Raw genomic sequence first — 55,841 nt, 5'->3', positions numbered from 1 at the left:
GATGGTCGTGAAACCACGCAGGCCCTCGAAGGCCTTCTCGCGGCCATAGCCCGAATGTTTCATGCCACCAAAGGGCAGCTCAATGCCGCCACCGGCGCCGTAGTTGTTGATGAAGACCTGGCCGGCCTCGATGCGGTGCGCGACGCGCAGCTGACGCGCGCCGTCACGCGTCCACACCGCAGCCGTCAGGCCAAAGGGCGTGCCATTGGCGATGTCGACGGCTTCGTCCTCGCCGTCAAACGTCATGGCCGCCAGCACCGGGCCGAAGACCTCCGACTGCGCAATCGTGTGCGCGGCCGGAACGTCATCGAGCAGCATGGGCGGAAAGAAGAAGCCGCCTGAAGGCGCACCAGGCGCCAGGCGGGCGCGCGCCGCCACCCGCACCCCGTCGCCACGCGCCGCCTCAACCATGGTGTGCACGCGCTCCAGCTGCTTGCGGTTGATCAGCGGGCCGCAGTCCAGGCCCTGCTGGCCGGGGCCGGTGGACAGCGCCTCGAAACGCTCCTTGAGCAGCGCCATGACCTGCGCATGAATGGCGCGGTCTATCAGCACCCGGCTGCCGGCGGCGCAGGTCTGGCCGGCATTCTGCACGATGGCATTCACCACCACGGGCAGCGCCTGCTCCAGGTCGGCGTCGGCGAACAGGATCTGCGGCGACTTGCCGCCCAGCTCCAGCGTCACCGGCACATGGTTGACGGCGGCCGCCTGCGCAACGGCAGTGCCGGTCTGCGGCGAGCCGGTGAAGGAAATATGGTTGATGCCGGTGTGGCAGGCGAGCGCCGCGCCGGCTTCGATGCCCAGGCCGCAGACGATGTTCAGCGCGCCGGCGGGCAGGCCGGCCTCCAGGGCCAGCGCGGCGATGCGCAGCGGTGTCAGGCAGGCATCTTCGGCCGGTTTCACGACGCAGGCATTGCCCGCGGCCAGCGCGCCGCCGACCGAGCGGCCGAAAATTTGCGCCGGGTAGTTCCACGGAATGATGTGGCCGGTGACGCCATGCGGCACGCGCACGGCCATCACCGTCGTGCCTTGCGCATAGGGAATCATTTCGCCGTGCAGCTTGTCGGCCGCGCCGCCGTAATACTCGAAGTAGCGCGCACAGGCCGTGATGTCGGCCTGTGCCTGCTGGATCGGCTTGCCGGTGTCGCGGCACTCCAGCGCCGACAGCGCGGCGTGGTGCTGCAAAATCAGCGCCGACAGCCGCAGCATGATGCGGCCGCGTTCGGTGGCCGTGGTGCGGCCCCAGGCGCCGTGGAAGGCGGCCCGTGCGGCCGCCACGGCGGCGTCGATGTCGCGCGCGTCGCTGCGCGGCAAGCTGGTGAAGACCTCGCCGTCGGACGGGTCGAGCACATCGATGGTTCGCCCCGATGCGGCGGCGCAGCGCTCGCCGTTGATCAGGTTGTGCTGGGGTTCAATCGGGTTCATTTCTTTCCTTGGAGGTCAGGTGGATTTGAAGAAGGCGGTTTACTTGAAGCCCAGCGCATGCGGCAGCCAGGTGCTCAGTGCCGGGATGAAAGTGATGACGACCAGGATGGCGGCGTGAGCGACGAGAAAGGGTTTGAGCTCGCGCACCAGCGCAGCCAGCGGCACCCGCGAGACGTTGGAGGTCACGAACAGCAGTCCGCCCACCGGCGGCGTGATCATGCCCAGCGTCAGGTTGTAGATCACGATCATGGCGAAGTGCACCGGGTCCACGCCCAGCTTGAGCGCCACCGGCGCGAGGATGGGCACCAGCACCATGACGCCGGGCAGCGGCTCGATGAAGATGCCAAACAGCAGCAGGAAAACGTTGACCACGATCAGGAAAACGGTGGGCGTGAAGTGCTGCGCGATCATCCACTCGGCCAGCGTCTGCGGCAGCCCTTCGATCGTCAGCACCCAGGCGAAGGCCGCCGACAGGCCGATGATGATCAGCACCGAGGCCGTCAACAACGCCGAGCGCTCCAGGATATTGGGCAGCGCCTTCCACTCCAGCGTGCGGTACACCCACTTGCCGCAGACCAGCGCATAAAACACCGCGACGACAGACGCCTCGGTCGGCGTGAACCAGCCGGCACGCATGCCGCCCAGGATCAACACCGGCAGCAGCAGCGCCGGCAGCGCCTTCACGCTGGTGCCGACGATTTCGCGCCAGCCCGGATGCTCGCCGTCGCCGCGGTAGTTGCGCTTGGTTGACACGCGCCAGTTGACGACGCACATGCCCACCGCGATCAGCAGGCCCGGCAGCAGCCCGGCCGCAAACAGCGCGCCCACCGACACACTTTCGTCCTGCAGCGCGTAGATGATCATGATGATGGACGGCGGGATGATGGGGCCGACGATGGCGGTGGCCGCCGTCAGCGCCGCGGCATAGGCGCGGTCGTAGCCGGCCTTGTCCATCATCTTGATCATCATCGAGCCGGGGCCGGCGGCATCCGCCAGCGCCGAGCCGGAGATGCCGGAAAAGAATGTCAGCCCGACCACGTTGGTGTAGCCGAGGCCACCGCGCTTGTGGCCGACGAACTGGCTGGCAAAGCGCAGCAGCACTTCGGTGAGCGAGCCGCCGCTCATGAGTTCGGCCGCGAGAATAAAAAACGGCACCGCCATCAGCGGGAAGCTGTCGATGCCGGTGAATGTTTCCTTGAGCAGCACAAACAGCGGGTAGTCGCCGCCCAGCAGCAGCGCGGTCAGGGTCGACAAGCCCAGCGCGAAGGCCACCGGCACCCCGACCGCCAGGTAGGCGCAGGCACTGAGCAGCAGGATGAGACTTGGGTTCATAGGGCCCCCACGCTTTTCACTTCGTGTAATGCGCTGCCCCCCGAGGGGGCGCTGCGCCTGCGGCCCGGCAAAGCCGGTTCCCCGGCCCCTGCTGGAATGGTCCTGGCTCTCACGCTCGTTACCTCGTGCGTTGGGGTGCCCCCCGTGGGGATGCACGCTTGCTCGAAGCGGTTCTGCGCGGCGCTCATAGCGAGGCACTCGCGTTGGCGTCGAAATGCGCGTCGGAGGCAAAGACACGCTCGCGCATATAGCCGCGCACGACCAGCAGCCAGTGCGCGATCAGCAGCACCCCGCCAATCGGCATGGCCGCGTATACCCAGGCAAAGGAAATCTGGGTGGCCGCCGTGGTCTGGAACTGGGCGCGCTGCAGGTAGAGCCAGCCGTACCAGACCATGAAGGCAAAGAAGCCGAGCAACAGCAGTGCGATCAGGCAGCGCAGCGCCACGGCCAGGCCGCGCGGCAGGCTGTCCTGCAGGTTGTCTACCGCGATGTGGCCGCCATAACGCAGCACCGGCCCGGCGCCCAGAAAGGTCAACCAGATCATCAGGTGGCGCGCGACCTCTTCGGCCCACTCGATGGATTCGTTGGTGAGGTAGCGCAGCCCCACGTTGGCGAAGATGATCAGCGCCATCACCGCCAGCAGCACAATCAGCACCCAGCGGTTGCCCGCCAGCAGCCAGCGTTCAAAGGTGTCCATGCCCTGCTCCTGGCGGATGCGCACTTACTTGACGGCCTGGATTGCGGCGATCTTGTCGGCGCCGAATTCCTTCGCGAACTGCGGATAGGCCGTGGCGACCGCCTTGCGGAAGCTTTCGCCGTCGACCTTCTCGATCACCTGCATGCCGTCCTTGCGCAGCTGCGCAATGCCCATGTGCTCGTCGTCATTGACCTTCTTGCGCTGGGTGCTGGCCGCCTTTTGCGCGGCCTCGACGAAGAGCTTCTTGTCGGCGTCCGACAGCTTGGCCCAGACCTTGGTCGAGAGGAGCAACACCGCCGGCGAGTAGACATGGGACGTCAGCGACAGGTGCTTCTGCACCTGGGAAAACTTCGACGACAGAATCACCGGAATCGGATTCTCCTGGCCGTCGACCGTGCCCTGCTGCAGGGCGCCGAAGAGTTCAGGAAAGGCCATCGGTGTCGGCAAGAGGCCAAAGGTCTTGTAGCCCTCCATGTGCACCTTGTTCTCCATGGTGCGCACCTTGAGGCCGCGGGCGTCGTCGGCGGTGTTGATGGCCCGCTTGTTGTTGGTCATGTGGCGAAAGCCGTTTTCCGTCCAGGCCAGGCCGATCAGTCCCTTGTCCGGCATCTTCTTCAGCAGGTCCTGGCCGATCGCGCCGTCCATGACCTTGCGCGCATGGTCGTAGTCGCGGAACAGGAAGGGGATGTCGACGACCTTGACCTCGGGCACGAAATTGCCGAGCGGACCGGTGGAAGTGTTGACCATATCCTGGGTGCCGAGCTGCACCGATTCGATCATCTCGCGCTCGCCGCCGAGTGCCGAGGATGGGAAGTGCTGGCACTTGTAGCGGCCTTGCGTGCCCTTCTCCACCTCGTCGCAGAACGTTGTCGCGCCCACGCCGTAATGCGAGTCCTTGGGCGGCGTGTAGCCTATCTTCAGAATGGTCTGGGCGCCGGCCGTGCCGGCGAGGGCCATCAGGAGGGCGGAGGCGGCGAGTACCGCGCGGGGAAGGAGGGAAGAGCGGGAACGTGAGGTCATGTTTGTCTCCATGAGAGGTTTGCAATGGGAAACCGAAGGGGTGCAGCCGCGCCGCTTCTGCGGCGGCGTCGGCCGGGCGGGGAACGCAAGAACTCAGGTGATACGGCGGATGCTGTCCGCGATCTCGTCGTGGTCGAAGACTTTTTTCCAGTCGTCGCGCATCAGGCGCGGCTTGCCGAAGGCAATCGCCTTGTTGCAGGCATCGGAAAACTGGCCCGGTATCTCCTTGAAGATCACCGCGCCCAGAATGGTCATGTGGCCGAGCAGGAAGTCGCGGGCAGCGTCCTTGGGCACGCCACGCGCCACCACCTCGTCCATCGCTTCGCGCATGACGTCGAGCAGCGTGGCGCAGACGGTTTCAGACAGGCCGGGCTCCAGCAAAGCCATCTGCTCGACCGTGAGGCGGTAGGAGCGCAGGATGGGCTGGTAGATCACCTTGGCCACCGCCTCGCCGAGCGCGAAGTCCGCGTCCGTGCCCTGCATCAGCGCGCTGACGATGGACTGCTTGGCATGCGCGCCGCCGAAAAAGTCGCGCCGCGCTTCGCTCGTGCTTTCGTCGTTGAAGATGGGCGGGTGGCAGGGATGGGCGACGAAATAAACCAGGTCCGGCCGGTCCGGCAGGTGGCCGGCAAAGGGCGCGGCGGCGTCCAGCGTGATCACCATGGTGCCGGGCTGCAGTTTGGGCGAGATCTCGGCGGCGACCTTGCCGATCAGGGTATCGGGGACGGCCAGGATCACCACCTGGGCGCCATCCAGTGCCGCATCGACCGACACACACTCAAGACCCAGCTCGTCCTTCAGGCGCTGCCGGCCAACGGTGCCAACCTCGACATGACGCACCCGGTAGTCCGAGCCCTGCAGGTTCCTGGCCAGCCGAACCCCCATTTTCCCGCCCGCGCCGAACAGCGCGATTGTTGTCTTCATTACCAAGCTCCAGTCTGTTAGTGAGTGGGAGCACCCCTTCCCACCCCCTTTCGGGTGGAGAGCGCCAAGGAGGTGTGATGGTATGATGAGTACATCAGCACATCAACATGGGACTAACCCTAGGTCGTTAGAAAAAGGGTCTGGACAGGGTTGCACGCTGCATTGCGCAGGAAGGGCGAGCGCAGGCACGCCGCGCCGGTGTGGCGCGGCCGTTGGATTGGCCATGCAATTGATTAATAGCTGCTCATGCCCGTCGTTTACGGGCCAGAGGCATTTTTGGCTTGCAAAAATCCCCTGCAGGAGTCAGCTTCAGGCGCTGTTATGCGTGATCCACTGAGAACCCGAAAATTGGAGCCAGGACAGGACTGAAGTCAGCGCCCACACACAGCCCGCATGAATATGGCTCTGGCATGTGCGCGAACCCATGAGTGCTACGGTGCCGGGCGGCGGTGAGCCGCGCCGCCCCACAGACGTCAGTGTGTGGGGCGCGGTGGAGCTCAAACGTTCATGATCGACACGGCCCGCGTGTTCAGGTAGGCCTCCAGAGCTTCCGGCCCGCCTTCGGAGCCGTAGCCGGAATCCTTGACGCCGCCAAAGGGCATCTCGGGCCAGGGCGCGGCAGGCTGGTTGATCCACAGCATGCCGACCTCCACGTGCTGCGACAGCGCGTGTGCATTCTTCAGCGAGCGCGTGAACGCGTAGCCCGCCAGACCAAAGGGCAGCCGGTTGGCTTCGGCGATGGCTTCGTCCAGCGTGTTGAAGCTGCGGATGGCCGCCATGGGGCCGAAGGGCTCGTCGTTGAACACCTTGGCGTCCAACGGCACGTCGGTCAGTACCGTGGGCGCCCAGAAATTGCCCAGGTCACCGATGCGCTCGCCACCCGCGGCCACCGTGGCGCCGCGCTGTACCGCATCCTGCGTGAACTCGGCCATGGCCGTCAGCCGGCGCGGGTTGGCCAGCGGCCCCATCTGGATGCCTTCGTCCAGGCCGTCGCCGACCTTGAGGCCTTGCGCATGCTTGACCAGTGCCGCCGCAAAGTCGTTGCGTATGCTTTCATGCACCAGAAAGCGCGTGGGCGAAATGCACACCTGCCCGGCGTTGCGGAACTTGGCGCCGCCGGCGGCCTTGACCGCCAGCTCGACATCGGCGTCTTCGGCCACGATCACCGGCGCGTGGCCGCCCAGCTCCATCGTCACGCGTTTCATGTGCTGGCCCGCCAGGGCCGCGAGCTGCTTGCCTACCGGGGTGGAACCGGTGAAGGTGATTTTGCGGATCACCGGGTGCGGGATCAGGTAACCCGAGATTTCGGCCGGGTTGCCGTACACCAGGCCGATCACGCCGGCCGGAATGCCCGCGTCGGCAAAGGCCTGGATCAGCGCGGCCGGTCCGGCCGGCGTTTCCTCCGGCGCCTTGACGATGATGGAGCAACCCGTGGCCAATGCGGCCGACAGCTTGCGCACGGCCTGGTTGATCGGGAAGTTCCAGGGGGTGAAGGCGGCCACCGGCCCGACGGGGTCCTTCAGCACCAGCTGGCGCGTGGCCAGGTTGCGCGACGGCACGACGCGGCCATAGACGCGAAAGCCTTCCTCGGCAAACCACTCGATGATGTCGGCTGCGGCCATGGCCTCGACCTTGGCCTCGGCCAGGGGCTTGCCCTGCTCCTGCGTCAAAACCGCCGCGATCTCGCCGGCGCGCTCGCGCATCAGGCCCGCCGCCCGGCGCATGATCTTGCTGCGCTCGAACGCCGGGACCTTGCGCCAGGTTTCAAACCCCTGCTGCGCGGCCGCCAGGGCACGGTCCAGGTCGACTTTGGCCGCATGGGCCACGCGGCCGATTTCCTTTCCGGTGGCCGGGTTGAAGACGGCCAGACTGCGGCCGTCGGCGGCATCCAGCCACTGGCCGGCGATGAACAATTGGGTATTGGGGTAGGTCATGTGATTCGGGTCCTGAGCAAGGTATCTGGGGACAGTCATTGTCTGGCAATTCGATGCAGCGTGCTTGGCGTGCTCAGCGCGCCCCGCGCAGCACGGGCCACAGCAGAGCCCACTCCAGATGCCAGATATACGACTGCAGGCGCTTCCCCAACAGCCAAAATATCGATCAGTTTCTTGAACTTGTGGGGGTGTCCATATAGGACCTGTTAGCCCGTGTAGCACGCATAGTTGATCGCCGCGACCTTCCCATCTTTCACCTCCAAGAATAGCTCTGTTGGCCCTAGTTGGCTGATATTCCATACGCCATCGGCAACGCGTGTCTTTCCAACGCGTGCGAAGAAATTTGAGGCCGGGTCACCAACTCGTAATGGTCCAGTCACTTGCCACTGTGGCGCATCAACTCGAACACTACTCAATAGGAAAGGTCGCCCGTCCGTAAACGTGATGACTGTGACGACCAAGCCATTGAAATTCAGTTGCCGTCCAATCGCCTTGTACCCTTCCCATTCTTCTGTTCCGAGTACTTTCTCTGACAAGAGCGGGGCGAACTTTCGCAACTTTGAATATTCCCTGGGAATCGCGGCAGCATACGGCCCCTTGTTGCAGTCAAATTCCTCCACAAAGATCTTCTGCCCCGGGCGTTCCGCGGGCGCGCATGCGCCGATCAGCCACAACGGCAACAGCAATGCAACGCAAGATCGCATCGGGCTAACGCCGAAGCCAAGAGGCGCCGAAGGCGTCCGACTTGGGCGACCAGTTATCTTTCATGCGACCTTTTTTGCTTACGCGCTTCGACCGAACGATTGTGTTTCTGTATTGCATTCATATGACTCCAGTCGACAACTCGAACTACCAAAAGGCCTAGCAGCCTTACCGCAAATAGGTAGCCCACGACCACGAGCAGCGACTGCCAGCCGCCCAATGCGGCCCGCACCGAGTCCTGCCAAACCACCAAGGGGATCATCCCGGCGATGTAGATCACACCCTCAAGATATCTCTTCATCTGCATGCGCGCACAACTGAAAGATAACGTTGGAGCTGCCGGGCACGCAACACGAGCGCCGTAGGCGCAGCCCTGCGTTGCGTGTCCCTGCCGAGCGACCAGTTATGCATCATCGGCATTCGCAGGCAAGACATGCTGGCAATACTTCCACTCGTTCACAGGTTGGTCGTCGAGATAGGCGTCCGGCTTAGGCAAGAACCCCGCGAAGCATTCATGCAGCCCTAGCTCCTTCGCGCTAGCTTCAGCATACTCACCGCCGCCAGAGCTCCACAAATACAGCACGGTACCGGCTGCATGCATTGCCTTGACGCGCGCTACGACTCCGGGCATTGGGATTCGCTTCGCCCCAACAGAGCGAACCAACGTGTCATCGACATCTACAAATACGACGCGCTTTTTCATGAGGCATAACGCAATGTATACCGCAAGGTGCTGCGGTATAACGTGGCAACTTGAACTAAAAAAACTGGTATCTACGCGTGTCTCACTTGAATAGTTTGCTCCATTAAAAATAGCGACAAACCCGGCAACTTTTAAGAAATCGCTCGATCTACATTTGCAGCGATTCTCGACCAAACTTTGTGGTTGGAACAGCCTCCATTTGACGGAGGGTGCCGAAAATGCGCGGTCGCTGCCTTGCGATGGTTCGCTGGTGCAAGTTGGCGGTCCACGTTGGGCCCACCGTGAACATTCACCACGGCGGCCAGGTGTGGCTCCACCGCCCGGCGCGGTTTATTTATCGCCGCGCAGCCGCTCGATCAGTCCATTGAGCTCGTCCATCGAGGCAAACTGGATCGCCACCTCGCCCATCTCCTCGTGCCGGCCGTTGCGCTTGACCTGCTTTTTGACGCGGACTTCGACCTCGGCCATCAGCAGGTCGGCCAGTTCTTCTTCGACGCGGCGGGTGTCGCGGGATTTTTCCTTGGCGGCCTTTTGCGGCCTCAGGGAGAACTCGGCGCTGAGTTTCTTGACCAGGTTTTCCGTCTCGCGCACCGACATTTTTTTGGCGGAGATCTGGTTGGCCGCCGTGATCTGCGTGGCGCGGTCCAGGGCCAACAGGGCCCGGGCGTGGCCCATGTCCAGGTCGCCGGCCATCAGCATGGTCTGCACCGGGTCGGCCAGGTTCAGCAGGCGCAGCAGGTTGGAGGCGGCGCTGCGCGAGCGACCCACGGCCTGCGCCGCCAGCTCGTGAGTGAGCCCAAACTCCTTCACCAGGCGTTGCAGGCCTTGGGCCTCTTCGAGCGGATTGAGGTCTTCACGCTGGATGTTTTCAATCAAGGCCATGGCCGCGGCGGACTCGTCGGGCACGTCGCGCACCAGCACCGGCACGCTGTCGAGTCCGGCGATTTTGGCGGCACGGAAGCGCCGCTCGCCGGCAATGATTTCGTACTTGCCGTCGTGCGCACCGCTGTTCAGACGCCGCACCAGGATGGGCTGCATGATGCCCTGCGCCTTGATGGACTCGGCCAGCTCGTACAGCGCGCCCTCGTCCATGCGGGTGCGCGGCTGGTACTGGCCGGGCACCATGTCGGCCAGGCGCAGCGTTGCCGGCAGGCCGGGACTGGTGGCGCTGCTGTTGGCGTTGTCCACGTCCCGTGATTCGCTGACCTTGGGGCCCAACAGGGCTTCCAGTCCGCGGCCCAGGCCTTTTGGTTTTTTGGTGACCATGTCTGTCATTTCTTTCTTGAATACAAATCGAAGGGAGTCGCTTGCCGTGACGTCGTGAAGCACTCGGGCATCACAAGCGCATCAGGCGCTGCAACTCGGTATAGGCTTGCGGCCAGTCGCCCAGGCCGCTCTCGGCATTGAGGTGGCCACGCGCGCCGGCATCCATCAGCTCGGCACCCCACGCAGCCGCAAACCGGCGGGCACGCTCCGGGGCGCAGAACGGGTCGTCGCTGCTGGTGAACAGCACGGTTTTAAAGGGCAGCGTCTGCAGCGGAATCGGCGACCAGCTCGGCAGCATCTCGCGCACACCGTCCTGCTCGACATCGGGCGGCGCCACCAGCAGCGCCGCTTTCACGCGGTGCGTGTTGCGCGAGTGCGCGGCCCATGCCGCCACATGGATACAGCCCAGGCTGTGCGCCACCAGCACGGCAGCTTCGTCACACGACAGCAGCACGTCCTCCAGCCGCGCGATCCAGTCGCCCCGCAGCGGACGCTCCCAGTCGTGCTGCTCCACGCGCGTGAAGCCGTGCGCCCGCTCCCAGCGGCTCTGCCAATGTTCGGGGCCACTGTTCTGCCAGCCGGGAAGGATCAGGACATTACGGGAGTTCATGCGCTCAACGACTCAGTTTGACTCAATGTGACTCAATGTGACTCGGTTTGCTATGTTTTTGATAGCTACAGGTGAAGTACGCAGGATGGACACGGATGCTTTTATCAAGAGGCCGCCTCACATGCCCTTGATGCGCAGCACCATTTCCTCGGCAAACGTGACGAAGGCCTGCGCGCCTCGGGAGGATGGGTCGAACACCACACCGGGCAGGCCGTAGCTGGGCGCTTCGGCCAGGCGCACGTTGCGCGGGATCACGGTGTTGAACACCTTCTCGGCAAAGTGTTCCTTGAGCTGCTCGCTGACCTGCTGCTGCAGCGTGATGCGCGGGTCGAACATCACGCGCAGCAGGCCAATGATCTGCAGGTCCTTGTTGAGGTTGGCATGCACCTGCTTGATGGTGTTGACCAGGTCGGTCAGGCCTTCGAGCGCAAAGTACTCGCACTGCATCGGCACGATCACGCCATGCGCGCAGCACAGGCCGTTGAGGGTCAGCATGCTCAGCGACGGCGGGCAGTCGATCAGCACGAAATCGTAGTCTTTGTCCACGGCGTTCAGGGCCAGCTTGAGGCGCCGTTCGCGGCGCTCCACCTCCACCAGCTCGACCTCGGCACCGGCCAGCTCGCGGTTGGCGCCCAGCACGTCGTAGCCGCATTTCTCGCTGTGCACGCGTGCCTCCATCACGGAAGCCGACTCCAGCAGCACATCGTAGACGGTGAGTTCGAGCTTGCGCTTGTCCACCCCCGAACCCATGGTGGCATTGCCCTGCGGATCCAGGTCAACCATCAGCACACGCTGGCCAACCTTGGCCAAGCCCGCCGCCAGATTCACCGTGGTGGTGGTCTTGCCCACCCCACCCTTTTGGTTGGCAACGCAGAATATTTTGGCCATCAGTAAGCCCCCACGCTTTTCACTGCGTGTAAGGCGCTGCCCCCCGAGGGGGCTAATTTTTCTAGGGGCGGCCCGTCGAAAAATTGTGCTGTGTGATCTTTTTTGGTTTTATGGTTCATTTGGACACCGCGAGCTTGAGCCCAAAGCCGATCAGGAAAACACCTGCCAGCTTGTTCAGGATGGCGGTGATTTTCGGGTTGGCGCGAATGCGTTCCGCAAGGTGATAGGTCAACATGACCGAGGTCAGGCCATACAGAAAAGTCAGGACGGCAATCGTCGCCGCCATCACGCCAAAGGTTTTCAGCCCCTGGTGCTGCGCCGGATCGACAAACAACGGGAAAAAAGCCATGTAAAAAACAATGGCCTTGGGGTTGAGCAAGGTGATCAGCAAGGCCTGGCGAAAATAATGACGCGGCTTGATTTGCAGGAGGGGTGCGTCGCCGGGCTTGGCGATCAGCATCTTGATGCCCAGCCAGGTCAGGTAAATGGCGCCCATCCACTGCACGGCATGAAAAGCCGTCGGGTAGGCGGCCATCACGGCGGCCACCCCAGCCACGGCCGCCCAGAGCAAGACCTGGTCGCCGGCAATCACGCCCAAGGTGGCGCCCAGTCCACCCCGAATGCCGCCCTTGCCGGTCGAGGTGATCAGCGCCAGGTTGCCGGGTCCGGGAATCAGCAGAAACACAATGATCGCGACAACAAATGCGCCGTAATCGGCAACGCCGACGAATGAGCCCAGCATGGAATTTCTCCGGAAGTAGAGGGCTTGAGTTTACGACAGGGGGTCACGGCGCAAACGCGAATGAACCTGTCTTTCGTGCCGCGCACAACGGCACGACGAAGAAAATCCCGCTCTTCAACCCTGCTGGGCCGACCCTGCCGCAGCTTCCCGGCACCGCATCCAGACGATGCAGCGCTCGGCCTCCAGTCCCGGCACCTGCAACTGTTCCACGTGAAACACTTCAACGGTCGGCGGCAAGGCGGCCAATTCTTCCGCCGGCTGCTTCCCCTTCATGGCCATCCACACGCCATGGGGCGCCAGTGCACCGCCAGACCATTGGGTGAAATCAGCCAGTGAGGCAAAGGCGCGGGAACAGATCAGGTCAAACGGCTGGGTCAGCGTTTCAACCCGCGCATGCAAGCCCTGAAGATTCGGCAGCTTGAGCGCGAGCGCCGCCTGCTTGATGAAGGCGGCTTTTTTGGCCACGGTGTCTACGCAGGTCACGGCAAGCGTGGGGCAGCAGATGGCCATCACCACACCCGGCAAGCCGGCGCCGGAGCCCACATCCAGCACACGGGCGCCCTGCCCCAACCCGGCATTTTGCAGATAGCGCCGCAAAGGCGCGATGGCCGCCAGGCTGTCGAGCAGATGGTGCGTCATCATTTCGGCCGGGTCACGCACCGCCGTGAGGTTGTAAACCTGGGTCCATTTAGCAATCAGCGCCTGATACTCCAGCAGTTGAGCCACCTGAGCGTCCGACAGATGAAGGCCTAAATCCAGCAAGCCCGAGGTGAGTGTTTGAGATAACTTTTGTGTCATTCCAAATCCCAGCAGTTGGCTTTTTCTGATTTATTTGCGACCCAGTGACGCCCATGGGGAGAATTCATCCTTGCAGTCCCTTTTAATCCGAGCAAGCCGATACGGGATGGATCGCTGTTAGGCGCGTCGTGAATCTCAGCCATTCGCCACCCTTCCCCCAATTCCTTGGCACACAGCGCGGACGCATGTTCATACGATTGCAGCACAAACCCGGCGACCGCCTGGGTCATGGCAAGACGTCCACTAACCCAATCTGACGACCCACCGTCGGTAGAAGCCTCAACCACTGCCGTCTTTTCTACGCAGAGGACAGAGAGCGCCGTACGGCAAGATGTATCTCCCTGGATCGGATTGCATTGCCCGTTCCTGGCATTCTGCATGTCCCTCACGCCGCCGGCGCACGTGCTGTAGATCAAGTTGTTCGGGTCATCTTGGACTTCGGCGCGCCCAAAGGTCAGGCCGAACCGGTCAGGGCTCGGTAACGTAGCCGCCACAACAACGGTTGGCGGTGGCACGGGCAACGGCGCGTCGACGACGGTCTGAGCCGACTCAATGGCCGCTTTGCGAGTGCAGCCAGAAACTGCAACCACCAGAAAAACCGCCAACCCACCAATTACAACCGAGAGAGTGCGCGCCACGCGGGTATCAGAAATGTTGCGGCTCATGCATGGTGTTTTGTACGCCAAGATCCGATCCATCAGCCCTGCCATGCCGGCTCTTTTTCAGATAAACCAGCAGCAGCGAGATAGTCGCCGGTGTGATGCCGGAAATCCGCGAGGCCATGCCCAGCGTTTCGGGCCGGTGCCTGGCCAGGGTTTGGCGCGCTTCAAAACTCAGGGCCGACACCTGCAGGTAATCAAGATCCGCGGGCAGCTTGAGGTTTTCATAGTGCGCAGCGCGTTCGACCTCGGTTTTCTGCAGGTCGATGTACCCCGCATACTTGGCCGTGATCTCGATCTGCTCGATCACGCTTTTGGCCAGATCGTCGCTCGCGGCCGCTTCAGCCGCGAGTTCGGGGTTGGCATATTTGCCCTCCTCCAGCGACATCAGGCCAGCGTAGTTCACATCGGGGCGGCGCAGCAAGTCGAGCAGGTTGTATTCGCGCTCAATGGATTTGCCCAGGACCCGCTCGGCTTCGGCCAGCGGGAGATTGTGCGGGTTGACCCAGAGGGAGCGAAGCCGCTCTGTTTCACGTGAAACAGCATCGCGCTTGCGGTTGAAAGCATCCCAGCGGGCGTCGTCCACCAGGCCCAGTTCGCGGGCTTTTTCGGTCAGGCGCATGTCGGCGTTGTCCTCGCGCAGCATCAGGCGGTACTCGGCCCGGCTGGTAAACATGCGGTAGGGCTCGGTCACGCCCTTGGTGATCAGGTCGTCGACCAGCACGCCGAGGTAGGCTTCGTCGCGCCGGGGCAGCCACGCCTCCTTGCCCTGGCACTGCAGCGCGGCGTTGATGCCGGCAAACATGCCTTGGGCCGCCGCCTCTTCGTAGCCGGTGGTGCCGTTGATCTGGCCGGCAAAGAACAGCCCGCCAATTGCGCGGGTTTCAAAGGTTGTCTTCAGTGCCCGCGGATCAAAGTAGTCGTATTCGATCGCATAGCCCGGCCGCAGGATGTGGGCGTTCTCCATACCCGCCATCGAGCGCACCAGCTCATACTGGATGTCAAACGGCAGGCTGGTCGAAATGCCGTTAGGGTAGATCTCGTGCGTGGTCAGGCCTTCCGGTTCCAGGAAAATCTGGTGGCTTTCCTTGTCGGCAAAGCGGTTGATCTTGTCTTCCACGCTGGGGCAATAACGCGGCCCCACGCCGTCGATCTTGCCGGTGAACATCGGACTGCGGTCAAAACCGGAGCGGATGATCTCGTGGGTACGCTCATTGGTATGGGTGATCCAGCAAGGCATTTGCCGGGGATGGGCGATCTTGCCGCCCATGAAGCTGAACACCGGAACCGGCCCGGCGGTTCCGCCCGGCATGCCATCGCCCGGCTGCTCGGTGCATTTGCTGAAGTCAATCGTCCGGCCGTCGATGCGCGGCGGCGTGCCGGTTTTCAGGCGGCCCTGCGGCAGCTTGAGTTCTTTCAGCCTGCTGGAGAGCGACACGGCCGGCGGATCGCCCGCCCGGCCCGCCGCGTAATTGTTGAGCCCGACATGGATCTTGCCATCCAGAAAAGTCCCGGCCGTCAGCACCACGGTGCGCGAACGAAACCGGATGCCGACCTGCGTGACGGCGCCCACCACGCGGTCGCCCTCCACCATCAGGTCATCGACCGCCTGCTGGAACAGCCAGAGGTTGGGCTGGTTTTCGAGTTTGTGGCGAATGGCCGCCTTGTACAGAATCCGGTCGGCCTGCGCCCGGGTGGCGCGTACGGCGGGCCCCTTGGAGCTGTTGAGAATGCGGAACTGGATGCCGCCTTCGTCGGTGGCCAGCGCCATCGCGCCGCCCATGGCGTCGACTTCCTTGACGAGGTGGCCCTTGCCGATGCCTCCGATCGAGGGGTTGCAGCTCATCTGGCCGAGTGTCTCGATGTTGTGCGAGAGCAGCAGGGTCTTGCAGCCCATGCGGGCGGAAGCCAGCGCGGCTTCCGTGCCGGCGTGGCCGCCACCGACCACGATCACATCAAATTCTTGCGGATAGATATAAGGCGATTGCATCACGCCTCCTTCAATAAAGCGGCCTTCAGGCCAGATGCCTGTACGCCATGGAGCTGCCCCGAAGTTGACGATGACCAGAGGGCCACGCCGGCCGCGGCTGGCACAGCCAGCGGCACATCAAGCCGCACGCTGCTTGCGCCCAGACTTGTTCCCGCCCCACCGGGCGAATGGTGAATTTTATCAGGCAGGCCCTTGTTCTGCGCTGCGTAATGGCATTTGAACCATTCCTGCCGGCGCGCTGCAGCAGTGGCATTTGCTATGAATTCAATAGCAAATAACCCCCTATCTGTGCGTGTCTGCCCATGTTCTTTGGCACAAGCGCCACAAAGGCCTCGCAGGCAAGGGACTGGCCGGCACGAAAATCGCCCCACCGCAACGCCAGGAGGCCACAAGCAGCCACAATAGCGGGCATGAAACTCCTCATCTTTGCCGGCAGCACCCGCCAAAACTCCTTCAACCGCAAACTGGCCCACGTCACCGCCGACATGGCGCGGGCCAGCGGCGCCGAAGTCACCCACATCGAACTGGCCGACTTTGACATTCCGATGTACAACGCCGACCTCGAAGCCAAAGGCACGCCGCCCGACGTGATGAAGCTCAAGCAACTCATGTATGAGCATCCGGCCTGGATCATCTGCTCGCCCGAATACAACGCGAGCTATTCCGCCCTGCTCAAGAACACCATCGACTGGGCCTCCAGCCCGGTCAAGTCCGACCCGGCCTGGACCGACGAATTCAAGTTTTCACGCGGCAAGGTCGTCGGCATTCTGAGTGCCTCGCCCGGCGCGCTGGGCGGCCTGCGCTCGCAAAGCCACCTCGCCCCGCTGCTGCTCAATGTGCAGTGCTGGGTTGCCCCGTTCAATTTCGCGCTGGGCCGCGCGGGCGACGCCTTCGACGCACAAGGCAAGCTGGTCAATGACGCGCACCGCCAGAAGGTGCAGGCGGTGATTGACCAGGTGCTGTTTGCCAGCAGCCGCCTGGCAGGATAAGGCGCAGGCATGGCCCCGCCAGGTAATTCCGGCCCATAGCCCCTCCATGATGAATTGCCGACCCGGCTGCGGTGCCTGCTGCATTGCCCCATCCATCAGCTCGCCCATTCCCGGCATGCCCGAAGGCAAGCCGGCCGGCGTGCGTTGCGTGCAGCTTGACGACGCCAATGCCTGCCGCATCTTCGACCAACCCGGTCGGCCGGCAGTCTGCGGGCAGCTGGCCCCCTCGGCAGAGATGTGCGGCACCGGGCGCACGCAGGCCCTGCTGTACCTTGCGCGACTGGAAACCCTGACCACTCCACAGTAAGCTTGCACCTCCCCTCCCCTCATCTTCTCAGCCGTCCCCGCAGTCCGGCCCCCGGCTCAGCAGCAGATACGGTATCTCCCCCCGCCCTATCCCCAAATCATTGAGCTCCCGCGCGCTCATGCCCTGCAGCTCGGCCGCCTGCCTGCGGTCATCGCGCTGACGCCAGAAGCGCGCGTGAAGGCGCAGGCGGGTCAGCGCCTGATTCAACAAAACAAAACCCGGCTTTAACAACATGGTGGCAACTCCTGTGATCGGGAAGTGCCCAATGGTGCGGCTTGTCGTGCTATTGTGGAAGTTGAATTTTCTGATGCAACCTATCAGGATTAATGATGCGTGAACTCAATCTGGACCAGCTGCGCACCCTCGTTTCCATCGCCGACCTGGGCACCTTCTCCGCCGCGGCACGGGCGCTGCATCTGGCGCAGCCCACGGTCAGCCTGCACATCAGCGAGCTGGAGGCCCGGCTGGGCACGCAGCTGGTGGTGCGCGGGGGCCGCAGCGTGGTGCCCACGGCGGCCGGTGCCGTGCTGGTCGAGCGGGCGCGGCGCCTGCTGCGTGACGCCGATGACGCTACCGATGCCGTCAAGCGCCATGTCGAGGGGCGGGTTGGCCGCGTACGGCTGGGCACCTCCACCGGCATCCTGGTGCATTTGCTGCCGCGGGTGCTGGAGCTCATGGCGCGCGCGCATCCCGAGATCGACGTTGAGGTCAGCATCCTCGGCTCCAGTGAAGCCATGGAGCGCCTGGGCCAGGGCACGCTGGATGTCGGGCTGGTGGCCACGCCCCAGCCGGCGCGGCGCGAACTGCTGATGAGCCACTGGCGCAGCGACCCGATGATGGCCTTCCTCCCCGCGGGCTGGAAGGCGCCCAAGCGCATCACGCCGCCCTGGCTGATGGAAAAACCGCTGATCTTCAACGACTCGACCACGCACATGTACCGCCTGACCATGGAATGGTTTGCCGCGGCCGGCCACACGCCCCGGGCGCGCATAGAGCTCAATTACAACGAAGCCATGAAAAGCCTAGTGGCAGCCGGTTATGGCGCGGCCCTGCTGCCACTGGAGCAGGCGGGCGCTGCCGCCATTCCCAACGGCGTGCAGGTGCTGCCGCTCAAGCCCGCATTGACCCGCCACACCGCCGTGGTGCACAGGCCGCTGGCAGCCCTTGACGGGGCCACGCGCAACCTGCTGCAGACGCTGGCGCAGTTCCGGCAAACGTGAGGCGCGACCCGAGCGGCAGCACGCCAAACCACGGCGTGGCCGACACGCGGGAAGCAGGCATGCTGATGAAAGTTCAATTTCTGACAGTTGCGCGTGCCGCACAGGCGTATCGTACAAAGCCAGGCTTTTTTAAAAACAATCCGCCAGGAGACAAACCCGTGAACATCCCATCCCTGAAAAAAGTCGTCAGCGCCGAGGAATGGCAATTGCGCTGCGACCTCGCGGCCTGCTACCGGCTGGTGGCGCTCTATGGCTGGAGCGACCTGGTGTTCACCCACATCAGCGCCAAGCTGCCGGAGGAGGTAGCAGGCCCCGGCGCGCACCACTTCCTGATCAACCCCTACGGCCTGATGTTCGACGAGATCACTGCCTCCAGCCTGGTCAAGGTCGACGGGCAGTGCAACAAAGTCATTGACTCGCCCTTCCCGGTCAATCCCGCCGGTTTTGTGATTCACAGCGCGGTACACGACGCCCGGCCCAACGCCGGCTGCGTGCTGCATACCCACACACGCGCCGGCGTCGCCGTCAGCGCGCAAAAGTGCGGCGTGCTGCCCATCAGCCAGCAATCGACCTTTGTGCTGGCCTCGCTGGCGTACCACGACTACGAGGGCGTGGCCTTTCGCGACGAGGAAAAACCTCGCCTGCAGGCCGACCTCGGGTCCGCCAATTTCCTGATGCTGCGCAACCATGGCCTGCTGGTGGTGGGCACGACCATTGCCGATGCGTTTTTGAGCATGTACATCTTTGAAAACACCTGCCGCATCCAGCTCGATGCCCAGGCCGGCGGCGAACTCATCGCCGTCCATCCGCAAATCATCCAGGGCGTATCGGAAGCGTTGCGCGTGCAGACGGAAGGCATGGGCGGCGCTTTTGCCTGGCCCTCGCTGATCCGCAAGCTGGAGCGGCTCGACAGCAGCTACCGCACCTGACACCTCAGAACCTGTTTACGATCTAAACGAGGCCGCGTTTAGATCGTAAACAGGTTCTCAGCAGCGCCCGCCCGGCCTGAGCGAGGCAACACGAGGCAACACAAGGCAACCGCTGGTGCGGTGTAGCACTAGGTGCTGACCAAAGAGAGCAAGGGCGGATGCGATCCCGGCGGACTGCCTGGTTCCGGCGGTACTTCGCCCTCGTCCACGATCAGCTCCTTGCGCAGCATTTGCACATTGCCAAAAATGGTGGCAAAGGCCACGTCCTTCGCGTCGCGCCCCGTTCCTACACGCACCAGCCGGTCAATGGGCGCCATATGGCTGGGATCAAACAGCACCCAGCGCCCCTCCAGCCAGGCTTCGAACACGGCGTGAAAATCCTGCGGTGGCTCGTCAAAATGGACATAGCCCACCACCAGCCGCGCGGGAATATTGAGCGCCCGGCACAAGGTAATGCCCAGGTGCGCAAAGTCCCGGCACACACCGGCGCGCTGCACAAACACATCCCGCGCCGTGGTCGTCGACGAGGTGCAACCCGGCAGGTAGGCGATCGAGTCGTGAATCCAGTTCTCGACCGCGCGCACGCGGCCGATACCGGAAGGCAGGTGAGCAAACAGCTGCTGCGCCGCGCGGCTCATGGAGTCCGACTCGCAGTAGCGGCTGGGCATCAGGTAACGCAAGACATCATCGGGCACGCTGGTCACCGGCGTTTCTTCAAGATACAGGGGCACGGGCGCGGCGACCAGCCGCACCTGGGCGTGGTAGTTGACGGACAGCCTCCCCTTGGGCGCGTCCAGGCGTATAAAACGGTTGCCGCTGCGCTCGTCGCAGTAATTGTGGACCTTCATGCTCGGCGTGATCGTCAGCCGCTCCTCCATCACCTGGTGGCCCTCGTGAAACGCGGCCTCGATGTTGAAAACAAAATGGGTAGGACTGCCGACTTCGTACTCGAGCAATAAATCGATCAGGGTGGTGTGCATGGAATGGGCGCCGGTTGAGAATAAAAAAAAACCGTCGGAAGGACATTGGGATATTGCAGCCCGGTTGGCACGGGAAGGGCTGGGTCAGATCCGCGTGCGGTGATGACCAGCGCCGTGGCCATGATCATGACCACTGTCCGCGGTGGCAAACCAGTTTTTGCACGTCACGAACACAATGCGCGCAGCGCGCTCCAGCACATCGGCAGAGGGCGCGGCGCGGCGCCGCGCACGCAAACGGCTGACCAGCAGGAACTCGGCAATGCCCGCCTGAAAACCGGCCCGCAGCGACACCGGCGCGGGCGGAGTGGCAGCCCGGTGCGCGATGTCCAGACGCGGCGCCGCGCTGCTGTCCACCGAGCGCGGCGGAAACAGCCGCTGCCGGACCCTGGACATCAACGTACTTGCGGGCGCAGAGGGCGCAGCTGTCGACGAAGACAACGAAGTCGATGAAGACGAAGAAGTCGAAGGTGTGATGGGAGGGAGTGACGCCATTTACTTCATGCCCTTCTTGACCGCACCCACGCCCAGCGCGGCGAGCACCACAAAAATGACCGCCAGAATCAGGAACAGGCCAAACAAGATTTTGGCAATGCCGGCGGCGCCTGCCGCCACCCCGCCAAAACCCAGGGCGCCGGCTATCAGTGAAATGACCGCAAAAATAATCGCGTACTTGAGCATCGGTTCTCCTTTGTCATGCCTCATCCCCGCAAGCCGCGAGCGGATAAGGCCTCAACAAACATCAGCACCAATATCAAAAATCAAAAGCCATCAAAAAGCAGGAGGCGAACACGCGCGAGGCTTACCCGGAAGCAATACTTACATGGTAGAAAAGCAAGCGGCGGTGGCGCATCAGCAACGCCCGCGTGGCACTGTAGGACAAGGCCTCAGTGCATCCGGAGGTTGCTATGATTTTTCTAGCGTTGCGGGCTTGCCAACAGCGGCCCTCGAGGAGCCGTCAGGCTCTTATTTGCCGAACAGGCCGCGCAAGCCCTCACCCACGCGATCGCCCAGATTGGCGCCGGCGCCGGTACCCACACCCGGCAGCAGCGCCGTGCCAATGGCCGCGCCCAGCAGGGCCGAGCGCGACAGCGTCACCTCGGGCTTGTCCAGCGTGCCCCCCACCGTCAGGGGAACGCCCACGGCGCCGCCGATGGCCTGACCCAGCTTGCTGTCGCCCGCCACATTCACGATGACCCGCCCGCTCAGCGCCTTGGCCGGCGATATCGCCACATTGCCGGTGGCGCTCAGCACGCCCGAGCTCGCGATCAGGTTGGTCAGCTGCGCCGCTCGCCCCTGCGTGTTGACCTGCCCGGCCAGCGTGTCCAGACGCGTCTGCCCGCCGCGGCTCAAGCCCACGGTTTGCACGGCCTTGGCCAGGTCCAGACCATTGATCACCGCGTTGCGCACGGTAAACGTGGTGTGGCTTTGCAGCGCATCCACCAGTCCGCTGGTGGTGGCCGCACGGGCATTGAGGCTGGTCGTCGCCTCCAGCTGACCCGACAGCGCGCCGGCCGGAGCGGTCAGCGCAGAGACCTCGACCCCGCGGGTTTGCAGCTGGCCCTGGAGCGCCAGCGCTTCACCGGGCCGCGCCGAGGAGCCCGCAGGCGAGCGACGCAGGCCGAGCCGGCCCTCTATCCTGCCGCCGCCCACCTCGACACGCAAGGCCCAGTGATCCTCGCCGGCAACGGTAGCGCCGCCCTTGTCCGCCTTGTCAGCGGGTTTGGGCTCTTCGCGCTGCAGCGTGGACTGCAGCCCCTGCAGGTTGCCCTTGAGCAGTTTGAACGACACGCTGTCGGGCAGGCCGTCATCGGCCAGCGCCGCCTCGGCCGCCACCGTGGTGCGCGCGCCCGCGGCGCTGACCCAGGTCACCTCATCCAGCACCGTGCGGCGCGGCAAACCCTCCAGGGCGTCGTGTTCCGGCGTTTTCGGCCCGGGCCCCTGCTTGACGGGCTCCGGCTGCTTTTTTTTCTGCAGCGCCAGCAGCACCGCGTCTATACCCTGCTGCGGCAAGACAGCCCGCCGCACCAGCAGCGTGGAAACCGCCAGCCGCCCCTGCAGCAGCGGTTGCCACTGGGGCCGCACTTCCACGCGCTCCAGCGTGAGGGGCGGTTTGCTCTGCACCGCGATGCCGCTCAGCGCCACAGCGGGCAAGGGCCACACATCCACCGCCACCCGGCCCAGCGTCACCGGCACCCCCAGCGCCGCCGAGGCTTCACGCTCGACGCGCAACCGGAAATCGTCCGTGCTCACCCAGCGGTGCAGCGTGAAGGCCACCGCCGCCAGCAAGGCCACCAGCCCCAGCGCCAGATACACCGCCCATTTAAAAACTTTTGCCATCCTGCTATTGTGGCGGTTTCAGGCCGCACGCCGCAGAAAACACGCGTCCCGATTAGAGCCTGCTCACCCTAAAACGGGAGATGCGTTTTAGGGTGAACAGGCCCTGACATCGGGGAGCCATTTCCAACCACCCTTCCAGGATCAACAAGAACACCCGGAAACATTACTGCGCCCCGGCGCCTGCCTCCTGTCGCCGCATATCGCGCTGCATGCGCCTGCCTGAAAGCCCGGCCAACGGCACCGTCGTGCGCGCCCAATTGCAGTCGTGGCGCAGAGTACAAAACCATCGCCACCGACAAGCTGCTATCGCGTCTGAAGCGGGTGGACGAGCGGCTGACCAGCAAGCAGTACCTGATGGGTGAAACTTTTAGCGTGACCGCCCCTTACCTGTCTACCGTCATCAACTGGGCTCCGCGTGTCGGCGTTGACATTGCGCGCCTGGTCAATCTCGCCGCTTTTCGCCAGCGCATGGCGGCCTGGCCACGACGGGGTTGGCTCAATACTTCAACTGGATCTTGTCAAGTTGCTCTTTGCTGACCATAGGCACATCTCCCCGCTTGTTCCAGCGATTGAGATTCCATGCGCCGTCGCCAACCCACGTCTTGAGCAGTTTGAGATTCGCGGCCCGCTCTTCATCCGTCGATCCGAGATACAGATACATGTTGCCGGGTTTGCCTCCGGCATACTGGCTGCTTCCATCGTCCAGCCGGCGCATGAATGCCCCCGTGTCGGGCCAGGCGATAAACGCAATCAAACGCTCGTATGAATCCATGCGCGGCCCTTGTGACTTCTCCGCGTACCCCTTCTCGTCCAGCAGAAAATCAGCCCGCTCAGGCGATTGCGCTCCGTGGCAGGCAACACATTTGGATTTCCAGAGTGGGGCGATGTGTGTGCGGTAGGTGACTTCCTGTGCCGCGACAGCACCAGTGCCCAAAATAAAGATCAGGATCATCGCCAGTTTCTTCAACATAAAGACCTCCTGGTTGGAGTTTGTCGACATTGCCGTCCAGTTGGCCGGTCTCCGCAATATGGACCTGTCAATCACGTATCGGGTTGATTTAAACCAACCCATCACCAATTGCAGCCCCTGCGAACACTGTCGGCCCGATTTTGTTGGGTTGGCCGCCCGGCCAGACCCGGAAACGGCCGTTGGACGCACGCATGCCGGAACGATCTAGCACGAATCCAGCAGCCCGTGTTGCACAGGCAAATTCAGATCGGCACACACTGAAGCCTGTTTTTTTCATTTCCACCTGGACACTTTCGGACACCTTTGGACACCTTCATGCCCTCTTCTCTCATGCCCTCTTTATTCGATCCCACCCAGGCCGGCGACCTTGAACTGGCCAACCGCATCGTGCTCGCCCCCCTCACCCGCAACCGCGCCCCCGACGCCATTCCCACGGCGCTGATGGCCGAGTACTACGCCCAGCGCGCCAGCGGCGGCCTGCTCGTCACCGAGGCCACCGCCATCAGCCACCAGGGCCAGGGCTATGCGGATGTACCCGGCCTCTACGGCAGCGAGCAGCTCGACGGCTGGAAGCAGGTGACCCGCGCCGTGCACGAGGCCGGCGGCAAGATCGTGGTGCAGCTCTGGCATGTGGGCCGCGTCTCGCACACCGAATTGCAGCCGGACGGCGGCCAGCCGGTCGCCCCCTCTGCCATCACCGCCAAGACCAAGACGGTGCTGCTCAAGGACGGCGCGCCCACCTTTGTCGCCACCTCCGAGCCGCGCGCGCTCAAGGCTGAAGAGCTGCCCGGCATCGTGCAGACCTATCAGCTCGCGGCGCGCAACGCGGTCGAAACCGCGGGCTTTGACGGCGTGGAAGTCCATGGCGCCAACGGCTACCTGCTCGACCAATTCCTCAAAAGCGGCTCCAACCAGCGCACCGACGACTACGGCGGCAGCATCGAAAACCGTGCGCGCCTGCTGCTCGAGGTCTCGCGCGCCGTCACCGGCGCCATCGGTGGCGGACGCACCGGCATTCGCCTGTCGCCCGTGACGCCGGCCAACGATGTGCACGACGCCGATCCGCAGCCGCTGTTCGACTACGTGGTGCGCCAGCTCGCCACGATGAACCTGGCCTATATCCACATCATTGAAGGCGCCACCGGCGGGCCGCGCGAAATCGCCGACCGGCCATTCGACTACGCCGCGCTCAAGACCGCCTACCGCGAAGCCGGCGGCCAGGGCGCCTGGATGGTCAACAACGGCTACGACCAGGCACTGGCCAGGCAGGCCGTGGCAAACGGCGCCGACCTGGTCGCCTTTGGCAAGCCCTACATCGCCAACCCCGACCTGGTGGAGCGCCTGCGCCGCAATGCGCCGCTCAACCTGCCCGACCAGGCCACCTTTTATGGCGGCGGCGCCAAGGGTTATACGGACTACCCAACGCTATAAAACCAGACCGCATGCCAGTCATGCATGACTGGCAAGGGTTTCAGGGCTTTTTACTTAAACAAGGCCCTGGTACAGGTATTTGGTGTGCATATAGTCTTCGAGTCCGTAACGTGAACCTTCACGGCCATAACCGGACTCCTTGACACCGCCGAAGGGTGCAACTTCGGCGGCCAGTGCGCCTTCGTTGATACCAACGATGCCGCTCTCCAGCGCATCGGCCATGCGCCAGACGCGCACGATGCTTCAGGTACTCAGTCCAGGTTCGGTCCAAGGGCCGGTCCATTGCCGTGATTTCGGCTGCGCATAGCGCTGCACGGAAAGGTCGTCGGCACGAATCTCGGGCGCGCGGCCGCTCATGACGTCGGCCAGCACGCGCGCGGAGCCGCAGGCCATGGTCCAGCCCAGCGTGCCGTGGCCGGTGTTCAGGTACAGATTGGGCAGCGGCGTGCGGCCCACCAGCGGCGTGCCGTCCGGGGTCATGGGCCGCAGGCCGGTCCAGAAGCTGCCGGTCCCGGCGTAGCCGGCGCCGGGGAACAGATCATTCAGGCACAGTTCCAGCGTTTCGCGGCGGCGCGGGTTCAGGCGCAGGTCAAAGCCGCGCAGCTCCGCCATGCCGCCCACGCGGATGCGGCGGTCAAAGCGCGTGATGGCGGTCTTGTAGCTCTCGTCCAGCACGGTCGAAACCGGCGCGCGGCCCGCGTCGGCGACGGGCACGGTGATGGAATAGCCTTTGACGGGATATACAGGTATTTCCAGCAAACCCGACAGCGCGGAAGTCGAGTACGCACCCAGCGCCATCACGTAAGCGTCGGCCTTGAGCAGGCGGCGGCCCTGCAGCACGCCGGCCACACGGCCGGCACAGACCTCCACGCTGTCGATGGCCTCGCCGAAGGAAAAGCGCACGCCCATGGACTGGGCCAGATGGCCGATACCGGTGGTAAACAGGTGGCAGTCACCCGTCTCGTCGCCGGGCAGGCGCAGGCCGCCGACCAGCGGCCCTGTGGCGATGGCCGGTTCCGCGCGAACCAGCTCCTCAGGCCCCAGCAGTTCGTAGGGCACGCCCGCGGCGCGCAACACGGCCACGTCTTTGCCGACGGCGTCGAGCTGCGCCGAGGTGCGGAACACCTGCAGCGTGCCGCCCTCACGGCCTTCGTAGCGCAAGCCGGTGTCTTCGCGTAGCTGCGCCAGGCAGTCGCGGCTGTATTCGGCCAGCCGCAGCATGCGCTCCTTGTTCACCGCATAACGCCGCGGGCTGCAGTTGCGCAGCATCTGCCACATCCAGCGCAGCTGGTCCATGCTGCCATCCAGGCCGATGGCCAGCGGCGCATGCTTCTGGAACATCCAGCGCAACGCCTTCAGCGGCACGCCGGGCGCGGCCCACGGCGCCGCGTAGCCCGGCGACACCTGGCCGGCATTGGCGAAACTCGTCTCCCGCGCGGGGCCGGGCTGGCGGTCGACCACCGTCACCTCGTGGCCCGCCCGGGCCAGATAGTAGGCCGTCGTGGTGCCGATAACGCCGGCACCCAGAACCAGCACCTTCATGCCAAATTCCCTTGGCACAGGTACTTGGTGTGCAGGTATTCGTCCAGGCCCCAGTGCGAGCCTTCGCGGCCGTAGCCCGATTCCTTGACGCCGCCGAAGGGCGCGGCCTGCGCCGCGATGGCGCCTTCGTTGATGCCAACCATTCCGGTCTCCAGCGCCGAGGCCACGCGCCAGACGCGCTTGATGTCGTTGGAGAAGAAGTAGCCGGCCAGGCCGAAAGGGGTGTCGTTCGCCTGCGCGATCACCTCGTCTTCGCTGGTAAACCGGAATACGGGCACCACCGGGCCGAAGGTCTCTTCGCACGACAACTCCATGTCGGGAGTCGCACCGGTCAGCACTGTGGGCGCGTAGTAGTTCGGACCATTGGCGACTTCTGTACACACGCGGCTTCCGCCCACGACCGCCTTCGCACCTTTGGCCACGGCGTCGTTCACGTGACGCTCGATCTTGTCCACCGCTCGTGCGTTGATCATCGGGCCGATCTCGGCTTCAATCCAACTGGCCGGGCCGACCCGCAATGCGCCCACGCGGGCCGCCAGCTTGTCGACGAAGCGATCATGCACGGCCTCGTGCACGAACACACGGTTGGGGCTCACGCAGGTCTGGCCGCCGTTGCGGAACTTGGCGGCCATCAAGCCCTCGACGGCGGCGTCCAGGTCCGCATCCTCGAACACGATGAAGGGTGCGTTGCCGCCGAGTTCTAGCGACAGCTTCTTGAGCGTGCCGGCCGACTCGCGCGCCAACAGCTTGCCCACCGCCGTGCTGCCTGTGAAGCTGATCTTGCGCACGCGGCCATCGCGCAGCCACTCACCCACCACCTCCGGCGTGCGCTCGCGCGAGGCGGGCACGATGTTCAACACGCCAGGGGGCACGCCCGCTTCCTCGGCCAGCTTCACGAGAGCCAACGAAGTGAGGGGCGTGTCCTCGGCTGGCTTGGCGACCACGGTGCAGCCGGCCGCCAGCGCGGGCGCGATCTTGCGCGCGATCATCGCCGCGGGAAAATTCCAGGGCGTGACCACGGCGACGACGCCAACGGCCTCCCTCAGCACCAGGTAGCGCTTGCTCGCCACCGGCGCGGCGATGATCTCGCCGTGGGCGCGCACACCCTCTTCGGCGAACCACTCCACATAGCCCGCGCTGTAGGCGATTTCGCCGCGCGACTCCGCGAGCGGCTTGCCCTGCTCGCGCGAAATCAGTTTGGCCAGCGGCTCCACGTCGCGCTCGATCAGCGCCTGCCACTTCTTGAGGATCAGGCAGCGCTCGCGCGGCGAGCGTGCCTTCCAGGCGGGCAGCGCCTGTGCCGCGGCGTCGGCGGCCAGCCGCGCGTCCGCCCCGCCGCCGTCGGCCGCCAGGGTGATCAGGCTGTCGTCGGCGGGATTGCGCACCTCGAATTGGCGGCCGTCCTGGGATGCTTGCCAGCGGCCCGCGATGTAGTTCAGTGTTTGCATGTCATCAATAAGTTCAGTGAAAAAATTCCCGACGGCGCCCAAGCCGTCGATCTCTATGCGCACGCGGCGCTCCCGGCAAGCCCGCGCGCCCGGCGCGTCACGGCCTGCAACACGGCGCCCGCCACGCCCCGGATCGCGTCAAAACCTTCGTTCTTCTTGAACGAGGCGACATCCATGAAGCGCTTCTTGTTGATCTCCACCATCACGCTTTCCTGCGTGCCGTCGGGCTTGCCGTAGCGGCGGTTCAGCTCGCCGCCGGTGTAGGGTGTATTGACCGAGCAGGTGAAGCCCTGGGCGCGGATGACCTCGGCGACGAACTCGATGAATTCTGCCGTGCTGGAGGTGCCGCGCAGGTTCCCCAGGCAGAAGTCCATGCGTTCCTTTCCGGCGTCGGCGTGCGTCGGCGCGCCCACCGCGGACATGCAATGGCAGCTGAGCTGGTAGTAAAAGCCGTGCGCCGCCAGCATGCGGTCCATCACCGAAGCGAGCTCTCGGTGGTAGGGCCGGTAATAACGGTCAAGCCTGGCCTCGACCTCCGCGACGGTGAGCTTGCGCTCCTGCAGCGGCTCGCCGTAGCGCGACACCGTCTTGAGCAGCCCGAGCCCGCTCCTGGAGACAAACTGCACCGGCACGGGCCATTCGCCTTCGATCAGGTCGGGGTCGATGTCGAGCTCATGCCGGTTGGCGTCGATGTAGGTGTTGGGAAACAGCGCCTGCAGCATCGTGGCGCCGTATTTGGGCGCATCCTTCCATATCTCCTCCACATACATCGACACGTTGTCGTGCAGGGCCGAGAACGGGACGGGCGAGCGGAAATCGATGGGATAGAGGCGCCCGCTGCGCGAGACATCCACGATCACCGGGACTGGAGGCGCCGTGGGATCAAAACGGTAGAAGACGTCGGGTTCGAGATACATGGATCGGGTCTTCTGGATCAGGCCGTGCATTCGCGCGGCTGCGCCTTGGTCTTTTGCAGCTGCAGCAATTCATCGGCGCTGCGGTGGCAGAAGACCTCCACGCCGCCTTCGAGTTCATGCCGCGGCGGCGTCTTGCTGTCGCACACGCCGGCCACGCGCAAGGGGCACCGGTCCAGGAAGCTGCAAATGCCCGCGCGGTCGGTGGGCGCCTGCACCAGCGGCAGGGCCGCGCGCTGCGCCGCTCCGACTTCTTCCAGCCATCCCGGGCGCAGCTCCGGAACGGAATTGGCCAGCAGGTGGAAATACGGATGGCGCGGCGCATGCGCGAAAGCCGACCGGGTCAGCGACTCCACCTTCTGGCCGGCGTACAGCACCACGATCTCGTCACACACCGCGCGCACGGTGTTCATGTCGTGGCTGATGAACATGTACGACACCCCGAGTTCCTTGCGCAGCTGCGCCAGCAGGTCCAGGATGGCGGCGCCCACGACCGTGTCCAGCGCGGAGGTGACTTCGTCGCACAGGATCAGGTCGGGGTCGGCGGCCAGCGCGCGCGCCAGGTTGACGCGCTGCTTCTGCCCGCCGGAGAGCCCGGCAGGCAGGCGCCGGGCGCAGGCCTGCGGCAGTTGCACGAGGTCGAGCAGCTGCGCGATGCGCTTGTCCAGCGCCTCGCCCTTCAAGCCGCGGTACAGCTGCAGCGGCCGCGCGATGATCTCGGCGATGGTGTGCGAAGGATTGAGCGCCGTGTCCGCCATCTGGAACACGATCTGGATGCGGCGCAGTTCCTCGGGCGAACGCTGCGATACCAGGCGCGGCAGCGGTTTGCCGTCGAACATGATCTGGCCGCCGGCGGGCCCGATCAGGCCGGCGACGGCGCGAGCCAGCGTGGTCTTGCCGGAGCCGGACTCTCCGATGACGCCGATCGCCTGGCCGCGGTACAGGGTCAGGCTCACGTCGTCGAGCACCGGTGCGGCGGGCCGGCCGTGCTTGTCCAGGGGCCCATAGCCGGCGACCAGGTTGCGCACCTGAAGCAGCGGCGTGGCGCCCTCGGCCACCGTCTCGCCGCTGCGCGCCTTGGGATTGGCCGCGGCGATCAGGCTGCGCGTGTAGTCGTCCTTCGGCGTGTTGATGATCTGCGCCGTGGTGCCGATCTCGCGCTCGGCGCCGTCGCGCAGCACCAGGATGCGGCCGGCCATCTGGGCCACCACCGCCAGGTCGTGCGTGACGTAGACCGCCGTGGTCCGGCGCTCGCGCACCACGCGGCGGAAGGCGTGCAGCACCTCGATCTGGGTGGTGACGTCCAGCGCCGTGGTGGGTTCGTCGAAGATCACCAGGTCCGGGTCGCTCATCAGCGCCATCGCGGCCATCAGGCGCTGCAGCTGCCCGCCCGAAACCTGGTGCGGGTAACGCTGGCCGATGCTGTCGGGGTGCGGCAGCGCCAGCTCGCGGAACAGCGTCACGGCTTTTTTCTCGGCCTCCGCACGCGACATCAGCGAGTGGATGTGCGCGGTTTCAACCACCTGGTCCATGATGGTGCGCGACGGGTTGAACGAGGCGGCGGCACTCTGCGCGATGTAGGAGATACGGCGGCCGCGCAAGCGGCGCCGTTCCGATTCGGACAGGCCCAGCACATCGGTGTCTCCGATGCGCACGCTGCCTCCGGCGATGCGGCAGCCGTGACGCGCGTAGCCCATGAGCGCCAGGCCTATGGTGGTCTTGCCGGAGCCGGATTCGCCGATCAGCGCCAGCACCTCGCCGGGTTCGATGCGGAAAGAAACGCCTTTGACGATCTCTGTTTCGCCGCCGCCGGCGGTCTGCGCCACGATGCGCAGTTCGTTCACGAGGACAGTGGCACCCATTAATGTTTCTCCCGGTCTGCGTCGGTATGACCCGGCAGGTTGTCGATAACGAGGTTGACCGCGATGGTCAGCGCGGCGATCGCGAACGCCGGGGCGAGCACCGCGACGCCGCCTATCGGCAATACGCCGAGGTTCTCACGCACCAGGGAGCCCCAGTCGGCCATCGGCGGCTGCACGCCCAGGCCCAGGAAGCTCAGGCTCGCCAGAAGGCGCAGGGCGTAGACGAAGCGCAGGCCCATGTCGGCCAGCAGCGGGCCGGTGATGTTGGGCAGGATCTCGCGGCGCATGATGTAGGCCCGGCGTTCGCCGCGGGCGCGCGCCACCAGCACGTAGTCCATGGCGTTGATGTTCACCGCGAGCGAGCGGATGATGCGGTAGCAGCCCGGCGTGTAGACGATGGCGGCCACGACGACCAGCAGCGTGACGGAGGAGCCGAAGCCAGCGATGATCACCAGCGCGAACATCTTGCTCGGGATCGAGACCAGGGTGTCGAGCAACCGGCTCAGTGTCGAATCTACCCAGCCGCCGGTGACCGCGGCCAGCAGGCCCAGCACCGCGCCCAGGCCGCAGGCGAGCAGCGTGGCCACCAGCGCGACGCCTATGGTGTAGGGCGTGCCCGCGACGATTCGCGTCAGCATGTCCCGGCCCAGGTAGTCGGTGCCCAGCCAGTGCTGCGCGCTCATGGCCTGGAACACCCCCGCGTCGGACATCTCACCCAGCGATTGGTCGGACAGGAAGGGCGCGAACAGGGCCACGGCGACCCAGAAAGCCAGTACGGCCAGGCCCAGTTTTCCGGCGCGCGACCAGCCGGCCAGCAGCCCGCGCTTGCGGGTGGAAACGGCGGAAGGAAGAAGTGTGGCAATAGTCATATAAAAACCTCCGCGCTGCGCACTGCGGTGCGAGCGCCTTCGGGCGGCCGGGCGGCGCTCATTGGTGCCTCAGCCTGGGGTTGGAGACGATGCTGCACACGTCGGCCAGCATCACCAGGATCAGATAAGCCGCGCAAAAAATCATGGCGCAGGCCTGTACCAGCGGCATGTCGCGCTGGACCACGCCGTCGACCATGAGCTTGGCAATGCCCGGATAGTTGAAGATCACCTCAATGATGATCACGCCGCCCAGCAGGTAGGACAGGCTCAGCGCCACCGCGTTGGCGATGGGGCCGATGGCGTTGGGCAGCGCATGGAACAGCACGGCGCGGGCGGCGGACGCACCCTTCAGGCGCACCATCTCGATGTAGGGCGCGGCCAGCTGGTCGATCACGGCGGCGCGCGTCATGCGCATCATCTGCGCCATGATCACGCTGCCCAGGCTGAGCACGGGCAGCGCGAACGAATGCAGCATCTGGCCGGGCGACGACAGGTTCACCTCGTACGAGAGCGCCGGCAACCATTTCAGCTGGACGGCGAACACCAGAACGGCCAGTGTGGCAACCAGGAACTCCGGCACCGAGACCACAGCCACCGCAGACATGCTGGCGAAGCGGTCGAAAGCCGAGCCGCGCCACAAGGCGCACAGGATGCCCAGGCCCAAGGCCAGCGGCACCGCAAAGGCGGCCGTGACAGCGGCCAGCAGCAGCGAGTTGGGCAGGCGGCTGGCAACCGCCTCGCGCACCGGCATGCCCGTGACCACGGACTTGCCCGGGTCACCGGTGGCCACGCCGCCCAGCCAGTCGAAGTAGCGCAGCACCGCGCTGCGGTCCAGGCCCATCTCCTTGCGCAGGGCCTTCACGGCCTCGGGCGTGGCGTCCTGGCCCAGCCTCTCTTCCGCCGCGTCGCCGGGCAGCACGGCGGTGATGGCGAACACCACCGCCGACACCGCCAGCAGCGAGCCCAGACCCGTCAGGATGCGGCCCGCCACCATTTTCACGATGGTCAGGTTCATGATCGGCCTCCGCAGAGCCTCAAGGCGGCCGAAGCCCCCTCCGGGGGCAGCGCGGTACACGAAGTGACAAGCGTGGGGGTCATGCTCGGCCTCCGCAGAGCCGCCTCAAGGCGGCCGAAGCCCCCCTGGGGGGGCAGCGCAGTACACGAAGTGACAAGCGTGGGGGTCATGCTTCTAACCAGACGTGTTCGGCGAAGCTGGAGCCCATCATCCCGCCCAGGGGGACGGGGCTGAGGCCCTTGAGCTTCTTGTTGTGGCCGTCCAGGCTGGAGAGGAACATCGGAATCCCGATGCCGCCGTCGCTATGGATCATGGTCTGCATGTCGGCGTACATCTGGGCCCGCTTGGCCGCGTCGGTTTCGCCGCGCGCGGCCACCAGCAACTGGTCGAACTGCTCGTTCTTCCAGCCCGCTTCGTTCCAGGGCGCATCCGACTTGAAGAACAGCGTCAACGCCAGGTCAGCGCTGGGGCGTGTGTTGACATTGCCGAAGCCGATCGGGTGCTTCATCCAGTGCTGCGACCAATAGCCGTCGGCCGGCATGTTGCGCACCTCCAGGTTCAGTCCGGCCTGCCGGGCAGCGTGCTGCAGCACCAGTGCCATCTCCACCGAGTTTGTCGCGGCGGACGAGGCCACCATCGGGATGGCGGCGCTGCCCAGCTTGGCCTTTTGCAAGTGCCACTTGGCCTTGTCTGCATCGTAGGGGCGCTGCTTCAGGCCCTTGAAGTAGAAGCGGTTGCCCGGGGCGATGGGCTGGTCGTTGGCCACGATGCCACGACCAATCTGGATGGACTTGAGCATCTGCTCGCGATTGAACAGGAGCTTCATGGCCATCACGAAATCCGGGTTGCTGCCGGGGCCGCTGTCGCGCCGCATGATCAGGTCCGTGTACGACACGCCCTTGGTCTCGAAGATGGCGTGCTTGCCGCTGCCATTCACGCGGTCGATGGAGCGCGGGTTGACCTGGCCGACCATATCCAGTTCGCCAGCCAGCAGCGCGTTGATGCGCGCCGACTCGTCGCTGATGCCCACGTACTCGATCTCGTCCAGGTACGGACGGTTGGGCTTCCAGTAGTTGTCGTTGCGCACGGCGATGGAGCGCACCCCGGGCTTGAACTCCTTGACCTTGTACGGGCCCGTGCCGATGCCGGCGTTGAAGTCGGTCGTGCCGTCCTTGACGATGTGGAAGTGGTAGGTGCCCAGGATCACTGGCAGGTCGGCATTGGGCGAGGTCAGCCGGAACGTCACCTCATTGGGGCCCGTGGCGGTCACTTCCTCGATCTGGTCGGCCAGCACCTTGGCCTTGGAACCGGTGGCCGGGTTCTTGTGGCGCATCATGGAGAAGACCACGTCGGCCGGCGTCAGCGGCTTGCCGTCATGGAAAGTGACGCCCTTGCGCAGCTTGAACACCCAGGTCTTGGCGTCCTTGGTGGTGAACTCCTCGGCCAGTGAGGGCTGGGGCGTCAGGCTGCCGTCCAGGTAGGTCAGCCCGTTGTAGAACATGAAGCCGCGGATGTAGTCGGTGCCGTTAGCCTGCTTGGCCGGATCCAATGTATCGCTCACCCCGGAAGCCGCTCCAGCGACCTTGATGCGCCCGCCCTTGCGCGGCGTTTCTGCATGGGCGGCGCCGGCAAGGCCCGCGATGCTGCCGGCCAGGGCCGCCTGCATGCCGCCGGCCGCCAACATGGCCAATACATCGCGCCGGCTCGCGCCGCGCTGCAACGCACCCAGGATGCGTGTGCTCTCTTCAGGGCCGATCAGGCCGTCCAGCTGCTTGTTATCTGCCATGGTTTTCTCCTAGTGGGGTAAAGGCATTGGAGCACCTGGCGACCGGGTATATGCCTCGATCACACGGGGGTGCTTGGTTAAAACTGCGGTTTTGCGGATGGCCGGCGGCATGGTGTGCGGCGCGCCCCCGACAACTTGCCGCCCGACCAGGGCCGCCCGCCGTTGCGAGGCCGCGGCGCTTGCAGGCGCGCCGCCACGCCGGCTTCAGGATCTGGCCGTACGGCTTGCAGCCGCCCATCACCACGCCGAAGCGAGGGTCATCGAGGTCCTTGACGAACAGGTGCATGCGTTCGGGCGGCAGCCGGCCCTCGCAGAGGTCGCAGGCCATCCGGTGCATGGGGAAACAGGTCAGTGCGCCGCTGCAGTCAAAGCCGATGGACTTGGGACGAAGGGTCATGAAAGCATCCTCCTGGAAGGGTGGTGCAAAGCCTGGACCGGTTCGCCGGCGCCATGCTTGAATGCTATTGAACCGCCGCCGCAGATGCTGCGGTTGTGCGCCGCTCGCGCACCGTTCATGCCGAATGCCCACTCTTAAACGGCAGATCAATTCCAGGCAAGGGCGTACCATGAGCCGGCCGTCTGGATCGCCTTTTCATAGACGGTGAGTGGGTCCTGCCCTCAGGGCAATCCCGAGCCAGCGTCATCGACCCGTCGACCGAGGAGCCCGTCGCGCAGATCGCGTTGGGAACCGCGGAGGACGTCGCAACAGCTGTGGCTGCGGCCCGCTCCGCCTTCGCGAGCTGGTCCACCAGTTCCGCCGAAAGCCGGGCCTCGCTGCTCGGCCGCATCCATGCCTTGATCCTCGAACGGGCCGAACTGTTCGCCCAGGCGATCTCACTGGAGATGGGCGCTGCCATCGGGTTCGCGCGCAGCACACAGGTGCCAGTCGCGGCCGAGCACATCCGCGTGGCCAGTGCCAATCTGGCCGGCTATCCCTTCCTCACCCATCGCGGGGACGTGGCCATCCTGCGCGAGGCCATTGGTGTGTGCGGCCTGATCACTCCCTGGAACTGGCCGCTCTACCAAATCACCGCCAAGGTCGGCCCCGCCCTGGCGGCCGGATGCACCGTCGTCCTCAAGCCCAGCGAACTGTCGCCCCTGAGCGCCTTGTTGTTTGCCGAGGTGGTGCACGACGCCGGCATCCCGCCGGGCGTGTTCAACCTGGTGAGCGGCAACGGGCCCGAGGTCGGCGCCGCGCTGTCGGCGCATCCGGACGTGGACATGATCTCGATCACCGGTTCAACCAGAGCCGGCGTGCTGGTGGCCCAGGCGGCGGCCCCGACGGTCAAGCGCGTGGCCCAGGAACTCGGCGGCAAATCGCCCAACGTGATCCTGCCGGACGCGGACCTGGCGCGCGCCGTGCCGGCGGGCGTGGCGGCAGCCTTTCGCAATGTCGGCCAGTCCTGCAGCGCGCCGACCCGCATGATCGTGCCGCGAGAGCGCCTGCAGGAGGTTGAACGGATCGCGCTCGAAGCGGCATCGAGTTTCGTCGTGGGCGATCCACGCTCGCCGCAGACCACGCACGGCCCGGTGGCCAACCGCGCCCAGTTCAACCGGGTGCAGGAAATGATAGCCATCGGGATCGCCGAGGGCGCGCGCCTGGTGTGTGGCGGCCCCGGTCGGCCGGAGGGCTTGAGTCGCGGCTTCTACTGCCGCCCGACCATCTTTTCCGGCGTGAACTCCCAAATGCAGATCGCGCAGGAAGAAATTTTCGGGCCGGTGCTTGCCATCATCACTTATGACAGCGTGGACGAGGCTGTGGAGATCGCCAACGACACGGTCTACGGCCTGGGCGCCCACGTCCAAGGTCGCGACCTCGGCGCGGCGCGCGCGGTCGCGGCGCGCATCCGGTCCGGGCAGGTGCACATCAACTACCCGGCCTGGAGCCCCCATGCCCCCTTCGGCGGCTACAAGCGCTCGGGCAACGGCCGCGAATACGGCATCGAAGGCCTTGAGGAGTACCTGGAGACCAAGGCGATCCTTGGTTTTCAGAACGCCTCGATGCCCAGTACGACAGTGAAACCATCGCGCAATGCGCAGGAGCAATCATGACAGTGGCCTTAATGCTGCACCGTGCCAACGGCGCGCCTGTTTCAACCTCTTTCCGCCGGGCGGCGTTCGGCAAGGACGACCCCTTTGCGCGAAATCGGGAAATCGCCTGGGAAGGGCCCGACGCGATGGCCGTGGGCCGAACCAGCTTCATTGGTGAGCTCGAAGTCGCAAGTTATCCCCACATCGAAACCATCGTCGTGGCGGAAGGCGAGCTGACGCTGACGGCGGCCGGAGCGGCCCCGCTGGTGCTCGGTCCCCAAGCGGGTGCCGTCATCGGATGCGGCACCGCGCTTCGCATCCACGCCGGATCGCGTGTGCGGTTTTCGTTTTGCGCGGCCGCTTGCGACAAGCCGACGAAGCACAGCCTTGTCCCCTTGCGCGCCGACGCCGACTTCAAGCCGTCCGCAACGCTACCGCCAGAGGCGCTGCTGGGCCCGGCCCCGGAATGCCGCAGCGACAACGTCTTTACCGAGGAAAGCGTGGAGTACCGCGCGGGTACCTGGGATTCAACCCCCTACCACCGCATCGTCCGCCCGCATCGCCAGAACGAGTTCATGCACCTCGTGGCCGGCAGCGTGCGATTCGCGGCCCCTGATGGCAGCGTGCTGTCGGCGGGCACCGGCGATGCGCTGTTCGTGCCCAAGGGCGCGCCGGTTGGATGGGAAAGCAGCGAACGCGTCGCGAAGTTCTATGTGTCTCAAAGCGTCCAAGCTTGAATCGACTAGCGAGATTCATTGTGTCCCCTCCGCTGCTCCACATTCAAACTTCACCCACGCCGCCGGCCTCGGCTGACGTCGTCGTGATCGGCGGCGGCATCGTCGGTGTCTTTGCCGCCTACTATCTGGCCCAGCGCGGCGTTTCGGTCGCCCTGGTTGAAAAGGGTCGGATAGGCGCCGAGCAGTCCAGCCGCAACTGGGGCTGGTGCCGCCAGCAGAACCGCGATGCGCGCGAACTGCCCATGGCCACCAAGAGCCTCGAACTCTGGGACCAGTTTGCCATCGACAGCGGCGAAGACACGGGTTTTCGTCGCTGCGGGCTGCTGTTTCTCAGTAACGACGAGGCTGAATTGTCGGGCTGGGCCAACTGGCGTGATTTTGCCAAGACCTCCGGCGTCACGAGCCACATGCTCAGCAGCCGCGAGGCTGCCGAGCGGGGGAATGTCACCGGCCGCGCCTGGAAGGGCGGCGTCTTCTCGCCCAACGATGGCACCGCCGATCCCGGCAAGGCCGCGCCGGCCGTGGCGGCCGCGCTCGTGAAGCTAGGCGGCAGCGTCCACCAGAATTGTGCCGCCCGCGGCATCGAGACGGAAGGCGGGCGCGTCAGCGGCGTCGTGACGGAAGCCGGGGTCATCAAGACCAGGACGGCCGTGCTCGCTGGCGGCGCCTGGGCTTCCGCGTTCTGCCGACAGCTGGGCATCCGTTTCCCGCAAGCGTCTATCCGCCAATCCATCCTCAGCGTGTCCCCTGTGGAGCATCACTTGCCCGATGCCCTGGTGATGCAGGGAGTGTCGGCCACGCGCCGCAGCGACGGGCGCTACGCACTGGCCATCAGCGGCCGCGCGCGCGTGGACGTCACGCCGCAGTTCATGCGGTTCGCTCCGCAATTCGTGCCGATGTTCGCCAAGCGCTGGCGCAGCCTTCTTCCGGGAGGCCTGCAAGGCATTCGGGGTGGCCACGAAACGCTGAAGCGGTGGCGGCTCGATGCGCCGACGCCCATGGAGCGGATGCGCATCCTCGATCCGAAGCCATGCCTGAGCACGATCAAAGAGACCCACCGCCGCGCCGTCGAACTGCTGCCCCAACTTCAGGGCGCAAAGATCACGCACGCGTGGGCCGGCTTCGTCGACAGCACGCCGGACGGTGTTCCCGGCATTGGCGAAGTGCCGGGCATGCCGGGATTCATTCTGGCCGCCGGCTTTTCAGGACACGGCTTTGGCATCGGCCCCGGCGCAGGTCATTTGATTGCGGACCTCGCCACCGGCGCCGAACCGATCGTGGATCCCACACCATTTCGGCCCGGCCGATTCAGCAGCTCCGCGTGGGGGAAGGTCGCTGAATTCTAGGCAGCGCCCGCCCCAATCCATCCAGCCAGCCCCGCAACCCCTAACCAGGAGACAACCATGAATGATTCCAACAGCGAACTGAAAGGTACCCACATGAAACGGACCCACAACACTGGCGATGCCCTCATGGGCAAACTGACACGGCGCGACGCCGTATTTGCCGGGGCGGCAAGCTTTGCCCTGGCTTCCCTGGCGTCCTTGGGTGTGGCGGAGAGTGCCCACGCCGCCGGGCCAGCCGCGAAGCCGACGGGCCAGGCCATCCTCGGCTTCTCGCAGGAGGTGACCGTCCTGCATCCGCTGATGACCGCCAACGAGGTGGACCAGGGCGTCTGGTGGAATCTTTTCAGTCCGTTGTGGATGTTGGACGCGGAAGGGAAGTTCGTGCCGGTGCTGGCGAAGGCAGTTCCCACCGTCGAGAACGGCGGCATTTCGGCCGACGGACTGACCTGGCGTGTCGAGTTGCGGCGCGACGTGAAGTGGCATGACGGCAAGCCGATGACGGCGGAAGACGTCAGGTATTCGATCAACCTGATGAAGAACCCAGGTTTCCGCGCCCGCAACCGTACCGCCTTCGAGCTCATCACGTCCGTGGCGGTCGAAGGCGACAACATGATCACGTGGAAACTCAGGGAGCCGTACGCGCCGCTGACGTCCGTGCTGAGCTGGACTTTTATTGTTCCCGCGCACGTTCTTTCGCAATACCCGGATCCGAACTCGCCGCAGTTCGCCGCTGCACCCGTCGGCACGGGGCCGTTCCGCTTCGTCAGCCGCAAGACCGGCGACCACGTGATCCTCGAAGCCAATCCGAGCTACTTCGGCAAGGCTCCGTCCCTGAACCGGCTCATCTTCAAGTACGTACCGGACCTGAACGCGATGTACACGCAGTTCAAGACCGGGGAGCTTGACTTCATCGGCCTGCAGGGAATTCCCGCCAACTTCTACAAGGAGGCGACTGCATTGCGGGGCCGCCAGGTCCACGCTGCGAACCGTGGCGCAGTGGAGAACCTGACGCTCAACCTCGCGCACCCGGCGCTCGGGGACAAGGCGGTGCGCAAGGCACTGAACATCGCGATCGATCGGCAGTCGATCTGCGACCTCGTCTATTACGGCGTACCAAAGCCTGCGAACAACTACCTCGTCCCGACGCACTGGGCCTACAACCCCAACCTGCCGAAACCGGCATATGACCCGAAAAAGGCCGCCACGATGCTGGACCAGGCCGGCTGGGTGCGCGGCGCGGATGGCATTCGCGTCAAGAACGGTGTGCGGCTGTCCTTCACGAATTCGACGGTCACGGGCAACCAGTTGCGCGCGCAGACGCAACAGCTCATCGCCGATGACTTCAAGAAGATCGGCGTCGAGATGCTGATCAAGAACCTGGTGGCGGCGGTGCTGTGGGCCGAGTTCTGGAGGAATTCCGAGTTCGACAGTCTGATGACCGCACCGACCTACACGATCGCCTCCGACCCTGATGTCACGCACCGTTTCGGCGGCGGCGCTATCCCGAAGCAGACCGGCTCGGGTTCGAACGTGAGCCAGTACAAAAATGGCGGGGTAGATACGCTGCTCGCCCGGGGCCGCCAGGAATACAACACCGCCAAGCGCAAGGAGATCTACGCCAAGGTCCAGGAACTGATCATGGACGACCTGCCATTCCTGCCGCTGTTCTACGAAGTGCAGATCGAGGGCACGAAGACCGGCCTGGACGGCTACGCGAACAACGTGAACGCGCTGGCCAACAGCTGGAACGCTGCCAGCTGGCGCTGGACGGCCTGACGCATCATGGCACGCTATCTCCTCCGCCGCTTGCTGCAGTCCCTGCTGCTGCTCGTGCTGGTCTCGATGATCGCCTTCGCGATCCTGCATCTTGCGCCCGGGGGGCCGCTGGCGCAGTTCCTGGCCACCGGCAATCTCGGCCAGGAAGACGTCGACCGGCTGATGGCGCAGTACGGCTTGAACCGGCCCGTGCCGGTCCAGTACCTCGACTGGGCCGGCAACCTGCTCCGGGGCGACTGGGGTAGCTCGTACCGGGACCAGTTGCCGGTGCTGACGAAGATCGGCATGCACATCGTGCCCACACTCGAACTCATGATCGCCTCGACGCTGCTTGCGATGTTCATCGGCGGCATGATCGGCATCCTGGGCGCGGTGCGGCGCTACTCGTTCTTCGACCACCTGGCCACGGTGGGGGCGATGGTCGCGCTGTCGATTCCCACGTTCTGGTTCGGCCTGGCCGTCATCTATGTGTTCTCCGTGAACCTGGGTTGGCTTCCGGCAGGTAACCGCGAGAACATCGGAGACGGCTCCTTCGTTGACCGGCTGCAGCACCTGGTGGCGCCCTGCGTCGTGCTGGCGCTGGTCTCCACGGCGGTGTGGAGCCGTTACATGCGCTCTTCGATGCTTGACGTGGTGAACCAGGATTACATCCGCACCGCCAAGTCCAAGGGCGTGCCCGCCATGCGGATCCTGCTGCACCATGCGCTGCGCAACGCGCTGTTGCCCATGATCACGATCACCGGCCTGCACGTATCCACGCTGCTGAGCGGCGCGCTGGTGACGGAAACCGTCTTCACCTGGCCCGGCATGGGCCGGCTGTTCCTCGACAGCGTCAGCAACCGTGACTACCCCGTGGTGATGGGGATGCTGATGTTCACGGCGTGCATGGTTCTTCTGGGCAGCCTGCTCGCGGACCTTCTCTACTCTGTCGCGGACCCGCGCATCAAAGGAGCGTCAAAATGAGCGCCGTCCAGACCGTATCGATAGCCCCACCGCGCCGGACGCTCGCCGAGCGCTATCCGGCCCTGAGGCGCTTCCTGCGCCACCGCGTGGCGCTCCTGGGCTTGGGCGTCGTGCTGTTCATGACGCTCTTCAGCTTCGTGGGCCCCTGGCTGATTCCGTTCAATGACACCGACACCGACATCCGCGCGCGGCTGACGGGGCCGTTCGCGGGCCCGCACCTGTTCGGAACCGACCCGCTGGGCCGCGACATCCTGGCGCGCCTGATGTATGCCGGCCGCATCTCCCTGTCCATCGGCTTCGCGGCCACCGCGCTGTCGGTGGTGGTGGGCGTGCTGGTCGGTCTCGTGGCGGGCTTCTACCGCGGCGCGATCGGGGCTGCGCTGATGCGCTTCGTCGACGCCATGCTCTGCTTCCCGACCATCTTCCTGCTGCTGGCCATTGCGGCCCTGATCGAGCCCTCGGTCACCTCCATCGTGGTGCTGATCGCCGTGGCAAGCTGGATGGAAGTGGCGCGTGTGGTGGAGGGGCAGATACGGTCGCTGCGCGAGCGCGATTTCGCGCTCGCCGCGGAATCGCTGGGCGCCAGCGACAGCCGCATCATGTTCCGTGAGCTCTTGCCCAATGCCGTCGCGCCCATCGTGGTCGCCGCGACGCTGAACATCGCGCACGCCATCCTGGCCGAGGCGTACATCAGCTTCCTGGGCTTCGGCATCCAGCCGCCAACGCCGAGCTGGGGAAACATGCTGGAGAACGCGCAGAGCTACCTGACCAACGCGCCCTGGCTCGCCATCGTGCCGGGGCTGGCCATCACGCTGACCGTCACGAGCTTTAACTTCATTGGTGACGGCCTGCGCGACGCGCTGGACGCCAAACTCGATCGATGACGGGTGATTGACATGAACCTTTACGAACCAATCCACATCCGCCACGCCCAGGCCGCCGTTGAAGCGGAGAACATCCTGGACGTGCGCGATCTGAACGTCGCATTTCGCACAGCGGCCGGAACGGTGCATGCCGTGCGCGACGTCAGTTTCTCGGTGCGCCGCGGCGAGACACTGGCGCTGGTGGGGGAAACCAGTTCCGGCAAGAGCGTGACCTGCCTCGGCCTGCTCGGCCTCACGCCGCCCGCGCCTTACTGCACCATCACCGGTTCCGCGCGCCTGATGGCTCGCGATGGCAACTCGTATGAACTGGTCGGAACGCCCGAGCGCGTGATGCGGCGGGTGCGAGGAGGCGTCGCCTCGGTGATCTTCCAGGAACCGATGACGTCGCTCAATCCGGTGCACACCGTCGGCGCGCAGATCTGCGAGAGCTTGCGGATCCACCTCGGGATGAGCGCGCGTGCCGCCACGGACCGCGCCGCCGAACTCTTGAACCAGGTCGGCATCTCGGATCCGAAACGTCGCCTGACGAACTACCCGCACGAGCTGTCCGGCGGCATGCGGCAGCGCGTGATGATCGCCATGGCGATTGCGTGCGAACCTTCGCTGCTGATCGCGGACGAGCCGACCACCGCGCTCGACGTCACCATCCAGGCGCAAATCCTCGAGTTGCTGGAAAAGCTGCAGTCCGAGACCAGGATGGCCATGATCTACATCACGCACAACCTCGGCACCGTCGCCGAGATTGCCGACCGTGTGATGGTGATGTATGCGGGCCGGATCGTCGAGCAGGCCGATGTGGTCGAGCTCTTCACGCAGCCGCGGCATCCCTACAGCCGCGGCCTGATCCACTCGGTTCCGCGGCTGCATTCGAACCGTGCCCGAAAAACCCCGCTGTTCGCGATTCCGGGAAACGTGCCCGATCCAGCCGCGCACCCGCCCGGCTGCACCTTCGGGCCGCGCTGCGGCCATTTCGAGCCGGGCCGCTGCGATGCTGCGGTGCCGGTCCTGGAGAACGCACAGCCGGGCCATCTGGTGCGATGCGTCCGTTGGCCGGAAATTGAAGGAGCCGTATGATGCAGCAAAAACCCCTTACTCCCCCCTTGTTGCAAGTCGAGGGATTGCGCAAGTGGTACCCGCTGGGTGGCGGCTGGCTCGGCAAGCCGGCGCAGAACGTCAAGGCGGTCGACGGCGTCAGTTTCGAGATTCGCCGAGGCGAGGTCCTGAGCCTGGTGGGCGAAAGCGGCTCGGGCAAAAGTACGGTCGGCCGCGCCATCCTGAACCTGGACCCGCCTACGGCAGGAGAGGTGCACTTCGACGGGGAACCGCTGGTGGGCCTCACGCGGCGCCAGATGCGGCCGCTGCGGCGTGCGATGCAGATGGTGTTCCAGGACCCGTACTCGTCCCTGAACCCGAAACACACGGTCGAGGAACTGCTCTCGGCGCCGCTGGAAATCCACATGCCCGAGCTGACCTTGCAGGAGCGTCGGGACCGCATCGATGCCGTGCTGAAGACGGTTGGGCTGAACCCGGCGCACCGCTCGCGCTATCCGCACGAGTTCTCGGGTGGGCAGCGCCAGCGGGTTGGCATCGCCCGTGCGCTCATGACCGATCCGCAACTGCTGGTGGCCGACGAACCGGTGTCGTCCCTCGACGTGTCCGTGCAGGCCCAGGTGATCAACCTGCTGCTCGAGCTGAAGCAGAGGCTTGGCCTCACGATGCTGTTCATCAGCCACGACCTTGCGGTGGTGGGCCATATTTCGGACCGCATCGCCGTGATGTACCTGGGCCGCCTGGTGGAGATCGCCGACGCCGAATCGTTGTTGAAAAATCCGCGGCACCCCTACACGCGTGCCCTGATGGCCGCCGTGCCGAACCTCGATCCGCGGCAGCGGCGCCCGCGCGAACTGCTTAAGGGCGACATTCCCAGCCCCTTGTCTCCCCCATCGGGCTGCGCGTTCCGTACGCGCTGCCCGCACGCCCAGTCGGCGTGCGCGAACGGAATTCCCGAACTCAGATTCGTCGACCGGAATCACGCGACCGCGTGCATCCGGGACGATATCTAACGCAAACTTATGTCTCCACCCATTCTTCGCATACGCAGCGACGACAAGCTGCCCGAACGAGCCGATGCCGTGGTGATCGGCGGCGGCATTGTCGGCGTTTCCACGGCCTATTTCCTGGCCAGGCGCGGCCTCTCGGTCGCGCTTCTCGAAAAGGGCTACATCGGCGGGGAGCAGTCCAGCCGCAACTGGGGCTGGTGCCGCCAGCAGAACCGCGACGCGCGCGACCTGCCGCTCGCGACGCTGGCACTGCGCCTCTGGGAGGAACTCACGCACGACATCGGGCGGGACCTCGGTTTCCGTCGCTGCGGCCTGTACTACGCCACCGACAAGCCGCAGCAACTTTCCACCTGGGAGGCGTGGGGCCAGCAGGTCGGACGGCCTGGCGGCGTCCGCACCCGCATGCTCGACGCGGCGGAGGCCGCGAGCGTCATGAAAGGCAGCGGCACCCGCCGGTGGCTGGGAGGCGTGCATTCGATGGACGACGGTACGGCGGAGCCCGCCCTTGCTGCTCCGGGCATTGCGGAAGGCGCACGGGCGCTTGGCGCGACCGTCCACCAGGATTGCGCTGCCCGCGGCCTGGACGTCACCAACAGCGCCGTGAGCGGCGTGATCACGGAACGCGGCCTGATCAAGACCAGCGCCGTCGTGTGTTCCGGTGGTGCCTGGGCGTCCGCGTTCTGCCGCCGGCACGGCATCTCCTTTCCGCAGGCGAGCGTGCGCGCGAGCATCCTGCGCACCCGCCCCATCGAGGGCCTGCCGGCGGCGCTCTCTGCGCCGGAGTGTTCGCTGACGCGCCGCCTGGGAGGCGGCTACAACCTGGCGATCAGCGGCAAGGCGAAGCTCGAGCTCACACCGCAAGGGCTGCGCTACGCACGCGAATTTATGCCGATGTTCATGAAGCGCATCAAGGCCGTGGAGTTCGGCATTGGCCGCTCCTTCTTCCGCGGCCCTGAAGCGCTGGGCAGCTGGCGCTTCGACGAGGTGTCGCCGTTCGAACAGATCCGCGTCCTCGATCCCGCGCCGGATCCGCGAGCGATCCGAAACCTGCTCGGCTGCTTCCAGAACCTGTACCCCGCGTTGAAGGACGTGACGGTGGACCAGGCCTGGGCTTCCTACATCGACAGCACGCCGGACGGCGTGCCGGTCATTTCGCCGGTCGATGCCATCAAGGGCTTCGTACTCGCAGCCGGGTTCAGCGGCCATGGTTTCGGCACCGGCCCTGCCACGGGGCTGCTGGTCGCGAGCCTGGTCACAGGCGAGCAGCCCCCCGTCGATCCGGCGCCTTTCCGCTTCTCGCGCTTTACCGACGGCTCGAAAGTCACCGTAGGTGCCTTCTGACGACTCCCTGCTGCAGCCTGATTCTCCTAATTTTTATTCAGAAAAGGACTTTTTCTCATGAGCAATCTCACCTTCTTCAAATACGACGACCTGGGTACCGCGCGCGATGGCGGCCCGCTTCCGGAGCGCGTCATCGAAGGCAACGCAAAATTCAAGAATTGGGACGTTGACCAGTCGCCCGACGAAAAAGTGCGCACCGGCGTCTGGGAAACGACGCCGGGCACCTACCGGTCCATCAAGGGCGGCACTTGGGAGTTCTGTTACATCCTGTCAGGCGTGTCCGAAATTACGGAAGACGGAAAACCGCCGGTGCGAGTGCAGGCCGGCGACGCGTTCGTGATGAAGCCCGACTTCACCGGTGTGTGGCGCTGCATTGAAACCACCCGCAAGATCTGGGTCGTCTACCGGTAAGCGGCATGTCTTTCTTGTACAAGGCCGACCCCGTGCGCGGGGCGGAATGGGCGCGCCTGTTCGCCGCCAAGGCGCCCGACATCCCGTTTCATATCTGGCCCGACACCGGAAAGGCGGACCGCGTGCGCTATCTTGCCGCGTGGGTGCCGCCGCCGGACATGGCGCGGCAGTTTCCCAACCTGGAACTCTTCTTCTCCACGGGCGCGGGGATCGACCAGTTCGACCTTGCCGCGCTGCCGCCGGAATTGCCGGTGGTGCGCATGGCGGAGCCTGGCGTCGTCGCGGGCATGGTGGAGTACGCCACGATGGCGGTCCTCGCGCTTCACCGCGACCTGCCGGCCTATATACGGCAGCAGCGCGAGGGCCTTTGGGCCGCGCACCGCGTCTATCCCGCATCGAAGCGGCGCGTGAGCGTCCTCGGCCTGGGCGTGCTCGGATGCGCTGTGCTGGGCCAGCTGCGCACGCTCGGCTTCCAGCTCGCCGGCTGGAGCCGGACGCGCCGCCAGCTTGACGGCGTCGCGTGCTACGCGGGCCAGGAGGAACTGCCGGCGATGCTGGCCAGCACCGACATCCTCGTATGCCTGTTGCCTCTTACCCCGGAGACGCGTGGCATTCTCGACTCGACCCTGTTTCAGCATCTGCCGCGCGGCGCGTCGCTGGTGCATGTCGGCCGCGGGGCGCACCTCGACCACCAGGCGCTGCTCAATGCGCTGGAAACGGGCTGGCTGTCGGGCGCTGTCGTCGATGTCACCGAACCAGAGCCGCTGCCGACGGGCCACCCCTTCTGGGCACACCCGAAGATCCTGCTCACGCCACACATCGCGAGCATGACGCAGCCGGAGACTGCCGTAGAACAGGTGCTAGACAACATCCGCCGGCACGAGGCCGGCGAGCCCCTGATCGGGTTGGTTGATCGTTCGCGGGGGTATTGAGAACCATGAACAAAGCTATCGAAGACTTGCTGCCGGCCCTGGTCACACTGCGGCGTGACCTGCACGCGCACCCCGAGCTGGCGTTCGAAGAGCGTCGCACTTCCAGCGTGGTCGCTGCCGTGCTGCGCGATTGCGGCCTGGAGGTGCACGAAGGAATCGGTGGGACCGGCGTGGTGGGCGTTCTGCGCAAGGGCGATTCGACACGCATGGTGGGCTTGCGTGCGGACATGGACGCGCTTCCCATGCGGGAAGACACCGGGCGTCCCTACGTCAGCCGCCACCCCGGCGTTCATCACGGCTGCGGCCACGACGGCCACACGGCCATGCTGCTGGGAGCCGCTCAGCAGTTGGCGCGAGCCGGTAGCTTCGATGGCAGCATTGCTTTCATCTTCCAGCCCGCCGAAGAAGGGCGCGGAGGCGCACGCGAGATGGTGCGGCAAGGTTTGTTCGACCGCTTTCCGTGCGAATCCGTGTTCGCCCTGCACAACTGGCCCGACTTGCCCGCGGGCACGGTAGCGACAAGACCGGGGCCTATCATGGCCGCGGCGGATCGCTTCGACATCGTCGTGCGTGGCCAGGGCGGCCACGCAGCGCAGCCGCATCGGACACCCGACGTCGTGCTTGCCGCGAGCCAGCTCGTTGCGCAGATGCACACCATCGTGTCGCGGCGAATCCCTCCTACACAGAACGCCGTCTTGTCGGTGACGCGTATCAGCGGAGGCCAGTCGCACAACGTCCTGCCGGCGGCCGTGGAGCTGACCGGCACCGTTCGCAGTTTCGACGCTGGCGTGCAGGACACGATCGAGCAGGCGGTCCGCGACGTCGCGGCGGGTGTCGCGCGCGCAAGCGGCACCGCGATAGAGGTCGAGTACACGCGCTACTACCCCGCGACGATCAACAGCCCTGAGCACGCTCAACTGGCACTCGAGGCAGCGCGCAGCGCCGGCCTGGAAGCACAGGTGGCAGAAACGCCGGCTTTCACGTCGGAAGATTTTGCATTCATGCTCCAGCAGCGGCCCGGGGCCTACCTCTGGCTCGGCCAGCGAGGCGCGGACCATGCGGCCCCGCTGCACCACCCCTCGTATGACTTCAACGACGACGTTCTGGCGTGCGGCGTGCGTTGGTTCACAGCCGTCGCGCAAATGGCCCTGCGCTGAACAAGACCTACTTCAAGCAACGAGACCTACGATGCTCTATTTATCCACCCGCGGCCACCCCGGCCGCAAGCACTTCTGCGAAATCCTGCTGGAGGGCCTGGCACCCGACGGCGGTTTGTACCTGCCGGAGCAATACCCACAGGTCACACTCCAGCAGCTATCCAGGTGGCGCGGCCTGCCGTATGCGGAACTCGCCTTTGAAGTCCTCTCGCTGTACATCGACGACATCCCGGCCGAGGACCTGCGCGCGATCTGCCGCAAGACCTATACCGAAGAGGTCTTTGGGACGAAGGAGATCGTGCCGCTCAAGAAGCTGGAGGAGGGCGTGTACCTGCAAGCCCTTTCCAACGGCCCAACGCTGGCTTTCAAGGACATGGCCATGCAGCTGCTGGGCAACCTGTTTGAGTATGAGCTGGGCCGACGCGGCGAGGAACTGAATATCCTGGGCGCCACATCCGGCGACACCGGTAGCGCCGCTGAGTACGCGATGAAGGGCAAGAAGGGCGTGCGGGTGTTCATGACCTCGCCGCACGGCCGCATGAGCCCCTTCCAGCAGGCGCAGATGTTCAGCCTGCAGGATGCCAACATCCACAACCTCGCGATCGAGGGCGTGTTCGATGATTGCCAGGACATCGTCAAGGCGGTGTCAAACGATCTGGACTTCAAACGCAAATACAAGATCGGCACGGTCAACTCGATCAACTGGGCGCGCCTCATGGCGCAGGTGGTGTATTACTTCGCCGGCTACTTCCAGGCCACGAAGAGCCCCCACCCCAACCCTCCCCCAATGGGGGAGGGGGAAATACCAAAGGTGAGCTTCACCGTGCCGTCGGGCAACTTCGGCAACATCTGCGCAGGCCATGTGGCGCGCATGATGGGCCTGCCTATCGACAAGCTCGTGCTCGCCACCAACGAGAACGACGTGCTGGACGAATTCTTGCGCACCGGCGTTTATCGGGTGCGCGGCGGCGCTGACACTTATGAGACGACCAGTCCGTCGATGGACATTTCCAAGGCCAGCAACTTCGAGCGCTTTGTTTTCGACCTGCTGGGTCGCGATGCGGAGACGGTCAAGCGCCTGTTCGGCGAGGCGCTTGTGAAGAACGGCCGCTTCGACCTGAGTGCCGACCCAGCCTTCGCGCAGGCCCGCGCGCGCTACGGCTTCCTCAGCGGCAAGAGTACGCACGCCGACCGCCTGACGACGATTCGCGACACGCACCGGCGCTTTGGCGCGACCATAGACACCCACACGGCCGACGGCCTGAAAGTGGCGCGCCACTTCGTGCAGCCCGGCGTGCTGATGATCGTGCTGGAGACGGCGTTGCCGATCAAGTTCGCGGCAACCATAGTCGAAGCCTTGGGTCACGAGCCGGACCGGCCCGCGCGATTCCAGGGCATCGAAGACTTGCCCAAGCGCTTGACGGTTCTCCCGGCCGACGCGGTGCAGGTCAAGGCATTCGTCACCGCACACCTGTCCTGATCGAAGCATGGCTGTCTTCACCGAAGTTCCCTACGACGAGGCTGCCACCTTCCTGCGGCGGGTGGGTCTCGGCAATCTGCAGGCCATGGCGGTCTGCAGTGGCGGTATTGAGAACACCAACTACTTCGTGGATACGGATCGCGGCGAGTACGTGCTGACGCTCTTCGAGCGCCTGGCATGGGAACAATTGCCGTTCTACCTTCACTTGATGCAGCATCTGGCCAGTCGCGGCATTCCGGTGCCCAGGCCGGCGGCTGATGCCGAAGGTTGCATCCTGCACCGTCTTAAGAACAAGCCGGCAGCGGTTGTGAGCAGGTTGCGAGGAAAGAGTGAGCTGGCACCAGATGCCCGGCACTGCGGCGCAGTGGGCGAAATGCTGGCGCGAATGCACCTGGCCGGCAAGGACTATGCACGCCACCAGCCCAACCTGCGCGGCCTGCCCTGGTGGACTGAAACCGTGCCGGTTCTGCTGCCATACGTGGGCAAGGACCAGCGCAGGCTGCTGCTGGACGAGTTGGCCTTCCAGGCAGGGATTGCCGCATCTCACGACTACGCAGCTATTCCGCGTGGCCCGGTACATGCCGACCTGTTTCGCGACAACGTGATGTTCGAGGGCGGCTGCCTGAGCGGTTTCCTCGATTTTTACTTTGCGGGTTGCGACACCTTCCTGTTCGACATTGGGGTTTGTCTCAACGACTGGTGCGTGGACCTGAGCAGCGGGCGCATCGACGCGGTGCGAAGGGCTGCATTCCTGACCGCTTACCAGTCGGTGCGCCCGCTCGTGGCTGAAGAACGTCGTCTGTTGCCGGCCCTCGAGCGGGCCGCGGCTTTGCGCTTCTGGGTGTCGCGGCTCTGGGACTCCTACATACCCCGCGAAGCCGCCGTTTTGAAGGTTCATGACCCCAGCCACTTCGAGCGTGTTGTGCGCCAGCGCGTAAGCGATGCCGCCGGCGCGGGAATTTTTATTTTCTAAAAAGGACTTTGGGCCAACCTTGGCCCTGACCACGCACCATGAGAACCACCACTGATTTCTACGCCTCCTTGAGAGACGAACTCCAGGATATACAGCTCGCCGGCCTGCTCAAGCTCGAACGCCCTATCCAGTCCCCGCAAGGAAGCCGGATCGCAACCGCCGACGGGCGGGAAGTGATCAACCTTTGCGCGAACAACTATCTGGGCCTGTCATCTCACCCCGAGGTCATAGCGGCCGCACACGCCGCGCTCGCGGCGCGCGGATTCGGCCTGAGTTCAGTCCGGTTCATCTGCGGAACCCAGGACGTCCACAAAACGCTCGAAGCGCGGCTCTCGCAGTTTGTCGGAACGGAAGACACCATCCTGTACGGCTCGGCATTCGATGCCAATGGCGGGCTGTTCGAGACATTGCTCGGGCCCGACGATGCGGTGATCAGCGACGAGCTCAATCACGCGTCCATCATCGATGGCATTCGTTTGTGCAAGGCCAGGCGTTATCGCTACCGGCACAACGACATCATGGATCTGCGCGAACAACTGAAATCGGCGGATGAAGCGGGAGCCCGGTACAAGCTGGTGTTCACCGACGGGGTTTTCTCGATGGACGGGACCATCGCCCGCCTCGACGAGATCCGGGCCGTCTGCGACGAGTTCGGAGCATTGCTGGGCGTTGACGACTCACACGCCACCGGCTTTCTCGGCAAGCGCGGGCGTGGCACCCACGAATATCGAGGTGTCTTCGGCAAGATCGACATCATCACAGGCACGCTCGGCAAGGCGCTTGGCGGTGCATCCGGTGGTTTCACGAGCGCCAGAGCGGAAGTCGTCCAGTTGCTGCGCCAGCGCTCGCGGCCCTATCTGTTCTCGAACAGCCTGGCACCGGTGATCGTCGGCGCGACCTTGAAGGTACTCGACCTGCTGGAAGCCGGCACGGAGCTGCGCGACAGCCTGGAGGACAACACGCAACACTTCCGCGCCGGACTTGCAGCACGCGGTTTCGAGCTGAAGCCCGGCGAACACCCGATCATCCCGGTAATGCTCCATGATGCGGAGCTGTCCCAGAAATTGGCGCATCGGCTGCTGGAACTCGGGGTTTACGTGACCGGATTCTTCTACCCGGTGGTCCCCAAAGGCCAAGCCCGCATCCGCGTCCAGATCAGCGCGCAGCACACCCGTGCCCAGCTTGACGCTGCATTGAGCGCCTTCGCGCAGGCGGGTAAAGAGCTGGGGGTGCTCGCATGACTGGATCACCTCGCATTCTCGTCATCGGCGCCAACGGCCAGTTGGGCACCGAGCTTTCGGCCGCTCTGGCGGAGCGTTACGGTGCGGACAACGTGGTGGGCAGCGACCGTCTGGAGGTGGGCCGCCACGCCGATCTCCGCTATGAGATGCTGGATGCCACGGACGGCGGCCAACTCGCCCAGGTAGTCGAGAGGCATCGCATTACCCAGATTTACCATCTCGCGGCAGCCTTGTCGGCGACGGGCGAAACCGCGCCAGAGTGGGCGTGGAGACTCAACATGGGCAGCCTGTTGAACGTCCTGGAGGTTGCGCGGCAACATAAGCTGGACAAGGTGTTCTGGCCGAGCTCTATCGCCGCCTTCGGTCCGACGACGCCCGCTGATGCCACACCGCAACGCACGGTCATGGAGCCCAGCACCGTCTACGGCATTTCGAAGCTGGCCGGCGAGGGCTGGTGCCGCTGGTACTTCGAGAACCATGGCGTGGATGTCCGCGGCCTGCGTTATCCGGGACTCATTTCCTACAAGGCGAGTCCCGGCGGCGGAACGACCGACTATGCGATCGACATTTTCCACGCGGCCCTCAAAGGGGAACGCTACACCTGCTTCCTGGCCGAGGATGAGCCCCTGCCCATGCTCTACATGGACGATGCGGTGCGCGGGACCCTGGAGTTGATGGAAGCCCCCAGGTCGGCCATCACCGAACGCGGCAGCTACAACCTCGCCGGTGTGAGCTTCACGCCCCGAGAGATCGCGCAGGAAATACGAAAGCACCTACCGGACTTCGAGACTGTGTACGAGCCCGATTTCCGTCAGGCGATCGCCAGCGGGTGGCCGGATTCGATCGACGATAGTTGCGCGCGGCGCGATTGGGGTTGGGCTCCAAGGTACGACCTTGCGGCAACTGTTCGGGACATGCTGAAGAACTTGTCTCCCAGAGTGAAACCGCGTTCCACCGTGATTGCGTGATGTCAACGACATTGGCTTTATTGAGAAAGGATCAAATATGAACACACTGCATTACATCGGCGGTCGCTGGCAGCCCGCCCAAGACGACCGCTGCTTCGAGGTCCGCAATCCGGCCGACGACAGCCTGATTGCTGAAGTGAGCGAAGGCTCCTCCGCCGACGCTCGGCTGGCCGCGGATGCCGCCGCCTTGGCGCTGCCGGCCTGGAAAGCGCGCCCGCCGCGAGAGCGTTGCCTCATCCTCAAGAAATGGCAGGCGTTGATCGAGCGCGACGTGGAGCCGCTCGCCCAGCTGATTTCACGCGAACAGGGCAAGCCCCTGGCCGAGGCACGCGGCGAGATCGCCTACAGCGCGGGCTACGTGGAATGGTTTGCCGAGGAGGGCGTGCGTGCCAACGGAGAAGTGATCGCGGCACCAGTGAATTCCAAGCGATTCATCGTGCTGAAAGAAGCCGTCGGCGTCGTGGCGGTGGTCACGCCCTGGAACTTCCCGGCTGCGATGATCGCGCGCAAGATCGCGCCCGCGCTGGCCGCCGGCTGCACGGTGCTGGCCAAGCCGGCCGAGGACACGCCACTCACGGCGCTGGCCCTGGTCAAGCTGGCCGAGGAAGCCGGCGTGCCGCCGGGCGTGCTCAATATCGTGTCGGCTTCGCGCGAACGTACCCCGCAAGTCGTGGGCGAGTGGCTTGCCGATCCGCGGGTGCGAAAAATCAGCTTCACGGGCAGCACCCCGGTGGGCAAGTTGCTGGCGCGCGATTCCGCCGCGACGCTGAAGAAGCTGTCGCTGGAGCTGGGCGGCAACGCGCCCTTCATCGTGTTCGAGGACGCGGACCTGGACGCCGCCGTCGAGGGCCTGATGGCCGCCAAGTTCCGCAACGCCGGGCAGACCTGCGTGAGCCCGAACCGCGTCTACGTCCACGCCGCTGTACATGATCGCTTTGTCGACAAGCTGGCCGCGCGCGTGGGCGCGTTGCGGGTAGGGCCGGCCGACTGGTCCGAGGCCGAGATCGGCCCAATGATCAACGCCCGTGCGGTGGACAAGATCGAGCGGCACGTGAACGATGCCGTGGCCAAGGGTGCCAAGGTCATCGTGGGCGGCCAGCGGGTGCGCAACGAAACCGCCCGCGGCCCCAACTACTACGCCCCCACGGTGCTCATCAACGCCACGCGCGAGATGGAACTGTCGTGCGAGGAGACCTTCGGGCCGGTGGTGCCGGTGTTCCGCTTCGCGGATGAAGCGGAGGTGATGGAGCAGGCCAACGACACGCCCTACGGGCTGGCCGGCTACTTCTATTCGAACGACGTCAAGCGCATCTGGCGCGTGGCCTCGGCCTTGGAGACCGGAATGGTTGGCATCAACGAAGGCGCCATCGCCGCGCAGGCCGCGCCCTTTGGTGGCGTGAAGGAGTCGGGGTACGGACGCGAGGGCTCGCATTGGGGCCTCGACGAGTATTTGCACACCAAGTACCTGTGCCAGGGCGGGCTGGGGTGAAGCAGCCCGTTCCGAAGCCAAAGGCGTTCGTGCACCAGACCTCGCCGAGAGAGGTGGTGCTGGTGCCCGAGTCGAGGCGATCCACGCGTGCGAAGACTAAAGGCGGGCAAGCCTAGAAATCAGCCACCTTGCCCCACATCGACTCCTTGAACCGGGCGGGGTCGAAAGGCGCGGGATCGAAGATCGGCTTGGCCCCAGACACCAGGTCGGCGATCAGGTGGCCCGCGCCGGGACCGATGCCGAAACCGTGTCCCGAGAAGCCCGCGGCCAGGATGAGCCCGGGAACCTGCGGCAGTTCTCCGATACCCGGCACGCCATCGGGCGTGCTGTCAATGTAGCCCGCCCAGGTGTTCGCGATGCGCGCTTCGCGCAGCGCGGGCAACAAGTCGACGGCACGGCGGTGGATCTCACGGACACCCGCGGGGTCGGGCTTGGGGTTGAGGATGCGCGCCCGTTCCATGGGTGTGGGAGCGTCCAGCTTCCATCGTGCGCGGGTTTCGTGGCCCCAGCGTATGCCTTCCAGGCCGCCGGGAAACACATTGCGCCAGCGCTTGGCGAACATCGGGATGAACTGCGGCGCGAAGCGCAGCAGCTGCGGCGTGGGGTCGGCGCGCCCACGGCCGCTGATGGCCAGGACGTAATGGCCGTCGGGGCGCCGGGTGATGGCGACGCGTGGGCTGGTCAGAGCATCCGGCAGACGTTGCTCCACCGGCGACAGACGCACGATCGATTGGCGTATCGTGGCGAGCGGAAACCGTACACCGAGCTGGTTGCAGAACGAGGACGCCCAAGCACCGCCTGCGAGCACTGCGGTGCGGGTCTTGATGGTCCCCGCTTCGGTCACGACGCCGCTGAGCCGGCCGCCCTCCATCTCGATGCCGCGCGCGGCGCAGTTCTGGTGGACGGTGCCGCCGAGTTTCATGAGCGCGGCTGCCACCGCGGGCGCCGCCTTGGCCGGGTCGGCCGTGCCGTCGCTGGGTGAGAAGACGCCGCCTTTCCACGCGCGGCCGGTCGCCTGGCCCCGCTCCGAGGCCTCGCGGCCGCTCAGCATATGCGTGGTCACGCCGGTGGTCTTCGCGAATTCGCGCCACTTTGCCCAGCCGGCAATCTGGGCCTCGTCATCGCTGAGGTACAACAAGCCGCAGCGCCTGAAGCCCGTGTCTTCGCCGCTGTCGGCGGCAAACTGATCCCAGAGTTCGAGGCTCCTGGTGGCCATGGGGAGTTCGCGCGCGTCACGGTTCTGCTGGCGGCACCAGCCCCAGTTGCGGCTCGATTGTTCGGCGCCGATGCGGCCCTTTTCGACGACGGCGACCGAAAGCCCGCGCTGGGCCAGGTAATAGGCGGTGAAGACACCGATGATCCCGCCGCCGATCACGACGACGTCGGCGCTGGCCGGCGGGGTGGTGGAAGTCTCGAGGATGCGCAGGGGCTGGGACATGGATGGATTTTGATCGTTGTCTAGGGTCCGCGCTCTTTGTACCAAGGTTGCGGTCATGCTGGCTGCTCCTGCCCGAATCCCAGGATCGCCTTGGTCTCCAGGTACTCCTCAAGGCCTTCGATGCCGTATTCGCGGCCGTTGCCCGAGCGCTTGTAGCCGCCGAAGGGGGCATGGGGGCTCCAGGCCGGGTAGTTGATGTGCACCTGCCCGGACCGGATGCGCGCCGCGACCGCGCGCGCCGCGCCGAGGTCGCGACCTTGGACGTGGGCGCCCAGGCCGTAGACCGTGTCGTTGGCGATCTCCACAGCCTCGTCCACGCTGTCATAAG

54 protein-coding genes and 1 pseudogene (1 of these 55 running past the window's edge) are annotated in these 55,841 nt (G+C 64.9%); 23 read left to right on the top strand and 32 right to left on the bottom strand.

Annotation, left to right across the window (positions count from 1 at the left end; genetic code table 11):
* The 15 genes from AC1DUB_RS14645 to mnmG all read right to left on the bottom strand — a co-directional run.
* Positions 1–1,413, bottom strand: partial view of an aldehyde dehydrogenase family protein gene (locus AC1DUB_RS14645; protein ID WP_477730186.1) — the 5' portion only. It extends 27 nt beyond the left edge of the window; only the first 1,413 of its 1,440 coding nucleotides appear in the window; its start codon is at positions 1,411–1,413; its stop codon lies beyond the left edge, outside the window.
* 48 nt (positions 1,414–1,461) lie between these two features.
* Entirely contained in the window at positions 1,462–2,754 is a 1,293-nt protein-coding gene (locus AC1DUB_RS14640) for a TRAP transporter large permease (RefSeq protein ID WP_477730108.1), read from the bottom strand.
* 184 nt (positions 2,755–2,938) lie between these two features.
* Positions 2,939–3,451: a TRAP transporter small permease gene (locus AC1DUB_RS14635; RefSeq protein ID WP_477730107.1), complete on the bottom strand. Its 513-nt coding sequence runs from the start codon at positions 3,449–3,451 to the stop codon at positions 2,939–2,941.
* 24 nt (positions 3,452–3,475) lie between these two features.
* Positions 3,476–4,471 (bottom strand): TRAP transporter substrate-binding protein, encoded by a 996-nt coding sequence (locus tag AC1DUB_RS14630; RefSeq protein WP_477730106.1) that lies wholly within the window; start codon positions 4,469–4,471, stop codon positions 3,476–3,478.
* Positions 4,472–4,564: 93 nt separating this feature from the next.
* Positions 4,565–5,395 (bottom strand): phosphogluconate dehydrogenase C-terminal domain-containing protein, encoded by an 831-nt coding sequence (locus AC1DUB_RS14625; RefSeq protein ID WP_477730105.1) that lies wholly within the window; start codon positions 5,393–5,395, stop codon positions 4,565–4,567.
* Positions 5,396–5,892: 497 nt separating this feature from the next.
* On the bottom strand, positions 5,893–7,329 hold the full coding sequence (locus AC1DUB_RS14620; protein WP_477730104.1) for an NAD-dependent succinate-semialdehyde dehydrogenase: 1,437 nt from the start codon (positions 7,327–7,329) through the stop codon (positions 5,893–5,895).
* 206 nt (positions 7,330–7,535) lie between these two features.
* Positions 7,536–7,949: a hypothetical protein gene (locus AC1DUB_RS14615; protein ID WP_477730103.1), complete on the bottom strand. Its 414-nt coding sequence runs from the start codon at positions 7,947–7,949 to the stop codon at positions 7,536–7,538.
* Between the two features lie 485 nt (positions 7,950–8,434).
* A complete protein-coding gene (locus AC1DUB_RS14610; protein ID WP_477730102.1) occupies positions 8,435–8,908 on the bottom strand; it encodes a DUF705 domain-containing protein in 474 nt (157 codons plus the stop codon).
* Between the two features lie 156 nt (positions 8,909–9,064).
* Positions 9,065–10,000: a ParB/RepB/Spo0J family partition protein gene (locus AC1DUB_RS14605; RefSeq protein WP_477730101.1), complete on the bottom strand. Its 936-nt coding sequence runs from the start codon at positions 9,998–10,000 to the stop codon at positions 9,065–9,067.
* A gap of 70 nt (positions 10,001–10,070) precedes the next feature.
* Positions 10,071–10,610, bottom strand: a complete 540-nt coding sequence (locus AC1DUB_RS14600) for an RBBP9/YdeN family alpha/beta hydrolase (protein WP_477730100.1) — start codon at positions 10,608–10,610, stop codon at positions 10,071–10,073.
* A 117-nt stretch (positions 10,611–10,727) separates the two neighbouring features.
* Positions 10,728–11,498, bottom strand: coding sequence for a ParA family protein (locus tag AC1DUB_RS14595; protein ID WP_477730099.1), 771 nt, complete (start codon positions 11,496–11,498; stop codon positions 10,728–10,730).
* 115 nt (positions 11,499–11,613) lie between these two features.
* On the bottom strand, positions 11,614–12,240 hold the full coding sequence (locus AC1DUB_RS14590; RefSeq protein WP_477719320.1) for a LysE family transporter: 627 nt from the start codon (positions 12,238–12,240) through the stop codon (positions 11,614–11,616).
* 114 nt (positions 12,241–12,354) lie between these two features.
* Positions 12,355–13,038 (bottom strand): 16S rRNA (guanine(527)-N(7))-methyltransferase RsmG, encoded by a 684-nt coding sequence (rsmG, locus tag AC1DUB_RS14585; protein WP_477730098.1) that lies wholly within the window; start codon positions 13,036–13,038, stop codon positions 12,355–12,357.
* Complete coding sequence (locus AC1DUB_RS14580; RefSeq protein ID WP_477730097.1) at positions 13,035–13,703, bottom strand: hypothetical protein; 669 nt, start codon at positions 13,701–13,703, stop codon at positions 13,035–13,037. The genes rsmG and AC1DUB_RS14580 overlap by 4 nt, the downstream gene beginning before the upstream one ends.
* A complete protein-coding gene (gene mnmG / locus AC1DUB_RS14575) occupies positions 13,684–15,687 on the bottom strand; it encodes a tRNA uridine-5-carboxymethylaminomethyl(34) synthesis enzyme MnmG (RefSeq protein ID WP_477730096.1) in 2,004 nt (667 codons plus the stop codon). The genes AC1DUB_RS14580 and mnmG overlap by 20 nt, the downstream gene beginning before the upstream one ends.
* Positions 15,688–16,097: 410 nt before the next feature.
* Here mnmG and AC1DUB_RS14570 point away from each other — a divergent pair, with 410 nt between their 5' ends.
* A complete protein-coding gene (locus AC1DUB_RS14570) occupies positions 16,098–16,676 on the top strand; it encodes an NADPH-dependent FMN reductase (protein WP_477719317.1) in 579 nt (192 codons plus the stop codon).
* Positions 16,677–16,725: 49 nt separating this feature from the next.
* On the top strand, positions 16,726–16,983 hold the full coding sequence (locus tag AC1DUB_RS14565; RefSeq protein ID WP_477730185.1) for a YkgJ family cysteine cluster protein: 258 nt from the start codon (positions 16,726–16,728) through the stop codon (positions 16,981–16,983).
* A 27-nt stretch (positions 16,984–17,010) separates the two neighbouring features.
* On the opposite strand, the gene AC1DUB_RS14560 is transcribed toward AC1DUB_RS14565, so the two are convergent.
* Positions 17,011–17,217, bottom strand: coding sequence for a DUF1127 domain-containing protein (locus AC1DUB_RS14560; RefSeq protein ID WP_477730095.1), 207 nt, complete (start codon positions 17,215–17,217; stop codon positions 17,011–17,013).
* 95 nt (positions 17,218–17,312) lie between these two features.
* Between AC1DUB_RS14560 and AC1DUB_RS14555 the strand changes: the two genes are divergently transcribed.
* Positions 17,313–18,203 (top strand): LysR family transcriptional regulator, encoded by an 891-nt coding sequence (locus tag AC1DUB_RS14555; RefSeq protein WP_477730094.1) that lies wholly within the window; start codon positions 17,313–17,315, stop codon positions 18,201–18,203.
* Between the two features lie 158 nt (positions 18,204–18,361).
* Positions 18,362–19,132, top strand: a complete 771-nt coding sequence (locus AC1DUB_RS14550; RefSeq protein WP_477730093.1) for a class II aldolase/adducin family protein — start codon at positions 18,362–18,364, stop codon at positions 19,130–19,132.
* A gap of 128 nt (positions 19,133–19,260) precedes the next feature.
* Here the strand turns inward: AC1DUB_RS14550 and AC1DUB_RS14545 are convergent, their stop codons facing one another.
* The 4 genes from AC1DUB_RS14545 to AC1DUB_RS14530 all read right to left on the bottom strand — a co-directional run bounded on the left by AC1DUB_RS14545 (position 19,261) and on the right by AC1DUB_RS14530 (position 22,449).
* Complete coding sequence (locus AC1DUB_RS14545) at positions 19,261–20,112, bottom strand: transglutaminase-like domain-containing protein (RefSeq protein WP_477730092.1); 852 nt, start codon at positions 20,110–20,112, stop codon at positions 19,261–19,263.
* An 84-nt stretch (positions 20,113–20,196) separates the two neighbouring features.
* On the bottom strand, positions 20,197–20,505 hold the full coding sequence (locus AC1DUB_RS14540) for a hypothetical protein (RefSeq protein ID WP_477730091.1): 309 nt from the start codon (positions 20,503–20,505) through the stop codon (positions 20,197–20,199).
* Positions 20,506–20,604: 99 nt separating this feature from the next.
* On the bottom strand, positions 20,605–20,790 hold the full coding sequence (locus AC1DUB_RS14535; RefSeq protein WP_477719311.1) for a DUF1328 family protein: 186 nt from the start codon (positions 20,788–20,790) through the stop codon (positions 20,605–20,607).
* A 285-nt stretch (positions 20,791–21,075) separates the two neighbouring features.
* Positions 21,076–22,449 (bottom strand): AsmA family protein, encoded by a 1,374-nt coding sequence (locus AC1DUB_RS14530; protein WP_477730090.1) that lies wholly within the window; start codon positions 22,447–22,449, stop codon positions 21,076–21,078.
* A 108-nt stretch (positions 22,450–22,557) separates the two neighbouring features.
* Here AC1DUB_RS14530 and AC1DUB_RS14525 point away from each other — a divergent pair, with 108 nt between their 5' ends.
* Complete coding sequence (locus AC1DUB_RS14525; RefSeq protein ID WP_477719412.1) at positions 22,558–22,986, top strand: glutathione binding-like protein; 429 nt, start codon at positions 22,558–22,560, stop codon at positions 22,984–22,986.
* Here the strand turns inward: AC1DUB_RS14525 and AC1DUB_RS14520 are convergent.
* Entirely contained in the window at positions 22,946–23,419 is a 474-nt protein-coding gene (locus tag AC1DUB_RS14520; protein WP_477730089.1) for a cytochrome C, read from the bottom strand. The two genes, AC1DUB_RS14525 and AC1DUB_RS14520, sit on opposite strands and share 41 nt — an antisense overlap.
* A gap of 330 nt (positions 23,420–23,749) precedes the next feature.
* Between AC1DUB_RS14520 and AC1DUB_RS14515 the strand changes: the two genes are divergently transcribed.
* Positions 23,750–24,850: an alkene reductase gene (locus tag AC1DUB_RS14515; RefSeq protein ID WP_477730184.1), complete on the top strand. Its 1,101-nt coding sequence runs from the start codon at positions 23,750–23,752 to the stop codon at positions 24,848–24,850.
* Positions 24,851–24,904: 54 nt separating this feature from the next.
* On the opposite strand, the pseudogene AC1DUB_RS14510 reads toward AC1DUB_RS14515, so the two are convergent.
* From AC1DUB_RS14510 to AC1DUB_RS14470, 9 genes and pseudogenes are all read right to left on the bottom strand, one after another.
* Positions 24,905–25,084, bottom strand: a pseudogene (locus tag AC1DUB_RS14510) (aldehyde dehydrogenase family protein); the annotation flags it as partial.
* Positions 25,085–25,093: 9 nt separating this feature from the next.
* The gene (locus tag AC1DUB_RS14505; protein ID WP_477730088.1) at positions 25,094–26,392 is read right to left on the bottom strand and encodes a D-amino acid dehydrogenase; all 1,299 of its coding nucleotides are present in this window, start codon (positions 26,390–26,392) and stop codon (positions 25,094–25,096) included.
* Positions 26,389–27,840: an NAD-dependent succinate-semialdehyde dehydrogenase gene (locus tag AC1DUB_RS14500; RefSeq protein ID WP_477730087.1), complete on the bottom strand. Its 1,452-nt coding sequence runs from the start codon at positions 27,838–27,840 to the stop codon at positions 26,389–26,391. The genes AC1DUB_RS14505 and AC1DUB_RS14500 overlap by 4 nt, the downstream gene beginning before the upstream one ends.
* A 53-nt stretch (positions 27,841–27,893) precedes the next feature.
* The gene (locus AC1DUB_RS14495) at positions 27,894–28,757 is read right to left on the bottom strand and encodes an N-formylglutamate amidohydrolase (RefSeq protein WP_477730086.1); all 864 of its coding nucleotides are present in this window, start codon (positions 28,755–28,757) and stop codon (positions 27,894–27,896) included.
* A 17-nt stretch (positions 28,758–28,774) separates the two neighbouring features.
* Entirely contained in the window at positions 28,775–30,616 is a 1,842-nt protein-coding gene (locus AC1DUB_RS14490) for an ABC transporter ATP-binding protein (protein WP_477730085.1), read from the bottom strand.
* Positions 30,616–31,485 (bottom strand): ABC transporter permease, encoded by an 870-nt coding sequence (locus tag AC1DUB_RS14485; RefSeq protein ID WP_477730084.1) that lies wholly within the window; start codon positions 31,483–31,485, stop codon positions 30,616–30,618. The genes AC1DUB_RS14490 and AC1DUB_RS14485 overlap by 1 nt, the downstream gene beginning before the upstream one ends.
* Before the next feature lie 58 nt (positions 31,486–31,543).
* Positions 31,544–32,500 (bottom strand): ABC transporter permease, encoded by a 957-nt coding sequence (locus tag AC1DUB_RS14480; protein WP_477730083.1) that lies wholly within the window; start codon positions 32,498–32,500, stop codon positions 31,544–31,546.
* A gap of 166 nt (positions 32,501–32,666) precedes the next feature.
* The gene (locus tag AC1DUB_RS14475; RefSeq protein ID WP_477730082.1) at positions 32,667–34,286 is read right to left on the bottom strand and encodes an ABC transporter substrate-binding protein; all 1,620 of its coding nucleotides are present in this window, start codon (positions 34,284–34,286) and stop codon (positions 32,667–32,669) included.
* Positions 34,276–34,683, bottom strand: a complete 408-nt coding sequence (locus AC1DUB_RS14470; RefSeq protein WP_477730081.1) for a hypothetical protein — start codon at positions 34,681–34,683, stop codon at positions 34,276–34,278. Before AC1DUB_RS14470 ends, AC1DUB_RS14475 begins: the two co-directional genes overlap by 11 nt.
* Positions 34,684–34,865: 182 nt before the next feature.
* Between AC1DUB_RS14470 and AC1DUB_RS14465 the strand changes: the two genes are divergently transcribed.
* From AC1DUB_RS14465 to AC1DUB_RS14385, 17 genes are read left to right on the top strand one after another with little or no spacing between them, the layout of a single operon-like run.
* Positions 34,866–36,338, top strand: coding sequence for an aldehyde dehydrogenase family protein (locus tag AC1DUB_RS14465; protein ID WP_477730183.1), 1,473 nt, complete (start codon positions 34,866–34,868; stop codon positions 36,336–36,338).
* Positions 36,335–37,054 carry a cupin domain-containing protein gene (locus tag AC1DUB_RS14460; protein WP_477730080.1) on the top strand — a complete coding sequence of 240 codons (720 nt, stop codon included), beginning with the start codon at positions 36,335–36,337 and terminating at the stop codon, positions 37,052–37,054. The genes AC1DUB_RS14465 and AC1DUB_RS14460 overlap by 4 nt, the downstream gene beginning before the upstream one ends.
* A gap of 20 nt (positions 37,055–37,074) precedes the next feature.
* Positions 37,075–38,400: an NAD(P)/FAD-dependent oxidoreductase gene (locus tag AC1DUB_RS14455; RefSeq protein ID WP_477730079.1), complete on the top strand. Its 1,326-nt coding sequence runs from the start codon at positions 37,075–37,077 to the stop codon at positions 38,398–38,400.
* A gap of 57 nt (positions 38,401–38,457) precedes the next feature.
* Positions 38,458–40,176: a peptide ABC transporter substrate-binding protein gene (locus AC1DUB_RS14450; RefSeq protein ID WP_477730078.1), complete on the top strand. Its 1,719-nt coding sequence runs from the start codon at positions 38,458–38,460 to the stop codon at positions 40,174–40,176.
* A gap of 6 nt (positions 40,177–40,182) precedes the next feature.
* On the top strand, positions 40,183–41,139 hold the full coding sequence (locus AC1DUB_RS14445; protein ID WP_477730077.1) for an ABC transporter permease: 957 nt from the start codon (positions 40,183–40,185) through the stop codon (positions 41,137–41,139).
* Positions 41,136–42,023, top strand: a complete 888-nt coding sequence (locus AC1DUB_RS14440; protein WP_477730076.1) for an ABC transporter permease — start codon at positions 41,136–41,138, stop codon at positions 42,021–42,023. Before AC1DUB_RS14445 ends, AC1DUB_RS14440 begins: the two co-directional genes overlap by 4 nt.
* 12 nt (positions 42,024–42,035) lie before the next feature.
* Positions 42,036–43,097, top strand: coding sequence for an ABC transporter ATP-binding protein (locus AC1DUB_RS14435; protein WP_477730075.1), 1,062 nt, complete (start codon positions 42,036–42,038; stop codon positions 43,095–43,097).
* Positions 43,094–44,086, top strand: coding sequence for an ABC transporter ATP-binding protein (locus AC1DUB_RS14430; protein WP_477730074.1), 993 nt, complete (start codon positions 43,094–43,096; stop codon positions 44,084–44,086). The genes AC1DUB_RS14435 and AC1DUB_RS14430 overlap by 4 nt, the downstream gene beginning before the upstream one ends.
* Positions 44,087–44,095: 9 nt before the next feature.
* Positions 44,096–45,424, top strand: coding sequence for an NAD(P)/FAD-dependent oxidoreductase (locus tag AC1DUB_RS14425; protein WP_477730073.1), 1,329 nt, complete (start codon positions 44,096–44,098; stop codon positions 45,422–45,424).
* A gap of 57 nt (positions 45,425–45,481) precedes the next feature.
* Positions 45,482–45,835, top strand: a complete 354-nt coding sequence (locus tag AC1DUB_RS14420; protein ID WP_477730072.1) for a cupin domain-containing protein — start codon at positions 45,482–45,484, stop codon at positions 45,833–45,835.
* 5 nt (positions 45,836–45,840) lie between these two features.
* Positions 45,841–46,767 (top strand): 2-hydroxyacid dehydrogenase, encoded by a 927-nt coding sequence (locus tag AC1DUB_RS14415; protein ID WP_477730071.1) that lies wholly within the window; start codon positions 45,841–45,843, stop codon positions 46,765–46,767.
* A 5-nt stretch (positions 46,768–46,772) separates the two neighbouring features.
* Positions 46,773–47,924 carry a M20 aminoacylase family protein gene (locus AC1DUB_RS14410; RefSeq protein ID WP_477730070.1) on the top strand — a complete coding sequence of 384 codons (1,152 nt, stop codon included), beginning with the start codon at positions 46,773–46,775 and terminating at the stop codon, positions 47,922–47,924.
* Between the two features lie 31 nt (positions 47,925–47,955).
* On the top strand, positions 47,956–49,404 hold the full coding sequence (gene thrC / locus AC1DUB_RS14405; protein WP_477730069.1) for a threonine synthase: 1,449 nt from the start codon (positions 47,956–47,958) through the stop codon (positions 49,402–49,404).
* Between the two features lie 7 nt (positions 49,405–49,411).
* Positions 49,412–50,377, top strand: a complete 966-nt coding sequence (locus tag AC1DUB_RS14400; RefSeq protein ID WP_477730068.1) for a homoserine kinase — start codon at positions 49,412–49,414, stop codon at positions 50,375–50,377.
* Between the two features lie 38 nt (positions 50,378–50,415).
* A complete protein-coding gene (kbl, locus tag AC1DUB_RS14395; RefSeq protein ID WP_477730067.1) occupies positions 50,416–51,618 on the top strand; it encodes a glycine C-acetyltransferase in 1,203 nt (400 codons plus the stop codon).
* Positions 51,615–52,586: an NAD-dependent epimerase/dehydratase family protein gene (locus AC1DUB_RS14390; RefSeq protein ID WP_477730066.1), complete on the top strand. Its 972-nt coding sequence runs from the start codon at positions 51,615–51,617 to the stop codon at positions 52,584–52,586. Before kbl ends, AC1DUB_RS14390 begins: the two co-directional genes overlap by 4 nt.
* 37 nt (positions 52,587–52,623) lie before the next feature.
* Entirely contained in the window at positions 52,624–54,075 is a 1,452-nt protein-coding gene (locus tag AC1DUB_RS14385; RefSeq protein ID WP_477730065.1) for an NAD-dependent succinate-semialdehyde dehydrogenase, read from the top strand.
* A 112-nt stretch (positions 54,076–54,187) separates the two neighbouring features.
* On the opposite strand, the gene AC1DUB_RS14380 is transcribed toward AC1DUB_RS14385, so the two are convergent.
* Positions 54,188–55,513: an NAD(P)/FAD-dependent oxidoreductase gene (locus tag AC1DUB_RS14380; RefSeq protein ID WP_477730064.1), complete on the bottom strand. Its 1,326-nt coding sequence runs from the start codon at positions 55,511–55,513 to the stop codon at positions 54,188–54,190.
* Between the two features lie 53 nt (positions 55,514–55,566).
* A partial coding sequence (locus AC1DUB_RS14375; RefSeq protein WP_477730063.1) for an aldehyde dehydrogenase family protein occupies positions 55,567–55,841 on the bottom strand: 275 nt, incomplete at its 5' end.

Source organism: Polaromonas sp. P4_F9 (assembly GCF_056401235.1).
This window is presented reverse-complemented; position numbering and strand designations above follow the sequence as displayed.

What these genes read in the sequence shown, in the direction of transcription:
- mnmG (WP_477730096.1), bottom strand. Translation starts at nt 15,687, where the DNA reads ATGCAATCGCCTTATATCTATCCGCAAGAATTTGATGTGATCGTGGTC.
- AC1DUB_RS14475 (WP_477730082.1), bottom strand. Translation starts at nt 34,286, where the DNA reads ATGGCAGATAACAAGCAGCTGGACGGCCTGATCGGCCCTGAAGAGAGC.
- AC1DUB_RS14380 (WP_477730064.1), bottom strand. Translation starts at nt 55,513, where the DNA reads ATGTCCCAGCCCCTGCGCATCCTCGAGACTTCCACCACCCCGCCGGCC.
- thrC (WP_477730069.1), top strand. Translation starts at nt 47,956, where the DNA reads ATGCTCTATTTATCCACCCGCGGCCACCCCGGCCGCAAGCACTTCTGC.
- AC1DUB_RS14520 (WP_477730089.1), bottom strand. Translation starts at nt 23,419, where the DNA reads ATGTTGAAGAAACTGGCGATGATCCTGATCTTTATTTTGGGCACTGGT.
- AC1DUB_RS14505 (WP_477730088.1), bottom strand. Translation starts at nt 26,392, where the DNA reads ATGAAGGTGCTGGTTCTGGGTGCCGGCGTTATCGGCACCACGACGGCC.
- AC1DUB_RS14400 (WP_477730068.1), top strand. Translation starts at nt 49,412, where the DNA reads ATGGCTGTCTTCACCGAAGTTCCCTACGACGAGGCTGCCACCTTCCTG.
- kbl (WP_477730067.1), top strand. Translation starts at nt 50,416, where the DNA reads ATGAGAACCACCACTGATTTCTACGCCTCCTTGAGAGACGAACTCCAG.
- AC1DUB_RS14445 (WP_477730077.1), top strand. Translation starts at nt 40,183, where the DNA reads ATGGCACGCTATCTCCTCCGCCGCTTGCTGCAGTCCCTGCTGCTGCTC.
- AC1DUB_RS14620 (WP_477730104.1), bottom strand. Translation starts at nt 7,329, where the DNA reads ATGACCTACCCCAATACCCAATTGTTCATCGCCGGCCAGTGGCTGGAT.
- AC1DUB_RS14540 (WP_477730091.1), bottom strand. Translation starts at nt 20,505, where the DNA reads ATGTCCAGGGTCCGGCAGCGGCTGTTTCCGCCGCGCTCGGTGGACAGC.
- AC1DUB_RS14425 (WP_477730073.1), top strand. Translation starts at nt 44,096, where the DNA reads ATGTCTCCACCCATTCTTCGCATACGCAGCGACGACAAGCTGCCCGAA.
- AC1DUB_RS14410 (WP_477730070.1), top strand. Translation starts at nt 46,773, where the DNA reads ATGAACAAAGCTATCGAAGACTTGCTGCCGGCCCTGGTCACACTGCGG.
- AC1DUB_RS14630 (WP_477730106.1), bottom strand. Translation starts at nt 4,471, where the DNA reads ATGACCTCACGTTCCCGCTCTTCCCTCCTTCCCCGCGCGGTACTCGCC.
- AC1DUB_RS14470 (WP_477730081.1), bottom strand. Translation starts at nt 34,683, where the DNA reads ATGACCCTTCGTCCCAAGTCCATCGGCTTTGACTGCAGCGGCGCACTG.
- AC1DUB_RS14415 (WP_477730071.1), top strand. Translation starts at nt 45,841, where the DNA reads ATGTCTTTCTTGTACAAGGCCGACCCCGTGCGCGGGGCGGAATGGGCG.
- AC1DUB_RS14640 (WP_477730108.1), bottom strand. Translation starts at nt 2,754, where the DNA reads ATGAACCCAAGTCTCATCCTGCTGCTCAGTGCCTGCGCCTACCTGGCG.
- AC1DUB_RS14580 (WP_477730097.1), bottom strand. Translation starts at nt 13,703, where the DNA reads ATGAGCCGCAACATTTCTGATACCCGCGTGGCGCGCACTCTCTCGGTT.
- AC1DUB_RS14570 (WP_477719317.1), top strand. Translation starts at nt 16,098, where the DNA reads ATGAAACTCCTCATCTTTGCCGGCAGCACCCGCCAAAACTCCTTCAAC.
- AC1DUB_RS14500 (WP_477730087.1), bottom strand. Translation starts at nt 27,840, where the DNA reads ATGCAAACACTGAACTACATCGCGGGCCGCTGGCAAGCATCCCAGGAC.
- AC1DUB_RS14430 (WP_477730074.1), top strand. Translation starts at nt 43,094, where the DNA reads ATGATGCAGCAAAAACCCCTTACTCCCCCCTTGTTGCAAGTCGAGGGA.
- AC1DUB_RS14460 (WP_477730080.1), top strand. Translation starts at nt 36,335, where the DNA reads ATGACAGTGGCCTTAATGCTGCACCGTGCCAACGGCGCGCCTGTTTCA.
- AC1DUB_RS14385 (WP_477730065.1), top strand. Translation starts at nt 52,624, where the DNA reads ATGAACACACTGCATTACATCGGCGGTCGCTGGCAGCCCGCCCAAGAC.
- AC1DUB_RS14565 (WP_477730185.1), top strand. Translation starts at nt 16,726, where the DNA reads ATGAATTGCCGACCCGGCTGCGGTGCCTGCTGCATTGCCCCATCCATC.
- AC1DUB_RS14485 (WP_477730084.1), bottom strand. Translation starts at nt 31,485, where the DNA reads ATGACTATTGCCACACTTCTTCCTTCCGCCGTTTCCACCCGCAAGCGC.
- AC1DUB_RS14450 (WP_477730078.1), top strand. Translation starts at nt 38,458, where the DNA reads ATGAATGATTCCAACAGCGAACTGAAAGGTACCCACATGAAACGGACC.
- AC1DUB_RS14495 (WP_477730086.1), bottom strand. Translation starts at nt 28,757, where the DNA reads ATGTATCTCGAACCCGACGTCTTCTACCGTTTTGATCCCACGGCGCCT.
- AC1DUB_RS14530 (WP_477730090.1), bottom strand. Translation starts at nt 22,449, where the DNA reads ATGGCAAAAGTTTTTAAATGGGCGGTGTATCTGGCGCTGGGGCTGGTG.
- AC1DUB_RS14590 (WP_477719320.1), bottom strand. Translation starts at nt 12,240, where the DNA reads ATGCTGGGCTCATTCGTCGGCGTTGCCGATTACGGCGCATTTGTTGTC.
- AC1DUB_RS14595 (WP_477730099.1), bottom strand. Translation starts at nt 11,498, where the DNA reads ATGGCCAAAATATTCTGCGTTGCCAACCAAAAGGGTGGGGTGGGCAAG.
- AC1DUB_RS14440 (WP_477730076.1), top strand. Translation starts at nt 41,136, where the DNA reads ATGAGCGCCGTCCAGACCGTATCGATAGCCCCACCGCGCCGGACGCTC.
- AC1DUB_RS14635 (WP_477730107.1), bottom strand. Translation starts at nt 3,451, where the DNA reads ATGGACACCTTTGAACGCTGGCTGCTGGCGGGCAACCGCTGGGTGCTG.
- AC1DUB_RS14420 (WP_477730072.1), top strand. Translation starts at nt 45,482, where the DNA reads ATGAGCAATCTCACCTTCTTCAAATACGACGACCTGGGTACCGCGCGC.
- AC1DUB_RS14390 (WP_477730066.1), top strand. Translation starts at nt 51,615, where the DNA reads ATGACTGGATCACCTCGCATTCTCGTCATCGGCGCCAACGGCCAGTTG.
- AC1DUB_RS14535 (WP_477719311.1), bottom strand. Translation starts at nt 20,790, where the DNA reads ATGCTCAAGTACGCGATTATTTTTGCGGTCATTTCACTGATAGCCGGC.
- AC1DUB_RS14560 (WP_477730095.1), bottom strand. Translation starts at nt 17,217, where the DNA reads ATGTTGTTAAAGCCGGGTTTTGTTTTGTTGAATCAGGCGCTGACCCGC.
- AC1DUB_RS14625 (WP_477730105.1), bottom strand. Translation starts at nt 5,395, where the DNA reads ATGAAGACAACAATCGCGCTGTTCGGCGCGGGCGGGAAAATGGGGGTT.
- AC1DUB_RS14545 (WP_477730092.1), bottom strand. Translation starts at nt 20,112, where the DNA reads ATGCACACCACCCTGATCGATTTATTGCTCGAGTACGAAGTCGGCAGT.
- AC1DUB_RS14480 (WP_477730083.1), bottom strand. Translation starts at nt 32,500, where the DNA reads ATGAACCTGACCATCGTGAAAATGGTGGCGGGCCGCATCCTGACGGGT.
- AC1DUB_RS14435 (WP_477730075.1), top strand. Translation starts at nt 42,036, where the DNA reads ATGAACCTTTACGAACCAATCCACATCCGCCACGCCCAGGCCGCCGTT.
- AC1DUB_RS14490 (WP_477730085.1), bottom strand. Translation starts at nt 30,616, where the DNA reads ATGGGTGCCACTGTCCTCGTGAACGAACTGCGCATCGTGGCGCAGACC.
- AC1DUB_RS14515 (WP_477730184.1), top strand. Translation starts at nt 23,750, where the DNA reads ATGCCCTCTTTATTCGATCCCACCCAGGCCGGCGACCTTGAACTGGCC.
- AC1DUB_RS14555 (WP_477730094.1), top strand. Translation starts at nt 17,313, where the DNA reads ATGCGTGAACTCAATCTGGACCAGCTGCGCACCCTCGTTTCCATCGCC.
- AC1DUB_RS14605 (WP_477730101.1), bottom strand. Translation starts at nt 10,000, where the DNA reads ATGGTCACCAAAAAACCAAAAGGCCTGGGCCGCGGACTGGAAGCCCTG.
- rsmG (WP_477730098.1), bottom strand. Translation starts at nt 13,038, where the DNA reads ATGACACAAAAGTTATCTCAAACACTCACCTCGGGCTTGCTGGATTTA.
- AC1DUB_RS14600 (WP_477730100.1), bottom strand. Translation starts at nt 10,610, where the DNA reads ATGAACTCCCGTAATGTCCTGATCCTTCCCGGCTGGCAGAACAGTGGC.